The sequence below is a fragment of the Conexibacter stalactiti genome (assembly GCF_033542075.1).
GTDB lineage: Bacteria > Actinomycetota > Thermoleophilia > Solirubrobacterales > Solirubrobacteraceae > Conexibacter > Conexibacter stalactiti.
In genome coordinates this window covers 1-57671 of sequence record NZ_JAWSTH010000009.1, presented here as the reverse complement: position 1 = coordinate 57671, position 57671 = coordinate 1, and the positions used below count along the sequence as shown (strand labels likewise).

At 71.7% G+C, this 57671-nt stretch carries 46 protein-coding genes and 1 tRNA gene (1 of these 47 running past the window's edge); 20 read left to right on the top strand and 27 right to left on the bottom strand.

Translation table 11 applies throughout. The annotated features are described in order from the left end of the window. Positions 1-1520, top strand: the 3' portion of a protein-coding gene (locus tag R7226_RS05795; RefSeq protein WP_318596093.1) for a TolB-like translocation protein. It extends 706 nt beyond the left edge of the window; only the last 1520 of its 2226 coding nucleotides appear in the window; its start codon lies beyond the left edge, outside the window; its stop codon occupies positions 1518-1520. Beyond that, positions 1513-4629, top strand: coding sequence for a COG1361 family protein (locus tag R7226_RS05790; RefSeq protein WP_318596092.1), 3117 nt, complete (start codon positions 1513-1515; stop codon positions 4627-4629). Before R7226_RS05795 ends, R7226_RS05790 begins: the two co-directional genes overlap by 8 nt. A gap of 63 nt (positions 4630-4692) precedes the next feature. Here R7226_RS05790 and R7226_RS05785 read toward each other — a convergent pair whose 3' ends face one another. The 5 genes from R7226_RS05785 to R7226_RS05765 form a co-directional block, all read right to left on the bottom strand. Continuing rightward, complete coding sequence (locus tag R7226_RS05785) at positions 4693-5379, bottom strand: hypothetical protein (protein WP_318596091.1); 687 nt, start codon at positions 5377-5379, stop codon at positions 4693-4695. Further along, positions 5376-6659, bottom strand: a complete 1284-nt coding sequence (locus tag R7226_RS05780) for a right-handed parallel beta-helix repeat-containing protein (RefSeq protein WP_318596090.1) — start codon at positions 6657-6659, stop codon at positions 5376-5378. Before R7226_RS05780 ends, R7226_RS05785 begins: the two co-directional genes overlap by 4 nt. Next, complete coding sequence (locus R7226_RS05775; RefSeq protein ID WP_318596089.1) at positions 6656-7804, bottom strand: Dyp-type peroxidase; 1149 nt, start codon at positions 7802-7804, stop codon at positions 6656-6658. Before R7226_RS05775 ends, R7226_RS05780 begins: the two co-directional genes overlap by 4 nt. After that, on the bottom strand, positions 7786-9339 hold the full coding sequence (locus R7226_RS05770) for a helix-turn-helix transcriptional regulator (protein WP_318596088.1): 1554 nt from the start codon (positions 9337-9339) through the stop codon (positions 7786-7788). Before R7226_RS05770 ends, R7226_RS05775 begins: the two co-directional genes overlap by 19 nt. A gap of 139 nt (positions 9340-9478) precedes the next feature. Then, entirely contained in the window at positions 9479-11725 is a 2247-nt protein-coding gene (locus R7226_RS05765) for a helix-turn-helix transcriptional regulator (protein WP_318596087.1), read from the bottom strand. Positions 11726-12049: 324 nt separating this feature from the next. Here R7226_RS05765 and R7226_RS05760 point away from each other — a divergent pair, with 324 nt between their 5' ends. From R7226_RS05760 to R7226_RS05750, 3 genes are all read left to right on the top strand, one after another. Continuing rightward, complete coding sequence (locus R7226_RS05760) at positions 12050-15874, top strand: SdrD B-like domain-containing protein (protein ID WP_318596086.1); 3825 nt, start codon at positions 12050-12052, stop codon at positions 15872-15874. A gap of 109 nt (positions 15875-15983) precedes the next feature. Next, on the top strand, positions 15984-17783 hold the full coding sequence (locus tag R7226_RS05755) for a penicillin-binding transpeptidase domain-containing protein (RefSeq protein WP_318596085.1): 1800 nt from the start codon (positions 15984-15986) through the stop codon (positions 17781-17783). An 11-nt stretch (positions 17784-17794) separates the two neighbouring features. Beyond that, positions 17795-18544 carry a L,D-transpeptidase gene (locus tag R7226_RS05750; protein ID WP_318596084.1) on the top strand — a complete coding sequence of 250 codons (750 nt, stop codon included), beginning with the start codon at positions 17795-17797 and terminating at the stop codon, positions 18542-18544. 16 nt (positions 18545-18560) lie between these two features. On the opposite strand, the gene R7226_RS05745 is transcribed toward R7226_RS05750, so the two are convergent. Further along, positions 18561-20171, bottom strand: coding sequence for a VanW family protein (locus R7226_RS05745; protein ID WP_318596083.1), 1611 nt, complete (start codon positions 20169-20171; stop codon positions 18561-18563). Between the two features lie 242 nt (positions 20172-20413). Here R7226_RS05745 and R7226_RS31685 point away from each other — a divergent pair, with 242 nt between their 5' ends. From R7226_RS31685 to R7226_RS05730, 4 genes are all read left to right on the top strand, one after another. After that, positions 20414-20878 (top strand): hypothetical protein, encoded by a 465-nt coding sequence (locus tag R7226_RS31685; RefSeq protein ID WP_404827785.1) that lies wholly within the window; start codon positions 20414-20416, stop codon positions 20876-20878. Further along, positions 20776-21027: a hypothetical protein gene (locus tag R7226_RS05740; protein WP_318596082.1), complete on the top strand. Its 252-nt coding sequence runs from the start codon at positions 20776-20778 to the stop codon at positions 21025-21027. The genes R7226_RS31685 and R7226_RS05740 overlap by 103 nt, the downstream gene beginning before the upstream one ends. 224 nt (positions 21028-21251) lie before the next feature. Beyond that, on the top strand, positions 21252-24713 hold the full coding sequence (locus tag R7226_RS05735; protein ID WP_318596081.1) for a DNRLRE domain-containing protein: 3462 nt from the start codon (positions 21252-21254) through the stop codon (positions 24711-24713). An 88-nt stretch (positions 24714-24801) separates the two neighbouring features. After that, positions 24802-25776: a hypothetical protein gene (locus R7226_RS05730; RefSeq protein ID WP_318596080.1), complete on the top strand. Its 975-nt coding sequence runs from the start codon at positions 24802-24804 to the stop codon at positions 25774-25776. Between the two features lie 15 nt (positions 25777-25791). On the opposite strand, the gene R7226_RS05725 is transcribed toward R7226_RS05730, so the two are convergent. Then, on the bottom strand, positions 25792-28950 hold the full coding sequence (locus R7226_RS05725; RefSeq protein ID WP_318596079.1) for a glycine-rich protein: 3159 nt from the start codon (positions 28948-28950) through the stop codon (positions 25792-25794). A 641-nt stretch (positions 28951-29591) separates the two neighbouring features. Here R7226_RS05725 and R7226_RS05720 point away from each other — a divergent pair. Then, positions 29592-29984, top strand: coding sequence for a hypothetical protein (locus R7226_RS05720; protein WP_318596078.1), 393 nt, complete (start codon positions 29592-29594; stop codon positions 29982-29984). A gap of 57 nt (positions 29985-30041) precedes the next feature. Here R7226_RS05720 and R7226_RS05715 read toward each other — a convergent pair whose 3' ends face one another. The 6 genes from R7226_RS05715 to R7226_RS05690 form a co-directional block, all read right to left on the bottom strand. Continuing rightward, the gene (locus R7226_RS05715) at positions 30042-33050 is read right to left on the bottom strand and encodes an HD domain-containing protein (protein WP_318596077.1); all 3009 of its coding nucleotides are present in this window, start codon (positions 33048-33050) and stop codon (positions 30042-30044) included. Beyond that, positions 33047-33508 (bottom strand): tyrosine-type recombinase/integrase, encoded by a 462-nt coding sequence (locus R7226_RS05710; protein WP_327019411.1) that lies wholly within the window; start codon positions 33506-33508, stop codon positions 33047-33049. Before R7226_RS05710 ends, R7226_RS05715 begins: the two co-directional genes overlap by 4 nt. Positions 33509-34000: 492 nt before the next feature. Continuing rightward, positions 34001-34411: a hypothetical protein gene (locus tag R7226_RS05705; RefSeq protein ID WP_318596075.1), complete on the bottom strand. Its 411-nt coding sequence runs from the start codon at positions 34409-34411 to the stop codon at positions 34001-34003. A 241-nt stretch (positions 34412-34652) separates the two neighbouring features. Further along, the gene (locus R7226_RS05700; RefSeq protein ID WP_318596074.1) at positions 34653-35552 is read right to left on the bottom strand and encodes a nucleotidyl transferase AbiEii/AbiGii toxin family protein; all 900 of its coding nucleotides are present in this window, start codon (positions 35550-35552) and stop codon (positions 34653-34655) included. Then, positions 35549-36160 carry a type IV toxin-antitoxin system AbiEi family antitoxin domain-containing protein gene (locus R7226_RS05695; RefSeq protein WP_318596073.1) on the bottom strand — a complete coding sequence of 204 codons (612 nt, stop codon included), beginning with the start codon at positions 36158-36160 and terminating at the stop codon, positions 35549-35551. The genes R7226_RS05700 and R7226_RS05695 overlap by 4 nt, the downstream gene beginning before the upstream one ends. A gap of 61 nt (positions 36161-36221) precedes the next feature. Further along, on the bottom strand, positions 36222-36377 hold the full coding sequence (locus tag R7226_RS05690; RefSeq protein ID WP_318596072.1) for a hypothetical protein: 156 nt from the start codon (positions 36375-36377) through the stop codon (positions 36222-36224). Positions 36378-36841: 464 nt separating this feature from the next. On the opposite strand from R7226_RS05690, the gene R7226_RS05685 reads away from it, so the two are divergent. Both R7226_RS05685 and R7226_RS05680 read left to right on the top strand, forming a co-directional pair. After that, on the top strand, positions 36842-37180 hold the full coding sequence (locus R7226_RS05685) for a hypothetical protein (protein ID WP_318596071.1): 339 nt from the start codon (positions 36842-36844) through the stop codon (positions 37178-37180). A gap of 202 nt (positions 37181-37382) precedes the next feature. Further along, complete coding sequence (locus tag R7226_RS05680) at positions 37383-37823, top strand: hypothetical protein (RefSeq protein WP_318596070.1); 441 nt, start codon at positions 37383-37385, stop codon at positions 37821-37823. Between the two features lie 508 nt (positions 37824-38331). Here the strand turns inward: R7226_RS05680 and R7226_RS05675 are convergent. Continuing rightward, a tRNA-Phe gene (locus R7226_RS05675) sits at positions 38332-38404 on the bottom strand. Positions 38405-38514: 110 nt separating this feature from the next. Between R7226_RS05675 and R7226_RS05670 the strand changes: the two genes are divergently transcribed. Then, positions 38515-38889 carry a hypothetical protein gene (locus R7226_RS05670; protein ID WP_318596069.1) on the top strand — a complete coding sequence of 125 codons (375 nt, stop codon included), beginning with the start codon at positions 38515-38517 and terminating at the stop codon, positions 38887-38889. Between the two features lie 64 nt (positions 38890-38953). On the opposite strand, the gene R7226_RS05665 is transcribed toward R7226_RS05670, so the two are convergent. The 4 genes from R7226_RS05665 to R7226_RS05650 all read right to left on the bottom strand — a co-directional run bounded on the left by R7226_RS05665 (position 38954) and on the right by R7226_RS05650 (position 43253). Further along, the gene (locus R7226_RS05665; RefSeq protein ID WP_318596068.1) at positions 38954-39643 is read right to left on the bottom strand and encodes a rhomboid family intramembrane serine protease; all 690 of its coding nucleotides are present in this window, start codon (positions 39641-39643) and stop codon (positions 38954-38956) included. Between the two features lie 28 nt (positions 39644-39671). Then, positions 39672-40352, bottom strand: a complete 681-nt coding sequence (locus tag R7226_RS05660; RefSeq protein WP_318596067.1) for a M23 family metallopeptidase — start codon at positions 40350-40352, stop codon at positions 39672-39674. 123 nt (positions 40353-40475) lie between these two features. Then, positions 40476-42761 (bottom strand): DEAD/DEAH box helicase, encoded by a 2286-nt coding sequence (locus R7226_RS05655; RefSeq protein ID WP_318596066.1) that lies wholly within the window; start codon positions 42759-42761, stop codon positions 40476-40478. 54 nt (positions 42762-42815) lie between these two features. Next, entirely contained in the window at positions 42816-43253 is a 438-nt protein-coding gene (locus tag R7226_RS05650) for an Lrp/AsnC family transcriptional regulator (protein WP_318596065.1), read from the bottom strand. A gap of 96 nt (positions 43254-43349) precedes the next feature. Between R7226_RS05650 and R7226_RS05645 the strand changes: the two genes are divergently transcribed. The 4 genes from R7226_RS05645 to R7226_RS05630 are packed head-to-tail and all read left to right on the top strand — an operon-like array spanning position 43350 to position 48064. After that, complete coding sequence (locus R7226_RS05645; RefSeq protein ID WP_318596064.1) at positions 43350-45458, top strand: DUF6421 family protein; 2109 nt, start codon at positions 43350-43352, stop codon at positions 45456-45458. Further along, a complete protein-coding gene (locus R7226_RS05640; RefSeq protein ID WP_318596063.1) occupies positions 45455-46189 on the top strand; it encodes an SDR family NAD(P)-dependent oxidoreductase in 735 nt (244 codons plus the stop codon). The genes R7226_RS05645 and R7226_RS05640 overlap by 4 nt, the downstream gene beginning before the upstream one ends. Then, positions 46186-47226 (top strand): threonine aldolase family protein, encoded by a 1041-nt coding sequence (locus R7226_RS05635; RefSeq protein WP_318596062.1) that lies wholly within the window; start codon positions 46186-46188, stop codon positions 47224-47226. Before R7226_RS05640 ends, R7226_RS05635 begins: the two co-directional genes overlap by 4 nt. Positions 47227-47245: 19 nt before the next feature. Then, positions 47246-48064, top strand: coding sequence for an HAD hydrolase family protein (locus R7226_RS05630; protein WP_318596061.1), 819 nt, complete (start codon positions 47246-47248; stop codon positions 48062-48064). 10 nt (positions 48065-48074) lie between these two features. On the opposite strand, the gene R7226_RS05625 is transcribed toward R7226_RS05630, so the two are convergent. The 9 genes from R7226_RS05625 to R7226_RS05585 all read right to left on the bottom strand — a co-directional run bounded on the left by R7226_RS05625 (position 48075) and on the right by R7226_RS05585 (position 54353). Next, positions 48075-48605 carry a hypothetical protein gene (locus R7226_RS05625; RefSeq protein WP_318596060.1) on the bottom strand — a complete coding sequence of 177 codons (531 nt, stop codon included), beginning with the start codon at positions 48603-48605 and terminating at the stop codon, positions 48075-48077. A 144-nt stretch (positions 48606-48749) separates the two neighbouring features. Further along, positions 48750-49547, bottom strand: a complete 798-nt coding sequence (locus tag R7226_RS05620) for a hypothetical protein (RefSeq protein ID WP_318596059.1) — start codon at positions 49545-49547, stop codon at positions 48750-48752. Between the two features lie 77 nt (positions 49548-49624). Further along, positions 49625-50416 (bottom strand): hypothetical protein, encoded by a 792-nt coding sequence (locus R7226_RS05615; RefSeq protein ID WP_318596058.1) that lies wholly within the window; start codon positions 50414-50416, stop codon positions 49625-49627. An 89-nt stretch (positions 50417-50505) separates the two neighbouring features. Beyond that, a complete protein-coding gene (locus R7226_RS05610) occupies positions 50506-51633 on the bottom strand; it encodes an NAD(P)H-dependent glycerol-3-phosphate dehydrogenase (RefSeq protein WP_318596057.1) in 1128 nt (375 codons plus the stop codon). Positions 51634-51652: 19 nt separating this feature from the next. After that, positions 51653-52021: a hypothetical protein gene (locus R7226_RS05605; RefSeq protein ID WP_318596056.1), complete on the bottom strand. Its 369-nt coding sequence runs from the start codon at positions 52019-52021 to the stop codon at positions 51653-51655. An 18-nt stretch (positions 52022-52039) separates the two neighbouring features. Further along, complete coding sequence (locus R7226_RS05600) at positions 52040-52882, bottom strand: glycerate kinase (protein ID WP_318596055.1); 843 nt, start codon at positions 52880-52882, stop codon at positions 52040-52042. A gap of 22 nt (positions 52883-52904) precedes the next feature. After that, positions 52905-53183 carry a hypothetical protein gene (locus tag R7226_RS05595; protein WP_318596054.1) on the bottom strand — a complete coding sequence of 93 codons (279 nt, stop codon included), beginning with the start codon at positions 53181-53183 and terminating at the stop codon, positions 52905-52907. Between the two features lie 110 nt (positions 53184-53293). Further along, entirely contained in the window at positions 53294-53836 is a 543-nt protein-coding gene (locus R7226_RS05590; protein WP_318596053.1) for a signal peptidase I, read from the bottom strand. Then, positions 53805-54353 (bottom strand): SipW-dependent-type signal peptide-containing protein, encoded by a 549-nt coding sequence (locus R7226_RS05585; protein WP_318596052.1) that lies wholly within the window; start codon positions 54351-54353, stop codon positions 53805-53807. The genes R7226_RS05590 and R7226_RS05585 overlap by 32 nt, the downstream gene beginning before the upstream one ends. A 200-nt stretch (positions 54354-54553) precedes the next feature. On the opposite strand from R7226_RS05585, the gene R7226_RS05580 reads away from it, so the two are divergent. The 3 genes from R7226_RS05580 to R7226_RS05570 form a co-directional block, all read left to right on the top strand. After that, positions 54554-55564 carry a DNA polymerase domain-containing protein gene (locus R7226_RS05580; RefSeq protein WP_318596051.1) on the top strand — a complete coding sequence of 337 codons (1011 nt, stop codon included), beginning with the start codon at positions 54554-54556 and terminating at the stop codon, positions 55562-55564. Positions 55565-55653: 89 nt separating this feature from the next. Then, a complete protein-coding gene (locus R7226_RS05575; RefSeq protein ID WP_318596050.1) occupies positions 55654-56508 on the top strand; it encodes a D-alanyl-D-alanine carboxypeptidase family protein in 855 nt (284 codons plus the stop codon). Positions 56509-56618: 110 nt separating this feature from the next. Beyond that, on the top strand, positions 56619-57671 hold a 1053-nt coding region (locus R7226_RS05570), incomplete at its 3' end, for a PspC domain-containing protein (RefSeq protein WP_318596049.1).

The window sequence follows — 57671 nt, the reverse complement described above, 5'->3', positions numbered from 1 at the left end:
CCGCCGCCGGGACGAGCGGCGCGGGACGCGCGTTCCAGCGGCCCGTGTCGGCCGACGGGTCGCGCATCTTCTTCCTCGACCGCGGGACGGGCGAGCTGTACGTCCGCATCGACGGGCAGCAGACGATCCGCGTCTCCAGACCGTACGAGAACAGCGAGGTCGACAGAGGGGTTGCGGGGAGAGCGTCGACCGTCTACGCGACGCCGGACGGCAGCAAGGTCGCGTTCATCAGCAGCGGCAGACTGACCCCGGGCGCACCCGCCAACGACGCGTACCTGTTCGACGTCGAGACGCAGAGACTGACCAACCTCACGGCGACGGCCGGGCACGCGGCGGCGATCACCGCGGTCGTCGGCCTCTCCGACGACGGCGAGACCGTCTACCTCAACGCGCTGCAGCTGACCAACAGCGCGCCCGTCGCGCCGACGGGCCGGTCGCTGTACGTCTGGCGCGCGGGGACGGTCAGGTGGATCAGCTCGGTGAGAACCGCCCAGTCGGAGAGACCGGAGAGAATGAGCTCGTTCGTGAGCCCCGGCGGCCGGCTCGTCTTCCACACCCCCGCCACGCTGCCCGGCTACCCGATGACGGGCGCGAACATCAACGCGTCGAGATGGCGCGTCTTCCTCTACGACCCCGCCGGGGCGGGCCAGGTCAGATGCCTGAGCTGCCTGCCCGACGGCAGAGCGGACCTCGTCGACTCCAGCGCCGGATCGATCAACGAGGGGATCGCGAAGATCTACCCCAACCGGCGGATGCAGGGGATCTCCGACGACGGCAGACGTGTCTGGTTCGAGACGATCTCGGCGCTCGTGCCCGAGGACCAGAACGGCAGACTCGACGTGTACCAGTGGGAGGAGGGCGAGCTGTCGCTGATCTCCACCGGCAGATCGCCGGCCGACTCCTATCTCGGCGATGCGAGCGACAGCGGCGACGACGTCTTCTTCTACACGCGCGAGCAGCTCGTGCCGGAGGACACCGACACGCTGCTCGACGTCTACGACGCCCGCGTCGGCGGCGGCCTGCCGTCGCGCGTGCCGCCGCAGAGAGATCGCACCTGCCCGGCCGCCGGCTGCCAGGGCGATCCGGCGCCGCGGCCCGTCGACAGAGAGGCCGGAAGCGTCACCGACCCGAGCGACGGCAACGCCGCCGATCCGATCGCGCCGGCCGATCCGGTGCCGTTCGAGCTGATCGTCGCGAAGGCCGACAGAGAGGCGCGAGCGCGCCTCGGCAAGCGCGGCACGCTCGCGCTGCGCGTCGACGCCAACCGCGCCACGAAGATCGCCGCGACACTGCGCGTGCGCAGCGGCGGCCGCTGGGTCGCGGCGGGCTCGAAGACGGTCACGCTGAGACGGGCCGGCAGCACGACCGTGCGCCTGACGCTGAGCAAGCGGGCGCGCGGCCAGCTGACACGCGCGCGCCGGCTGACGGTGCGCGTCGAGGTGCGCGCCGGCGGCCTGGTCAGACAGCAGCAGCTGACGGTCGCGGCGCCGCGTCGCGCGAAGGGCACGTCCAATGGCTGATCGACAGGGAGGGATGCGCGTGACGCGCAGCTGGAACGCCGCGGCAGCGGCTCGCCGGGCAGCCGGCGCCTGCGGCGCCGTGCTGGCGCTGGGGCTCGCCACGGCCGCGCCGGCGTCGGCGGCCGACCTGCCGGTCTGGGAGCCCAGCGTCAACGCCGTGCCGACCCACCTGAGACCGGGCAGCAGCGGCCAGCTGCGTGTCGCGGCGAACAACGTCGGCACCGGCCCGTTCGACGGGACGGCGATCAGATTCGACGTGACGCTGCCGCCGGGGGTGACCTGGAGAGCGGGCAGCGACGCCACGTGCAGCGCCACCGCCGACGGCGTCAGCTGCGCCGAGACGAACTTCATGGGCGCCGCGAGCGTGTTCTGGAAGGCGTTGCAGGTCGACGTCGACCCGACGGCGCCGGTCGGCGACGCGCCGGTGAGGGTCACCGTCTCCGGCGGCGGCGCGGCCGCGACCGCGACGATCGACGGGCGGCTGCGGATCGATCCCGTGCCGGCCGGCTTCGGGCTCGACACCTTCTCCGCGCGCGTCCTCAACGAGCAGGGCGAGGAGGAGACCCGCGCCGGCGCGCAGCGGTGGATCGCGGTGACCGACTTCGCCTTCAACACGGAGCTGAACGACCTCGGACGGGTCTCGACCGACGCGGTCGAGAACATCGACGTCGCGCTGCCCGCGGGCTTCGCCGGCAAGGCGGCGGCGATCCCGATCTGCTCGTCCGACGAGTATGCGGAAGGCCCCGGCGGCGCGCTGACCGGCTGCCCGGCGAACACGCAGGTCGGGCTCGCGACGGTCACCATCAACGTCGGCGGGACCGTCGTCTCCAACGAGGCGCCGGTCTTCAACCTCGCGCCGCCGAGAGGGTCGGCGGCGATGTTCGGCTGGATCACGATGCAGACGCCGGTGCGCGTGCTGATCAAGGTCCGCACCGACGGCGACTACGGCCTGACGGCCCAGCTGCGGTCGGTCAGCTCCAGCGTCTCGGTGCTCTCCAGCCGCCTCGCGCTGTGGGGCGACCCGGGCGACCCGCGTCACTTCGAGCGGCGCCCGGCCGGCCCGCTGCTGCCGTCGGTCCGCTATCTCTCCAACCCGTTCGACTGCTCGGCCGGGCCGCTGACGACGAGCGTGACGGCCAGCTCCTGGCAGGAGCCGTCGAGATCGGATCGGCTGGAGGATCAGGCGCCGGCGCTGACCGGCTGTGACCTGCTCGACTTCAGACCGAGCATCGCGGTGACGCCGGAGACGACGAAGGCGGACAGCTCGACCGGGCTGTCGGTCGACCTCGACATCGCGCAGGGCCCGGACACCGGCGCGCCGATGACGCCGCCGCTGAAGGACGCCGTCGTGACGCTGCCGCAGGGCGTCTCGATCAACCCGAGCGTCGCGAGCGGCCTGGAGGCATGCACCGACGAGCGCTTCGGGCTGAAGTCGGCGGCCGCCGAGGACTGCCCGGCCGCGTCGCGGATCGGCGCCCTGACGATCGAGTCGCCGCTGATCGCGGAGCCGCTGGTCGGCGACGTCTACACCGGCACGCAGCTCTCCGGCGACCCGCTCTCGGGCCGCATGTTCCGCATCCTGATGCAGGCGGAGGGCGGCGGCGTGACGGTGAAGCTGGAGGGCGCCGTCAGAGCCGACCCGCTCACGGGCCAGCTGACAACGAGCTTCCTCGACAACCCGCAGCTGCCGTTCGAGCACCTGAGACTGACGTTCAAGGGCGGCGAGCGCGGGCTGCTGGCGACGCCGGCGCAGTGCGGCCTGGCGACGACGAAGGCGGCGCTGTCCGCCTGGAGCGGCCAGGAGACGAAGCGGTACGACACCTTCGAGGTGAGCGTCGACGGCGCGGGTGCCCCGTGCCCGGCGGGGCTGCCGTTCGCGCCGGCCTTCAGCGCCGGCACGACGAACCCGCTCGCGGGGGCGCTGTCGCCGTTCACGCTGTCGCTGGCGCGTGAGGACGGCACGCAGGCGCTGTCGACGCTGAACGTCGAGCTGCCGCCGGGCCTGCTCGGCTACATCTCGCGCGTGCCGCGCTGCGGCGCGGCCGCCGCGGCCGCCGGGAGCTGCGGCGAGGAGTCGCGCGTCGGCTCCGTGCGGGTCGAGTCGGGCGTGGGCGCCAACCCGTTCGCGCTGCCCGGCCGCGTCTACATCACCGATGGCTACAAGGGCGGTCCGTACGGCCTGGCGATCGTGGTGCCGGCGAAGGCCGGCCCGTTCGACCTCGGCACCGTCGTGGTGCGGGCGGCGATCCACGTCGACAAGGCGATGGCGGCGCTGACGGTCGTCTCCGATCCCTTCCCGCAGGTGGTGAAGGGCGTGCCGCTGCGGATGCGCAGCGTCGCGCTGGCGATCGACCGCAACGGGTTCATGTTCAACCCGACCTCATGCGCGCCGTCGCAGGTGCGCGGCATCGTCGGCGGCGCCGGCGGGGCCAACGCGACCGTCGCCAAGCGCTTCCAGGTGCGCGGCTGCAAGGCGCTGCCGTTCGCGCCGAAGCTGACGCTGAAGGTCGGCGGCAAGGGCAAGACGGCGGCCAAGCGCCGCACCCCGTTGACGGCCGTCGTCTCGCAGACGCCCGGTCAGGCGGCGATGAAGCGCGTGCGCGTGCTGCTGCCGCTGTCGATCGCGGCGAGCCTCGAGCCGTTGCAGAACGGCTGTCCGCTGGCGGTCTTCGAGGCCGGCGGCTGCGCCGAGTCGACGAAGATCGGATCGGCGTCGGCCACGACACCGGTGCTGCCGGGCGCCCTGAGCGGCGGTGCGTGGTTCGTCAGATACCCCGGCGAGAGACTGCCGCGGATCGTCGTGCAGCTGCGCGGCGAGGTCGCGATCGACCTGGTCGCGAAGGTGAGAGTGACGAGACAGCTCCGGCTCGAGACGACCTTCGACACGGTGCCCGACGTGCCGATCTCGCAGTTCAAGCTCGCGCTGCGCGGCGACAGAAACGCGCCGCTCACGATCGTCAAGGACCTCTGCGCCCGCAGACAGTACGCGGGCATCGGGTTCACGGCCCACAACGGCCGCGGCGTCAACCGCAACCTGCGGCTCGCGGTCGCCGGCTGCAAGCAGCAGCCGAGAGCGGCGAAGAGAGCGGCGAAGAAGAAGCTTCGCTAGGGACGTTCCGGGAGCGTCTGGTCGAGGGTCCAGGGGAAGCCTGGGCCCTCGGCTGGGGGCGTCCTACCGCTCGTGCCGCGACGCGCGTGGGAGCGCGATGCGAACAGGCCGGTGGCTGACGAGCGTCACGCTCATCAGCGCGTCGGCCCCGAACTCGCCCTCGACTCTGCGCAGGAGCCCGTCGTTCCGCTGGACCCAGTATCTCGTCGCACCGTAGTCGTAGACGTCGACGGGGATCCCGTCGAGTGTCCCGCTGCCCGCGAAGCTGGCGTTCTGGTCCTTGATGTTGGTCGTGTTGTCGATCGTCTCGGCCGACAGCAGGTTGAGGAAGCTGATCCCGGCGTGGACGGGATCGCCGTCGGGGTCGGGCGCCTTCGCGACGTAACGCGTCGAGCCGGGCTGCGCCTGCGCGAGCACCGCTCTGCGCGTCCAGGCGTAGCGCCGTGCCTGCCCGGAGGGATCGCGGAGGACGGCCGTGCCGCGCCCGCTTCTGAAGTCGACGCGACCGCGCATCGCGACCGTCGTGCCATGGATCGGCAGCTCGCCGGTGAAGCGCGCCCCGCCGCGCTGCCAGTTCTGCTGCAGCAGACGCGCGAGCACCAGCGCCTGCTCGTCGGTGACGGGTCTGCCGCGGTCGGCCGCGGCGGTCGTCGCGGCCGCGACGGCGGACGGCGCGTCGTCGGAGCCGCCGCAGCCGGTCGCGAAGGCGACCGCGACGAGCAGCGCGACCGCCGTCGCACGCGCGCTCATCGCGCCGTCTCCGGGCGTCCGTCGGCCGGCTGCGCCGGAGCGGTCCGCGCACGCGGCATGGTCGGCTGCCGCGGCGGTGCCGGAACGCGGCGGTAGTCGACCTGGGGCGGCGATCTGAGCGGGGGGACGCGGCCTGCTGAGACCGTCACCGAGTCGCCGCAGCTGGTCGTCCGCTCGAGTCGGGCCGGCGAGCTGGAGCGCGGCCGGTTGCCGGCGAAGCAGTTTCCGCCGGAGGCTCCGGCGGTCTGCAGCACGATGTCGACGCGATTGCCCGCGAGCCGGTTGCGTTCGACACGGTTCCCCTCGGCGGTGTAGGTCTCGTTGTCGACCACGGCGATGCCGACGCTGTCGTGGTCGCTGACGCGGTTGTCGCGAATGACGTTCTCGCGCCCTCCGTTGATGACGATGCCGGCGCCGAAGCCCTCTGATCCGCGCGGCGCGTCGGCCGCCTGGTTGTCGGTGACCTCGTTGCGTTCGATCGTCATGCCGACCTGCGGAGCCGAGCGCTCCTTGGTGAGGGAGTTGACCTGGATCCCGACGCGGTTGCGGCGGGTGACGTTGTCGCGCACGACGACGTCGCCGCCGGCGTTGGTGAACTCCAGCCCGACGTGGTTGAGCTCCGTCGTGCTGTCGGTCACGAGCGCGTTGCACGGCTTGCAGCGGCCGATGTAGATGCCGCTGTCGGGGTGGCCCGAGGCGTAGACGTTGTCGAAGCGGCCGTGCTGGACGCCGAAGGCGTAGACGCCGTAGAGGCCGTTGTCGTAGGCGGTCAGGTAGGAGCCGCGCCACCCTTGCGTGTAACGGCCCTGCGCCGCGTAGGCGCCGTCGGTGAACCAGACGACCCCGTTGACGGCGTAGCGGCGCACCGTGAGGTTCTCGACCGCGACGCCGGGGGCGGAGATCCTGATGCCGTCGGAGCGCCGGTCCTCGCCGTCGAGCACGACGCGGTTGCGGTCGAGGCCGCGGATCACGATCCCGGGGTGCTCGTCGGTCACCTCGACCGCCTCTCGGTAGACGCCTGGCGCGACCAGGACGAGGTCGCCGGGCCGGCTGGCGTCGACGGCGCGCTGGATCGTCGGGTAGCTCGACGGCACCTCCAGCACCCGGCCGCTCGCCGCCGTCGTGTCGGCTGTGCGCGTCGGTGCGGTCGCGGTGGCGGTCGTCTCCGCGTGTCCGCCGTCGTCACCGCCGCAGCCGACGACCGCCAGCACGATCGCGAGTACGGCGAGTGTGGTGCCGCGGCGCACCGCGACCGCGTGCGAACGGACTCTTCCCTTCAACGAAACAGCTCCTCTCCAAGGTGCTCGCCCGGCGCCGGCGCCAGCGGAACCGCGTAGACGCCGCCGCCCGTGTGGACGAGGTAGCGGTGCAGCTCGTCGTGGCGCTCCATCCGCGTCAGCATCGACCCGACCTGGCGGGCAGGGTCGGCGACGAAGCAGAGGAACGCCATCCCGGCATCCGGCTCACCGTCGGCGGTCGCGCCGTCGTCGTAGTTGTAGGCGCGGCGCAGCATCCGCACGCCGTCGTTGGCGTCGGGATGCGCGAGCCGCACGTGCGACCGCGGCGGCGCGGAGCGCAGCGCCAGCGGGGCCCGCTCGTCCCCGCCGTCGAGTGCGCCGCCGCCGGCCTTGCGGCGTCCGACCGCGTGCTCCTGTACGTCCAGCGAGCTGCGGTCCCACGCCTGCATCCGCATGCGGATGCGGCGGTAGACGAGGTAGGTGCCGCCGGTCAGGGGTCCGCTCGCCACCCAGACATGGCGTGCCAGCGCGGCGTCGTCGTCCGCGCCAGGGTTGACCGTCCCGTCCTTGAAGCCGAACAGGTTTCGCGGCGTCTCGCCGGAGCCGGCTCGCGACAGGAAGCCGTGCTGCGTCCACCGTCGCCGCGCGATCCCGAGCGCCGCGTTCGTCAGCTGATGGACCGCGTGGAAGACGACCTGCCGGTCGTCGCCGCGGACCTGCACCAGCAGGTCGCCGCCGCTGCGACGCGGGTCGAGGCGGTCGTCGCCCGGGAGGGCGTCGGGAGCGAGGCCGGCCGGGCGCCGCGCGCCGAGCCCGTAGCGGCCGTCGAAGAGGCTGGTCCCGAAGCCGACGGTGACGGTCAGCCGGCCCAGTGCGAGGCCGGTGCGCTCGCCGGTGTCGTGCGCGACGGGGTCCGCGCCGCAGAGCGCGACGACCAGCTCCGTCCAGCTGCGCAGCAGGCGCGGCAGGTCAGCGCGGTCGGGCGTGTGAAGGTCGAAGGCGGCAAGCGTCAGGTGGTCCTGCGGCGGCGGCACGATCCCTGCCTGGCGAGGCCCGTCGAACGGCCGGACCGCCTGCGGGGCAGCGCTCTCAGCAGCATCCGCCAGCCGCATCGCGGCGCCGCCCGCGACCGCGCCGATCGCGACGCCCGCCAGCGCCTCCCGCCGACTCAGCCGAGGCGCGCGCACGAGGGCCCTCCCGCCGTCGTGGGGTGGCGTTGCACGAGCGCGATCAGCTGTGCCCGCGAGCGGACGCCGCACTTCACCAGCACGCGCGTCATGTGCGACTTGACCGTCGCCTCGGAGATCCCGAGCGCCTGTGCGATCTCGGCGTTGCTGGCGCCCGCCGTCGAGAGGCGCGCGACCTCCCACTCCCGCGGCGTCAACCCCGCCGGCACGAACCCCGCCGGCGCCGGCGCACGCGTGACCGCGCGACGCAGCAGCGGTGCCGCGGCCGCCTCGACCAACGGCTGCATCGCGCGCACGTCGGCGACCGCACGGCCCTCGCCCCGATCGGAGCGCCGCGCCCGCACGACCCACACGAGCCCGGCAGCGCGCCCGTGCAGGCGCACCACCAGCACGAGCGGCGAAGACCATCGGGCGGCCGCGGCCAGCGCGTCGACACGGTCTGGATGTGGATGGGTCGCGGCGGCCGCGACGACGTCCCAGTTCGCGCCCTCGCCGATCACGCGGCGGACGAACGCCGGCGTCAAGAGCGCTGCGTGGAGCGCGCGCGACCGCTCGGCGGACCGCCGGTCGCCGGTCGCCTCGGCGAGCGCCGTCGCACCGTCGATGACGTTCCCCCGCCCGGAGAGCACGGCGTAGCCACCCGCGCTGCCGTCGAAGCGGCTGCGTGACCACCGCAGCAGCGCGCCCAGCAGCCGCCCCGCCGCCTCCTCGTCATCCGCGGCCGCCGCCGCCGGCTCGGAGGCGGGCGCGAGACGCCGCATCACGTCGCGGCGGGTCCGCGCCCCGAGCTTCATCAGGATCGCGCGCGTGTGCGACTTCACCGTCTCGAGCCCGATGCGCAGGGCACGGGCGATCTCGGCGTTCGTCGCGCCGCGGGCGATCAGCCGCGCGACCTCCCGCTCGCGGCTGGTGAGCGTCGCCATGAGCAGGTCCTCACCCGGCGCGTCGCCGACCGCCTCGAGATAGGCGTGCTCGACGAGCGGTTGGAGCGCCGCCAACGTCTCCAGCTGCTGGGGCGTCCAGCGCCGGCTGCGGAGCCGGCGCCACAGCGTGACGCCGGCGACCACCCGGTCGCCGGCGCGCACCAGCAGCCGCGCGTCGTTGACGACGCCGATGCGGCGGTACGTCGCCTCCACCCGCGGTCTTCGGAGGACCGCGACCTCGATCCCGCCGACGTCGGCGAAGGTGGCGACCGCGCTTCGTACCGTCGACAGCGCCCGCGGCGCGAGCGGGTCGATCTCGCGCAGCGCCTGCTTCCAGCTCGCGACCGTCGCGACCGCGGCCCGCGGCGATCCCTCCCGGTGCACGATCGAGCGGCGCACCTCATCAGCCGAGTCGACGGTGAAGAAGGTGGCCGCGTCCGGATGCAGCTGACGCGCGACGGCCTCGAGCACGATGACGGAGAGCGCGCCGGCCGCGTCCGTCAGCCGCGCATCGGCCGCGTGCGAGACCTGCGGCGACCCGTCGCCGCGCCCGCTTCGCGAACCCCCGTCCCGCCGCACCACGACGCCGCCAGGCACGCCGCTCGCTCCCATTCGCGCTCCGCATCGTCGGTCACCTCGAGCCCGTCCTCAACGACGCCGCAGCTCCCTGCCCAGGGCCGGCGCGGAAGACTCGCCCGCTGCGCGACACCGTACCCAGCACTCGCGCGCCCGGACCGCCGTGGCCCCGAATTCACCGGGGTGAATTCGCCGCCGGTTCGGGAGCCGCCGCCGGTGCGAGCAATCCGGACGCGCGTGCGGCCGCGACCGCTTCCGCGCGCGAGCTGACGCCGAGCCGGCGGTAGATGCGCCGCAGGTGGGAGCCGACGGTGTCCTGCGAGAGATAGAGGGCGGCGGCGATCCCGCTGCGACTGAGGTCGCTCGGGAGCAGCTCGAGCACGCGCCGCTCGGCTCTCGTCAGATCGCTCCCCAGCAGCTCCCCGGCTTCGCGTCTGAGCGCGGCCTCGACGGCGGCGAGCCGCGGCTCCAGGACGCCGACGTCGGGGTAGCGAGCGATGATCGCGCGGGCCGCGGTCGCGGCTTCGCGGGCCCCGGAACGGTCGCGGCGGTCGAGCTCCAGCTCGGCTTGCAGCAGCAGCGTGAAGGCGTCGTACAGCGAGTCTGGGATCTTGCGCGTGAGCCGAGCCGCGCGCGCGAGCGTCGCTTCCGCCTGCTCGCGCCGACCGGCCGCGCGCAGGACGCAGGTGGCCGCCTGATAGACCAACGCGTGCTCGAACGCTGACTCGCCGCCGTTCTCCTCGACCTCCGAGATCGCTGCGCTGGCGCGGGCGAGCGCGCGCTCGGTCAGACCGCTGTCGAGGTCGGCGAGCGCGAGCGTCGCGAGCGCCCACGTGCGCCGGCGCTCGACCATCGCATCGACGTGGGGCTCCAGCACCGCCTGCGCCGCGCGGCTCTCGCCGGCGAACCACAGCAGGACGCCGAGGTTGGCGGCGACCGCCGCACGGACGCTGAGCGGCTGCTCGCGGGTGCGCCCGGACAGCGCTCGTCCGCGCTCGACTGCCTCCCTGACGCGGCCGAAGAACGGCGACAGCAGACAGTGCTCGACGAGCAGTTCGACCCCCGGTGAGGCGTAGTCGGCTCGCAGTTCGCGGAAGCCGGCGTACATCTCGTCCGGAGAGACGCCGTCCAGTCCGCCGGCGAGCAGGTGGAGCGCTCGGCAGTACGGACCGAACTCGCCGCGGTCGGGCGGAATCGCGTCGATCAGCCGTCGCACCGAGAGGTACTGCCGCGTGCGCATGAGCCGCTCCCCGTGCCGATGGACGAGCGCGGCGGCGCGATGCCCGTCGCCGGCTGCGCTCGCATGGACGATCGCCTCCTCGACGCGGCCGCGCTCCTCGTACCACCGCGACGCGCGCAGGTGGAGGGTGGCGATGAGGGCGGGCTCGCGCACGCGCAGCTCGCGCTCCAGCAGCTCGGCGAACAGCTGATGGCACCGCATCCACGTGCCGCCGGGGTCGGCGTCGTCGAGGACGGTCAGGAAGAGGTCGGAGCGGCGGGCTTCGTCGAGCAGCTCGCCGGCGGCGGGATCGTCGAGCACCGCCGCGCACAGCGACTCGTTGAGCCGGCTGAGGATCGAGGTGCGCCGCAGGAAGACGCGCAGAGCCGGGTCGAGCTGGTCGAGGACCTCGTCGACGAGGTATTCGGCGACGTCGCTGCGCGAACGCGAGAACGCTTGCAGGAAGCGGTCGCGGTCGGGCTTGGCCGGCATCGAGGCGCCGACCAGCGCGAGCCCGACGGGCCACCCGGCGATGCGCTCCTCGACGGCCGCGAGCTGGTCTGGGCGCAGCGCGAGCGCGAGCGCGCCGTTGAGCAGCCGCTCGGTCTCCGCCGGCCGGAACGTGAGTGCCTCTCGTCCGATCTCGGCGATCGTGCCTGCCGCACGCCGCCGGGCGAGGCGCAGCGGCGGGGCGCTGCGGCTCGCGACGACGACGCGCACTCGCGGCGGCAGCGAGTCGATCAGCGCGGTCAGCAGGCGCTGGCAGGGCGGCTCGCGCACGAGGTGCCAGTCGTCGAACACGATCGCCAGCCCGTCCGGCGTCGCTGCGTGAGCGAGTGCGTCGAGCAGCAGCGGCAGCACGGTCTCCAACAGATCGGAGCCGCCGCGCAACGCCCGTTCGGCCTCGCTCGCGGCCCCGGGCCGCACTCGCTCCAGCGCCGCCAGCAGATGCGCGACGAGCCGCCGCGGGTCGTCGTCGTGCGCATCGAGCGACAGCCACGCCGTCGGCTGCGGAGCCGTCTCGACCCACTGCGCCAACGCCGTCGTCTTCCCGAACCCGGCTGGGGCGCAGACGACCGTCAGCGGGCGCGAGTCGCCTGCCAGCAGCAGCCGTGTCACGCGGCGGCGCCCGATCGTCTCGCGGTGCACGTGCGGCACCCGCAGCTTGGCTTCGTTGACGAGTGGTGCGCTCAGGTCTCTCACGGGCAGGTGGTCGTGCGTGGTGCAGGGCTCATCTTGGGCCCGTCGCGGCGCCCGTGCGGACGCCCCCCTGCGACTCGCGACAGATGGAGTTTCGGTCGCCTGATCGAACGTCAAAGCTGTGCAACCGGCTTCCTGGTGCGACGTTCGAGGGGCGACGTTGGAGTGGTTGCCCGCCGCCCATGTTGGCGTCGCGCTGCGTTTGGTGGATACCTGGCGCGCATCAACGCATCAACAGTTCTTCACCAAAGGGAGTTCAGGTGCAGCCAGGCACGAACAGCGAACGGCGCGCAGGTGACGGCCGCGACCGGCAACAGGAGGTGGGACATGCGCCCATCTGAGAATCGCCGATCGCGGCCGCGCGCCGCCACCGGCGCGCTGCGGCGCCGTGGACGGCTGACGGTGCTGCCGCTGGCCGCCGCCGCCGCAGTCCTCGCGCTGCCCGCCGCGGCCTCGGCGGCGACGGTCTCCGGCGCGGCGTTCGAGGACTTCAACGACAACGGCGTTCGCAACACGAGCCCGCAGGTCGACAGCGGGGTCGGCGGCCTCACGGTGACGGCCTACGGCCCCGGCGGCGCGGTGCTCGCCAGCGGCAGAACGGCCGCCGACGGCACGTACAGCCTCAACGTCCCAGATCCAGCCGGCCGCGTGCGGGTCGAGTTCACCGACCTGCCGGCCGGCTACCAGCCCGCTCGCCACGGCTCGAGATCCGGGACGACGGTGCAGTTCGCCGACCTCTCCGGCGGCAACGTCAGCGGCCTCGACGTCGGCGTGCTGCAGCCGGCCAACTACTGCCAGGACAACCCGCAGCTGGCGTTGGCCTGCATGCAGTTCGGCGCGCGGGACGGCGACCATGCCGGCGACGCGGCGATCCGGCTGATCTCCGACGGCACGCCGAACAACGTGACGCCGAACCCGGCCGGGCTCGGAACGCAGTTTCCCGCGGCGACCTTCTCCCAGGTGGGCTCCGTCTTCGGCGTCAACCAGCCGACCGGCTCGGACCACCTCTACTCGGCGACGTACACCAAGCGCCATGCCGACTGGGGTCCGGGCGGTCCGGGCGCGATCTACCGCACCGACGTCGACCAGGCCGAGGCCGGCACCCCGAACGCGACGCTGTTCTTCGACGTCAACGACCTGCCGGGCGATCCGGCCGGCACGGCGACGCGCGCGACCGGCGGCTGGATCAACGACTCAGGCGCCTGGGACGCCGTCGGCAACACCGGCCTCGGCAACCTCAGCAGCAGCCTCGACGGCTCGACGCTGTACACGGTCGGGCTCGCCACCCGACAGCTGCTGCGGATCCCCGTTCCGGCCGACGGCAGCTCACCGGCGCCGGGAGCGGTCGACGCCGTCACGATCCCCAGCCCCTGCGTGCCGGCCGGCGACGCGCGCCCGATGGGCACCGCCTTCCACAACGGGCTCGTCTACGTCGGCGGCGTCTGCTCGATGGCGAGCGTCGGCGATCCGCCCAGCGCCGCCAACCTCGGCGACAACCGGATGAGAGTGTACGTCTACACCTTCGATCCGGCGACCGGGACGTTCAGCGCGAGCCCCGTCCTCGACCAGGTGCTCGAGTCCGACCGCCTCTGCATCACGCGGCCGCCGACGAGCAGATTCCCTGAGCCGACCTGCGACACCGGGCCGAGCGCCGACTGGCACCCGTGGACCTCGCAGTCGACGAGAGACGTGATCAGCGGCGCTGGCGTCTATGCGCAGCCGATGCTGTCCGACATCGAGTTCGTCGGCGACGACATGGTGCTCGGCATCCGCGACCGCTCCCCCGACCAGGTCGGCGCCGGCTCGGTCTTCCCGGACGGCACTGGCCTGGAGGGTGGCGCGCAGTCGGGCTACAACCTCCGCACCTGCGCCGCCGGCGGCGGGACGTTCGCGCTCGAGAGCAACGGCGTCTGCGGCGGCCTGACCGGCTCCGGCCCGCAGAACGTCGCCGGCTGGGGGCCGGGCGGCGGCCTCTTCTACTGGGACCAGGACTACAACTTCGATCCGCCCGGCGCCTACAACGGCGCTCATGACTACACCGGCCTCGGCGGCATGCTGCAGATCCCGGGCTACGCGGCCCTGCGGATGTCGGCCCAGGACGTCGCCGACCAGTGCCCTGCCGGGATGGTGACGAACTCGTGTCCGGACTCGGCCGGCCCCAACGCCTCGGCCGGCGTGCTGTACCTCGACAACAGCGACGGCTCGCGCGAGAAGGGCTACAACGTCTACTCGCACGACGGCAGAGTCGGCGCCACGTTCGCCAAGGCCAACGGCCTCGGCGACCTCGAGGCGCTGTGCGACGCGGCGCCGATCGAGATCGGCAACTACGTCTGGATCGATCCCGACAAGGACGGCGTGCAAGATCCCGGCGAGGCGCCGATCGCCGGCGTCACCGTCGAGCTGCTCGACGGCAGCGGCGCAGTGATCGCGACGACGACGACCGACGCCGCCGGCCAGTACTACTTCAACGAGGGCAACGTCACCGACGGCATCCAGCCGAACAGCGACTACACGGTCCGGATCCCGCTCGGCCAGGCCCCGCTTGACGGCTACCAGCCGACCGACGATCACACCGACGCGGCGCTGCGCGACTCCAACGGCGTCAGAGACGGCGCGTTCGTCGTCGACAGACTCAGAACGGGCGCGGCCGGTCACAACGACCACACGCACGACTTCGGCTTCAACCCGCCGTTCAACGTCAGCATCAGGAAGACCGTCTCCGCCCCGCTCGTCAAGCTCGGCGAGACGGTCACCTATACGCTGACGGCGAGAAACGACGGACCGGGCACCGCAGACGACGTCGTCGTGACCGACGACATGCCCGACGGCCTGGCGCTGATCGGCGCCAGCAGCTCGAAGGGCTCCTGCGCGAGCGCGGGCAACGACGTCAGATGCGAGCTGGGCCGGCTGGCCCCGGGCCAGGTCGAGACGATCACCGTCACGGCGAGACCGCTGGTGGCGGGCAGACACGTCAACAACGCGGAGATCACCTCGCCGGGCGACAGAGACCCGAGAGACAACAGAGACGAGAGAGAGATCGAGACGCCGAGACCGAACGTCTCGCTCGTGAAGTCGGTCTCCTCCCCGACGGTCAAGCTCGGCGAATCGGTGACGTACGCGCTGTTCGTCAGAAACCATGGTCCCGGCAGCGCGCGCCAGGTCGTCGTGAGCGATCAGATGCCCCAGCAGCTGATGGTCACCGGCGTCACCACGCCGGTCGGGACGTGCGCGACGGCGGGCAGCGCGATCACCTGCCAGCTCGGCACGCTGGCCGAGGGTCAGCAGGTGACGGTCACGGTCACCGCCAGAGCGGTCAGAACGGGCACGGCGATCAACAACGCCGAGGTCAGATCGCCCGACGACGGAGACCCGAGAGACAACAGAGACAGAAGAGAGGTGAGAATCCAGACCCCGGACGTCTCGATCGTCAAGTCCGTCTCGGCGAGACGGGTGAGACTCGGTCAGTCGGTGACGTACACGCTGCTGGCGAGAAACAACGGCCCCGGCATCGCGGAGCAGGTCGCCGTCACCGACACGCTGCCGAGCCGGCTGAAGCTGACCGGCGCGAGAACGGCGGTCGGCAACTGCACGACCAGAGGCAACCGCCTGCGCTGCTCGCTCGGCACGCTCACAGAGGGCCAGCAGGTGCGGATCACCGTGAGAGCGCGTGCGATCAAGACCGGTCGCGCGATCAACAACGCGGTGATCGGCGCCAGCGAGGACAGCAACCCCAGAAACAACAGAGACAGCGTCCCGGTCGTCATACCGAAGGTCGACCTCGGGCTGACGAAGACCGTCGACCGGCGCGTGCTCCGTGTCGGCCAGACCGCCACGTACACGATCACGGTCACGAACCCGACGAAGGTCGCGCTGCGCAGCGTGCGCACGTGCGACGACCTGCCCAGTGGGCTGGCGTTCGTGAGAGCGTCGCCGAGAGCGCGGCTGATCAGAGGCCAGTACTGCTGGACCGCGAAGGTCCTCAGAGCCGGTCAGAGCACGACGTATCGGATGACCGTCCGGGCGCTCAACACGAGCGGCGGCAGCAAGGTCAACCACGCCGTCGCCAGCGCACCTGACGCGAACGCGAGACGCGCCGAGCGTGCCGTCCAGCTGGTCGCCGGCGGCGTCAAGGCCGGAGGTGTGACCGGCTGAGAACCCGCATCGGCCGCTCGAAAGGGCGCGGTCCCGCTCGTCGGGATCGCGCCCTCGCGCGTCTGCGCGGCACCGATCGGCGGCAGGGATGGATCGGGAGACCTGACACGTGGCGAGACAGGCAGCAGGCAGGCGGCGTCCGTCACGACGGGTGCTGCGGCAGCGGCGGATCGTGTTGGTCGCCGGCTGCGTGATCGTCGGCGCGGCGGTGACCGGCGGCGTTGCGCTGTGGGGTGGTGACGACACGCGGGCGCAACGGGTCGCGCTCGTGCAGCGGTACGTCACGGCCTGGGGACGCGGCGACTACGCGACGATGCATCGGCTGTTGACGCCGCCGGTGCGGCGGCGCGTGTCGTTGCGCGAGTTCGCGGCGACCCATCGTGCGCAGCTGGCGACGGCGACCGCGAAGGCCGGTCCGCGGGTGGAGGACGGTGAGCCGCGGGTCGACGGCGAGCTGGTGAGCGTGCGGCTGGAGCTGCAGACGGTCGCGTTCGGGACGGTCCGCGCGGCGGTGACGTTGCCGATCTCGCTCGAGGACGGGAATGAGGGAGTTCGGTGGCGCGAGCGGCTCGCCTTCCCCGGGTTGCGCAGGGGCGAGCGCCTGCGGGCGGAGACGCGGCTGCCGACCCGCGCGACGGTGCTGACGGCCGATGGCGGGGTGCTGGCGGCGGGCACCGAACGGCGGCCCGATCCGGCGCTGGCGGACGTCGCCTCCGAGACGGTCGGGGCGCTCGGCGCAATGGACGACGGGCGCGCGGCAGAGCTCCTCGGGCGCGGTGTGCCGGTGGATGCCGAGGTCGGCGCGAGCGGTCTGGAGCGCGCGCTCGACGATCGCCTGACCGGCACGCCCGGAGGCCGTCTGCTCGGCGGCTCGCGGGTGCTCGCGACGAGGGCGCCGCGGGCGGCGGCGCCGGTGCGGACGACGATCGTCCCGTCGGTGGTGCGGGCGGCCGTGTCGGCGCTGGGCGATCGTGACGGTGGAGCCGTCGCGCTCGATCCGCGCAACGGCGCGCTCCTCGGTTACGCGGGCGTGCCGTTCTCGGGGCTCCGAGCACCGGGTTCGACGTTCAAGGTGATCACGCTCGCGGCGGCGCTGGAGGCGGGGGTGACGAGCGCCGACGCGGCGTTCCCGTACGAGACCGCGGCGCTGCTCGACGGCGCGCCGTTGCAGAACGCCCACGGAGAGCTGTGCGGCGGGAGTCTGATCGAGAGCTTCGCGCACTCCTGCAACTCCGTCTTCGCGCCGCTGGGCGCAGCGGTCGGAGCCGAGCGCCTGGCGCAGACCGCACGCAGGTTCGGCTTCGACGCGCCCTCGGACATCCTGGGAGCTGCCACGTCGAGCGTTCCCGGCGAGGAGGGCGGTGAGGACGCGCTGACGGTCGGCTCGACGGCGATCGGCCAGGGAAAGGTGCTCGCGAGCGCGCTGCAGATGGCGAGCGCCGCGGCGACGATCGCGCGCGGCGGCACGCGGCCGCTGCTGACGCTGGCGGTCGGCGGCGGGGCCCCCGCCGCGGCCGAAGCGCGAGTCGCGAGAGCGCGCCGCGCGACCAGTGCCTCGGTCGCGCGCGTCGTGCAGCAGGCGATGCGTGCCGTCGTGGAGGAGGGGACCGGCACGGCCGCGGCGATCGACGGCGTCGCGGTCGCCGGCAAGACCGGCACGGCGGAGCTGGGCGTGAGCTGCACGCCCGAGGCCGCTGAGGCCGAGCTCTGCGATTCCGAGGACCCGACCGACACCGACGCGTGGTTCGTCGGCTACGCGCCGGCTGACCAGCACGGCGACGAGACGGCCGCGACGGTCGCGGTCGGTGTCGTGCTGATGCAGTCCGGCGCTGGCGGCGACACTGCCGCCCCCGTCGCGCGGGAGCTGATCGTGGCGGCCCTCGGCGCGAGCGCAGACGCGACGAGGTGAGTCGGTGTCACGTGTCTCCGCGCCGCGTGCGATGGAAGCTCGTCGCGTTGCTCGTCGTCGCCGCGTGCGCGGTCCGTGTCCAGCCAGCGGGCGCGGTGCTCGCGCCGGCGTTCGACGTCGCCGCGCCGTCACGCACGGGCGGCGCGACGGTCGCGCGGATCGTGGCGCCGTCGTTCGCGCGTGCTCAGCTCGCCGTGCCGCGTCGCGGGCGCCGTGTCGGCACCGCGACGGCATGGTCGGGGCAGCCGCAGACGCTGCTGGTGCTGGACGGCGCGACGCGCGACGGGGCCGGCTGGGTGAAGGTGCTGCTGGCCGATCGTCCCAACGGCTCGGCGGGCTGGGTGCCGCGCGACAACGTGACGCTCGGTTCTACGCGGTATTGGGTCGAGGTCGCGGTGCGGTCCCGGACGGTCACGGTCTTCCGTGGTGGCAGGCGAGTGCTGCGCACGCGCGCCGTCGTCGGCGCCCCACGGACGCCGACGCCGCTCGGCCTCGCCGCGATCTACGAGCGCAACCGCCAACCGGACCCGAGGGGGTTCCTCGGTCCGTGGGCGCTGTCGCTGACGAGCCTCTCGAACGTGCTGGAGAGCTTCGGCGGCGGGCCGGGGCGGGTCGCGATCCATGGACGCGCCGGCGAGAGCTTCGCCGATCCGCTCGGGAGCGCTCGCTCACACGGCTGCGTCCGCATCGACAACGGTCCGATCGCGTGGATGGCCAAGACGCTGCCGATCGGCACGCCGGTTCACGTCACCGGCAGCTGACAGCGGCACCAACCATCTACTCGTCGAGGAGGTCGTAGGTCGTCGTGCGCGGCGTGCGCTCGGTGTCGCCACCGGGGCGTCTCACGACGCGCGTGACCTCGATCGAGAAGTCGCCGCCGGGGACCGGTCTGCGCGCACCGGTCACGGCGCTGACGACGCGGCCGCCGTTGTCGCCGTAGAGGCTGACCGTCACGGAGGTGTCGCCGGCGGCGGCGCGGACGAGCACCGGCGCGTCGGTGTCGTTGGTCCAGGCGAGGTCGATGTCGGGATGGTTGAGCGTCGCCTCGCGGCCGGCCGGATAGCGGTCGATGAAGAGGCTGTGCGGCTGGCTGGTGTCGAGCTGGAGGCCGGCGAAGTAGGCCGCGTTGTACGTCGTGGTGGCGAACTGCGAGACGCCGCCGCCGACCGACGGCACGAGTCTGCCATCGGCGATGAACGGCGCCGGCAGGTAGCCCTTCGCGCGCGTGCGCTCGCCGACGATGCCGTTGAGCGAGAACTGCCCGCCCGGCGCGATCACCGTCCCGTCGACCGCCCTGGCCATCGTCTGGATGTTCGTGACGCGCGGCTGGCCGGGCTCGTAGTACGTCGTGAACGTGCCGATCAGGCGGTCGGCGGAGCGCGCCTCTCTGGTCGTGACCTCCGGCGCGACCCGTCTGGTCGGCACCCGCGCGTTGTGAGAGCCGTCGCGCACCGCTCTCGCGATCGCCGTCGCGAGCCGCTTCTGCTGGACCGCGCGGCCGGCGCGCGCCGGCACTATCGAGACGTCGGCGGCGCGCGGTCTCCAGGTCAGGTCCTCCTTACCGTCGACGACGACGCCGCCGGCGCCAGCCGAGACGCGCGCGTCGCGCGGCGGCCGATCGCGCGCGTGCGCGAACCGAGCGACGATCGCGGCGACTGCCTCGTCGTCGACGCCGAGGCGAACCTCGCTCCCGTCGTCGAGCGGCTCGAGCACCAGCGCTCTCGCCAGCTCGGCGCGGCCGACCTGGAACGGGGCGCCGGCGCCGAGGAGCGTCAGCGGCGATGCGAGGTAGTCGCCGGCCTCGGTCGCGATCGCGTCGACCTCCTCAGCGGAGACGACCGGCGTCGCGCGCACCGCGACCCGCAGCGGTCCGCTGGATCGCTCCAGCAGCGCCCGGCGCAGTCGCGCTCTCAGCTGCTCGCGGTCGAGCAGGCGGCCGGCGCGCGGCGGCTCGGCGGTGACGTCGAGGCCGTCGTCGGAGATCTTCAGCGCGCCCGGAAAGGAGGGCTCGTCGACCCGTCTGGCGAGCGTCTCGACCGTGCGCCGCAGCGCGACGCGGTCGACGTCGGCGTCCAGCGCGACGTCGCGCTCGGAGAGCAGGCCGGCGACGGTCGCCGGCAGGCCGCCGAGCGCGCCGTCGCGGCCCGCGTCGAGCGCCCGCTGCACGGTCGCGTCGAGGTCGAGCCGGTAGCCGGCGTCGGCCGGCCGGACGGTCAGCCGCTCCTCGCCGGCGAGCACGACGACCGCTCTGCGCGGATTCGCCAGCGGTCTCAGTCGCGCGCGCAGCGCAGCGGCGTCCATGCCGGCGACGTCGATCCCGGCGACTGTCGTGCCGGGCAGCGCCTCGCCGCCGTGCGTCAGCCGCACGACGAACGGGATCGCGAGCACGATGAGCAGCAGCGCGGCCGGAACCGCGAGCGCGGTGAGAGTGGACCGGCGCCGGCGCGCGCGGCTGGGGCGCGCCGTCAAGGGCGGAGCTGCGAACGACGAAACATCTCCACCAATCTACGCGACCGCCGCCGTCGGGCCCGGCGCGCGGCTCCTCAAGGCGGCCGCGCTCCTGCCGATTTCTCCTTACCGCGTTCGGTAAAGCGACCCAGGCCTCGACATGCGCTGCCTTGACCCCCGTCGTGCATTGCTCGCCCCACTCGCCGTGGCTGCGCTCGCCTGCCTCCCTGGCGCTGCCGAGGCGGCGAAGGCGCCACGTCGACGGCGGCAGGGGCGACGATCGCATCACCGGCGGTCCGGGCAGAAACCGACTCCACGGCGGCCCGGGCAGGAACACGGTCATCCCACTGCTGAAGCGCGACTCGAACGACTGGAACATCTACGTCAACGTCACCTACGACCTGCCGGTCGGCACGAGAGTGACGTGGCGGCCCGACTACCCCAGCGCCAACTGCATCAGCTGGTTCGAGGAAGGCGAGTACTCCGACGTCGTCGCAAACAGCGACCCGAAGGCAAGCGCCTGTTCAGCGCCCGGACAGGCGGCATGGTCTGGGACTCGTGCGTCTGGGAGCGCACCTGGGGCTCGTATGCCGTCGAGGCGATCCTGCCCGGCGGCTCCAGACACATCCGCAACGTCCGTTTCATGACGGGGACGCCGAACGCCGTCCGGCACGAGCTCGAGTCGCAATGTCACTTCAGCTCGAAGCTGACCTGCATCGGTGCCAGCGCGAGCGGCTCGGCCAACGCGAAGGACCTGACCGTCGCGTTGCAGCTCGGGCCGATCGGCAATCGCTGACCCCCTTGCCTCACCACTTAACTGACATGTAGGTTGAGGGTGAGATGTGTGTCGATTCGGTGCAGCATCTTGTTTTGCGCGAGACTCTTTGAGTAGAGTCGCGCCGACCTCGGATGGGACCGGGGTCTCACGGATGTTGACCGAGTGCCGAGGCGCGCTCAGAGAGGCAATGGATGCCCACATCAGGGGAGGGTCCACGCCGCCGGCATGGAAGCCGGCGACGTGTGTCGACGATCGCCTTCGCGGTCGTCGGACTGTCGTTGTGCGGGGCGGCGCCAAGCGTCGCGAAGCTCCCGCTGGAGACGGCGAAGCCGCAGCTGCGGACGGCGCCGCCGAACCTCGCGGGGGACGAGGTCGTGAGCTTGCGGACGGCGAGCTCGCGCACCTACCGCACCTCGCGCGGCACGCTGGTGACGCGCGTGACAGCGACCGCTCCGGGGACGGCGTCCCCGGGCGCCGCCGCACTCAGCGCGCTCAGCAGCGGGCCCGCGGTCGACTGCTACATCGTCAGCGGCGCCGGCGCGAACGATCCGCACTGCGCCGAGGGCGTGCTGAAGGTTGGCTCCGACAGCGCGTCGGAGTACCGCTCGCTGCTGCGGTTCGACCTCTCCAGCATCCCCGCGCAGTCGCAGTTCGTCGACGCGACGATGGGGCTGTCGGCGGCGAGCTGCTCGACGCTCACGCCGCCGACGGCGCTGGTCGTGCAGCGGGTCACGACCGGCTGGGCCGAGTCTGCCTCGCAGGGGCCGTCGTGGAACAGCGCCGACGTCGTCGCGTCGTCGCCGTGGAGAACGCCCGGCGGCGACTTCGAGGGCATCGCGATCCCGAGATCGACGGCGGGCTCGTCGTCCTGCTTCGAGAGCTGGTTCTTCCCGGCCCGGCTGGCGCAGGCGTGGGCGGAGGGCGCGCCCAACCTCGGCGTGATCGTGCGCGCGGCGAGTCCGACCGGCAGAGAGGTGCTGCAGTTCGGCTCCTCGCGCTCGACCGACCCGACGAGACGACCGATCCTCGACGTCGAGTACCGCCCGCGGACCGGTGACCTGGAGCCGTACACCTACGATCGGCGCGAGCTGACCGAGCGCACCACGCTCAGCGTCAACGTCGCCAACGGCAACCTGCTCGTGCAGGAGCGCGACGTCGAGTTCTTCGACACCGACGTCGACTACCCGATCGACCGCACGTACAACAACCTCGCGCATCAGCTCGACCAGCTCGGCACGACCGACCTCGGCGCCGGCTGGAACCAGAGCTTCGACCGTCGCGTCACGCTGCCGGCGACCTTCGGCGCGAGCCGCACGACCGTCAGCGGCCCGACCGGCGAGCTGTTCGCCTACACCTACGACGGCGACAGCACCTTCGATCAGATCGGCGACATCAGACCGCAGCTGCTGTACGGCGTCGACTACCTCAGACTGTTCGATCCCGAGACCAACACGACCGTCGAGTTCAACCCGGCGAACTACAGCGTCAGAGGCCTCGTGGACGCGCGCGACAACGCGATCTCGTTCACGAAGACGAGCAGCGGACCGATCACGGCGATCTCCGATCCGCTCGGCCGCGGCACGACCTTCTCGGTCGCCGGCACGCGGCTGAGCTCGATGAGAGATCCGAGCGGCGGGATCCACAGATACGCCTACACCTCGGGCTACCTCACCAGCTACACGCACCCGCTCGCCGGCACGACCAGATACGCCTACGCCGACACGGCCAGAAACCTCACCTCGGTCACGCTGCCCGACGGCAGCGAGACGCGCATGACCTACGACGCGCAGCAGCGTGTCACGACGATCACGCGGATCACCGACCCGGTCGCCGGCACCGGCGAGGTGACCAGATACGCCTACGCCCCCGGCGTCACGACGGTCACCGACCCGGACGGCAGAGAGCGCAGATTCTCCTACGACGGCCGCTCGCGCGTGACCAACGCCAGCGACGGCGCCGAGCCGCCCGCGCTCGCGGTCTCCGGGCCGCTCGCGGAGGCGAGAGGCGAGACGCTGCCGCCGGGCGAGACGACGCTCGAGTTCGGCGCCTCCGACGCCAGAGCCGGCATCGCGCAGTTCCGCATCGCGGTCGACGGCGAGGAGACCGAGGAGCTGGAGCGTGACTGCACCGACGGCTGTCCGGAGACGACCGACGGCGACTGGACGATGGACACCGACGACTGGGAGCCCGGCCCGCACACGGTCACCGTGCTCACGACCGACGGGACCGGCAGCACGACGAGCCAGTCGTTCATCGTGAACGTCCCGGCTCAGCCGGAGGACGGCGACGGGACACACCCCGGCGACGGCGTGGAGCCCGAGCCCGAAGGCGAGATCTCCCCCGAGGAGTGCGAGGACTACTACGAGCCGGGGTCGATCTACTGCGTCGAGCCGCCGTCGACGCCGCCGGCAGTGGACCCGGACGCGAGAGCGGCAGCGTCGAGACTCGCGAGCGACCACATCTACGGCATCTCCCAGGACGGGGCGCTCGGCTTCCCGCTCTTCCCGAGATTCAGAGAGCTGAAGGTCAGACGCGTGCGGCGCATCCTGCCGTACAACCTGATGGAGCGGGAGACGCCGGTGCCACCGGCAACAGTCGGGCCGCGCAAGTTCAGAGACGCGATCGCAGGGTTCCGCGCGTTCTACGAGAGCGCGATCGACAACAACCTCGACATCATGGTCTCGTTCCAGTTCCGGATCCGCAAGGTGACGGACAGCTCCGGGAATTACCTCACCCACTGCCCGTGGGAACCGGCACCGACGGATCCGGACCCGAGACCGATCGTGATCGGCTACGAGAACAGCGGACCGCCGCGCGACCCGAGAGCGGACCCGAGCGTCAGACCGAGATACGACCCGGCATACGACAAGGACTGCGACGGCTTCATACCGGACACCGAAGGCAGAGACAGCAACTTCAACTACCTCCCGGCGTTCGGCAACTACCGTGACAACCTGCGCTCGTTCAAGAAGCAGTTCCCGCGCGTGAAGACGTTCTCGGCCTGGAACGAGCCGAACTTCAAGTTCCAGCCGACGCGTGCCGGCAGAGCCGGGGCGAAGCGGGCCGCGCGCTTCACCTTTTGGCTCTCGAAGCACATCTGCGACCAGGGCAGATCGTGCAAGGTCGTCGCGGGCGATCTGGCCGGCGGCGAAGGGACCAAGTGGCGGAAATACGTGGCGACCTACGCGAGAGAGGTCGTCCGCCTGTTCAAGGCTCCCGGCGCCAGAGGCGGCCCGGTCCCGCTCGACTGGGCGATCCACCCGTATGGCGACGTGATGCGCGAGTACCCGGACAAGGACATGAGAAGAACGGCGACCAGCCAGTTCATCGATCTGGTCCCGGCGAGTCGGCGGATCTGGATCTCGGAGTCCGGAAGCCGCGTCGACACCGGCGGCAACAGAAGACATCGCCGCAACTCCGAGGAGTCGCAGAGACGTGAGGTCCACTACCTGCTCGAGAAGCTCGCGAAGTCGCGCAACTCGATCGCGCGGATCTACTACTACTCGCTGTGCGGACCGGAGACGTTCTCCGACGGTCTGAGAACGCATGACACCGGCCTGTTGGGGCTCTTCCCGAGACTGTCGAGCCAACCGCTCGGCGCGTGCTACATCCCCGACGAACCGGGGCAGGACACGAGAGGGCAGGCGAAGCGGATGGCCTACAACGTCTTCAAGACGTACGCCAACCTGAACGAGTTCGGATAGCAGGGGGGGCACTAGGATGTGCGCGATGGGGCGGAGCCGGTTTCTGACAGCGGTCGCGGCTGTGGCGAGTATCGCTGCGCTGCCGGCTGTGAGCGGCGCGAAGCCGCCCGCCCCGCGCGCCTCCGTCGACCCGACGCCATTGCGGCTGCTGGAGCCGCAGGCGACCGACGTGAACAGCGACGGCGAGCGGTTCGTCGTCGTCTCGTTCGACTTCGACTTCGACAGCGGACGGCCAGCTGACGTGTACGACACCTTCACGGGTCGGCGCACGTCGTTGCCGGCCGGCTGCGGGCTCACCGGCATCGTCGAGCAGACGACCACGCTCACCGCCGGGCGCGCGCTGCTGCTGTGCGACGAGCCGTCTCAGTACGTCGTCTACGACCTCGCGAGCGAGTCGGTGCTGGCCGCGCTGCCGCTCGTCGTCGAGGTCGACGGGACGCGCTACGACGACCCGCGCTACGAGACGCTCGGCCGGCGCTGGGTGAGAGCGAGCGTCGGCTGCCCCGGCTTCGTCAGCTGCGCGACGCTCTACTACGACTTCACGACCGGCGAGGCGCGGGTGCTCAGATACGCCGAGCACCGCGAGCTGCGGTCGCGGCGGGAGTTCTACGACCTCGACGCGCCGGGCCTGCCGCTGCGGCGCGTCTGCCGCGGCTCGATCGCCTACGACGAGTACGTCCGCCACTACCGGCCGCCGTGGTACGTCGGCGGGGGCGGGCTGCGGCGTTGTCGCGACGGCAGGCTGCTCGTCGCCTTCTCGAAGCTCGACCACGTGACCGCGGACCTGACCGCGGTCGGGCTCGCCTGGGGCACGACCGTGCAGAACCTGTCGAGACGGCCGTCGCCGTTCGTCAACTACTACGCGCCGGCGCGCAGACGGCTGTGGAGATGGAAGCTGCCGCGGCGCGGCGAGCGCGCCGCGTACGGCACGGCGGTCGTCACCCGCTGCGAGCTGTTCGCGCTCACTAGCCTCAGCTTCGAGGAGCGCGGCGGCGAGCCGACCGCGTTCCGCGTCCATCGCGCGCGCATGCCCGGCCCGCGCGACGCGCGCTGCCAGCGCTGACGCGGGCGCGACCGGCTAGCGCCGGTCTCGCGCCGCGCCCGCCGGCGCCGTCGCGGGCGCCGGCACTCTCACGCCGAAGACGCTGATCTTGCGCTGTCTGCCGCCGGTCGGTGTGAAGGCGACCCACAGGCGCAGGCGGGTGGCGCCGCGACCGCGCGCGATCAGCTCACGGCCCCGTCTGTTCGGGCGCAGCGTCAGCGTGAAGAGGCCGGCGCGTCTCACCGTATGGCGCCCGGTCGCGAACGCGAAGCGGCTCGCCAGCGGGGTGAACGTGGCGGAGGCGCCGGCGAGGGTCACTTTCCGCGCGGTCAGCATCGTCTCCGCGCGGCCGCGGCCTGGGAAGCGCACGGTGAAGCGGAGGCTGCCGTCGGCGTTCGTGCGAACGCGGGTGAATCTGACGTCGTTGGAGGGCGGCGTGCCGCCCGTCCCGGACGGGCCGTTCGGCGTACCGCCCGAGCCGCCCGAGCCGCCCGAGCCGTTCGGGCCGTTCGGGCCGTTCGGGCCGGCTCTCCCGCCGTCGGGCGGTGTGCCGGGGCCGTCCGGATCTCTTCTGGCCGGCGGGTCGGCCGGTCTCACGACGGTGTAGGAGATGCTCGCACTCGCCGTCTGCCCGTCTCTCGACGTCGCGGTCACTCTGTACGAGTGGCTGCCCGCCGTCGTCGTGTCGAGCACCCCGGTGCCGCTCGCACCGGCGCCGTCGACACACGAGGCGATCCCGGGACCGAAGGCGCCCTCGACGCACGCGAACGCGGTCTCGACGCGGTCGCCGACGGTGTAGGTGCCGCCGTCGCCGGGCGCGCTGATCGTCGCTCTCGGCGCCTCGGCGACCGTGTAGGCGATCGACGTGCTTCCGCTCAGGCCGTCGTCGCTTCTCGCGTCGACGGTGTAGGTGAATCTGCCGGCTCTGCTCGTGTCGAGTCTGCCGCTGCCGCCGCTCGCGCCGTCGCTGTCCTCGCAGGTCTCGATCGGGCCGCCATCCTGGCCGATCGCACAGCTGAAGCTCGTCGTCACCGCCTCGCCGACCGCGAAGGTCGCGCCGTCCTGCGGCGCGCTGATCGTCGCCGTCGGCACTCTCGCGACGGTGTAGGTGATCGAGTCGGTTCCTCTCTGGCCGCTGCCGGAGGTCGCCGTCACCGTGTAGGTGTGCGAGCCGGTCGTGGTCGTGTCGAGTCTGCCGGGGCTCGTTCTCCCCGCGTCGTCGAGGCAGCTGGTGATGCCCGGCCCGCTCGCGCCGTCGGCGCACGTGAAGGCCGTCGCGACATCCGCGCCGACGGCGTAGACCTGACCGTCGGCGGGCGCGGTGATCGTGGCGCTCGGCGCGGCGGCGACGGTGTAGGTGATCGTCGCCGTTCCCGTCTGGCCGCTGCCGGAGGTCGCTCTCACGGTGTAGGTGTGCGAGCCGGGCGTGCTCGTGTCGAGGGTGGCGGGGCTCGTTCTCCCCGCGTCGTCGAGGCAGCTGGTGATGCCCGGCCCGCTCGCGCCGTCGGCGCAGGTGAAGGCGGTCGCGACGTTCTGGCCGACCGCGTAGGTCCCGCCGGTCGCCGGCGCGCTGATCGTCGCGCTCGGCGCGTCCGCGACGGTGTAGGTGATCGTCGCCGTTCTCGACTGGCCGCTGCCGGAGGTCGCTCTCACGGTGTAGGTGTGCGAGCCGGTGGTCGTCGTGTCGAGTCTGCCCGGGCTCGTTCTGCCGGCGCCGTCGAGGCAGGTCGTGATCCCCGGTCCGCTCGCACCCTCGGTGCAGGTGAAGGCGGTCGGCACGTTCTGGCCGACCGCGTAGGTCCCGCCGGTGGCCGGGGCCGTGATCGTCGCGCTCGGCGCCGCCGCGACCGTGTAGGTGATCGAGTCGGTCCCTCTCTGGCTGCTGCCGGAGGTCGCCGTCACCGTGTAGGTGTGGGAGCCGGGCGTCGTCGTGTCGAGTCTGCCGGGGCTCGTTCTGCCGGCGCCGTCGAGGCAGGTCGTGATCCCCGGTCCGCTCGCACCCTCGGTGCAGGTGAAGGCGGTCGGCACGTTCTGGCCGACCTCGTAGGTCCCGCCGCTCGCCGGCGCGGAGATCGTCGCTCTCGGCGCCGCGACGACCGTGTACGTGATCGAGTCGGTCCCTCTCAGGGCGCTGGCCGAGGTCGCGGTGACGGTGTAGGTGTGGGAGCCGGGCGTCGTCGTGTCGAGCGTGCCGGGGCTCGTTCTGCCGGCGCCGTCGACGCACGAGGTGATCCCGCCGCCGTTGAGCGCGTCCGTGCACGAGAACGAGGTCGCGACGGTCTGCCCGACCGCGTAGCTGCTGCCGGTCGCCGGCGAGGAGATCGAGGCGGTCGGCGAATCGGGCGTCCAGTCGATCGTGATCGAGCCGTTCAGCGGCGCGTTCGTTCTCTCCCACGCCGCGGTCGTGATCGCGACGTCGCCGATTCTCGCCGGGTTCGTGTAGTTGGAGCCGGCGCCGCCGCCCCCGCCGCCGTAGAGCAGGCTCTGCTGGCCCGCCCCGCCACCGCCGCCGCCGTAACGGCCGCCGCCGCCGCCGGCGCCGCTGCCGCCGCAGAGCCCGTTCGACTGGCTCTCGTAGGCGCCGATGCCGCCGACGCCGAGCGCGCCGTCGGTCGACGCGACGGGGGTGGTGCAGAGGGCGGAGAGTCCGCGCGCGCCGCCGGCCGACTGCGTGCCGGGCTGGCCGCCGGTCGTGCCGAAAGCGCCGTCGTGCCCGGCGCCAGGGGTTGCGCCGCCCGCGCCGCCGGCGGGGCAGGTGTCGCGGTTGTCGCCGCCGGCCCCACCGCCGCCGCCGGCGACCAGCAGGCGCGAATCGGTCGGCGTAAGCCCGTTGGCGACGGGCAGCGTGCGGATGTCCGACGCGCCGCCCCCGCCGCCGCTTGGCCACTGCTGGGAGCGGCCGTTGCCGCCGCCGTTGTAGCCGCCGACGGAGCTCTGGATCGGCGGCATCGCGTCGCCGCCGGCGCCGCCGACCACGACCCAGAAGCTCTGCCCCGGCGTGACGGTCATCGTCCCTCTCACGCGCGAGCCGGCACCGCCCTGACAGCGAAACGGCGGCGTCTGGAGCGCGCCGCCGCCCTGCCCGCCGATCGCGTCGATCGCGATTCTCGTGACCCCGGCCGGAACGGTGAACTGCGTCGCACCGGGGGTCGTGAAGCTCTGCGAGGTGGCGGCCGAGGCGGCGGCCGGCAGCAACGCCGGGATCAGTGTCAGGGCGAGACAGGCCAGGGTCGGTCGAACAGCGCGCGCGTGCATGCCATCCACCGTCGCAGCAGCTCCCGGCCCCGCAAAAGGGACCCAGGTCCCCTCTTTCGAACCCGCGACCTGTCGACCACTCCGGCACGAGCATCACCGCCAGTTCGCGCGCGAGCGCAGCGCTCGAACGCGCTCCGGGCAAAAGAAAACCCCGCGATGTGCAGGGCTTTCAAGAAATGGCGACTCCCAGACTCGAACTGGGGACACCACGATTTTCAGGCACGGGGAGAGGTGCCGGCCGTTTGGTTGCTGAGCAGCGGTTTCGGCGGCGTGGCGGGCGCCGTGCCGGACGTCGGATACATGCGGATTCTGGGCGATTCCCGCGGGTTCAGGCCATGAGATCGGTGCTCATGGCCTAAACGGCCGTCCCCGAGCGCCCCGCCTGGCGCAGCGGGCTCCTGCCGGGCGCTACCGTCGGGCGATGGGCAGGCCCGGTGCAGTCGGCCGCCTCCTCGCCGCCGACCGGACGACCGCCGAGCGCGCCGACCCGGACGAGCTCCGTGCGCCGTCGACGCGTCGGAGGCAATGGCCGCAGCGCTGGGTGTTGCCCCGGCCGTGGCGCGCCGCGGCGCGCCACGCTGGTGCACGAGCAACCGCTGCCACCCGAGGCGACGGTCGCGGCCGCCCGCCGGCGCAACCTCCACCGTGCGTTCCAGGCACGCCGCGAAGCGCTGGCCGACACGGTGACCGTCGCCGAGGCGGCCAAACTGCTCGGATCGGGCACTGAGACCATCCACGACCGCGCCCGGGCGCAGGAGTTGCTGGCCGTCGAGGACCAAGGACATCATCGGATGCTGGCACGGCAGTTCGACTCGACGGGTCCGAACGGCACGCTTTCCGACCTCTCCGAGGTACTGTGCGAGCTTTGCCGGCCGCCCGCTCGGGGCGTTGGCCCGCGTCCTGTGGTTCACCAGCCCCAAGCCGCCGCTACACGACCGCTCGCCTGCCGCAGCGCTTGCCGGCGACGACTTTGACGACGTGCTAGCCGAAGCCGGATCGGCCATTAGTCTCTTGAAACGTGCCCCGGTGTCTCAAGAATTTGGCTTCGAACCGCCCTCGCGGTCTCTCGATCGGTCCGCGGTGCGCGCGGATCTCAGGCGGCGCTGAGGCGTCCAGGGGATCGAGAACGACGAGGTCTTCAGCGTCACCTTGGGGACACGAGACCTTTCGTCCGTTATGAGGGTTCGCAGACTATCGAGATATCTCTGAAGTGCGGGAACATCATGTCCGGTAACACGGATGGCCATCTTCAACATCTCAGCAAGCGCAGCGACGTGCTGATCGGTGAGGCCTTCGTCGTGATGCGTTTCTTCAATACGGGCGGCATACCACTGCACAAGTGGTGACTTCCCGTTGAGGACAATCCCGGGAGAGTAGTCACTAACGGAATAATGGATCGGAAACCCGATTACGTCGTAGTCGACCGGTCCCAAATGCGCGATAGTGACTGACTCCATCTCGATATTTCGCGGCTCCGCTTTACGCCACTCGATGAGCGAAAAGCTAGGTCCCGCATCTATTACCGAGACGGAACGGTCACTGAAAAGCCTTGAACGAGCATAGGCGCTGAGATAGTTGACCTCCCAGTCCACCAAGAGAGGGGCGTCTCCGGCAAATGCCATATCACTTTCGCTGAGCGGCCTTGCGGTCCAGTTAACGCCGCGATCATGGCTACGGCGATCGGGTTCCTTAGTTTGAAGGACGCAGATACGATCGCTATGGGCGAGGTCTGCGATACTGACTGCTCGGCGGGAACCCCTAAAGTAGCCTGGCACACTACCTGGAACGTCCAGCCAGAAGGCATCCAAGGGGTAATCTCTCATGAGGCGTTGGATGTACCACCATCCGAAGTCACCTCGAACCCGCCCCGTCGTTTCAAGGTGGTCTCTAAGAACCCTCGCCTGGACGTCCTCGATCTCGGGTATAGCTGGGGCGTGCCGCCGCATGAATGGGTTGGAGCGTGCAAGGTTCAGTGAAGGTACGGGTCGTCGAATGTCAACCCGGCTGATCATTCCCGTTCCGTACTCTGATTCTGCAATGCACAGGCCGTTCACACACGTGAGGTACTTCGGCAGCATGGGAGCCATAACCTCTGGGTGGGTCTTGTGCAGATCTGATGCCCATCGGCTATCTGCCCATGACTCCTCTCCGTCTGGTCCGACTCGGCTCAGCACGTACAACTCTCCCTTGACGCCGTCGCCCAATACTGGGAACGCCTTTACTTCGAGACGGGATCCAAGAGCTTCGGGAAGGTCAATGCTCCACGCGAAGTCCTTTGACTGCTCATGCATTATCTGCGTGCGCTGCTCATGCTCCACGACTTCGACGGGGAACTCCACACGGCGGCACAGAGCGGTCACCAGTTCCCGCAGGGTCCCTCTCTCAATAGGCGCTCTCAGGCGAACCGCAATTGATGTTCCGGCTTGCAAGCGTGTCCCATGCTCAACAAGCAGATAGTTTTTCGGGCCCGTAACCGTGATTCGCAGGCCGCCAGTTTGTTTAGCGATGTCGTCGCTGGTGGCAGTCTCGATCGTTACATGCTCGCTGTCCCGGAAGACCGACCAAAAGCCGATACCGAATTTGCTCGTCGGCGTGAACGGATAGGTTCGGCGAAAGTCGGGCGTCGTGTAGTAGGAACGGCCGATCTGGAGAAGATACCTTTTGACGGTCTCCTCTGACATCCCAACGCCGTTGTCTGCGATCGTCACTATCTGGCACGATGAGGCCTTGCCAACGGACTCTTGCGTGAGCGTAACACTAACTCTAAGTCCCTCGAAATACTGGGCGTCGACATTAAGAGGAGAGCTCGGGCCGGTTGTGTCGTTGTGGGTCTCGACCCGAACACGATCGTAGAGAGTGCGCCGAAGCGCATCCAAGGCATTTTGAACGAGCTCGCGTACAAACAACAGGGGCTCGGATGACACGTCGTCGACAAGGCGCCTGACGATTGCATCCGCATCGAGTTGAAAAGTCCAGTCTGCAGGAACGTATCTCGCGGTTGAAGAAGGTCTAACGAAAATCGTCGCCCCGGGGCCGAACATCCGAGCCACCGGAGGGCGCCAATCCCGGTGTCGACGGGCGCCGGCCATGAGGGTCGGTGCCTCCGCAACCTCGTCGACGATCCACTGGCACCAGTCTCGCAGCAGGCGGTGCTCCTCTGCTGTTTGGCATTCTGCGTCGAGTTCAATTGCATCCGGTGCCGTGGCGCGATGCCGCACCCGCTGGTATTGCTGCCAATGATGGATGCTGGCAGGAGGGAGCGGTGAGGAAGCGCTCATCAAGAGCGGGCAGGCTCGACGGTGGGAAAGGTCGAGCAGGTCACCCAGCCGGAGCATGAGCGCCAGAAACCGGAGGTTCGCTTGCTCCCCGCGGATCTCTCGACGATCGGGGAACTGGTGTGGATCGTCGAGTTCGGAGCGCGGAAGCCCGTGACCAATGCACACCGAAGCGATCGAGTTCAACAGAATCGGATCATCGAACGCGAATCGTCCGAGGGCTGCCTGGTCGCGGGCAAGAACCGGCACGGCTCGTGCGTGATGTGTTGTCCGCACCCACTCCGCCAGCAAATGACGCAACTGCACATCGGCGAGAAAGTTGCGTACGTCGGAGGATTCAACCGTAGGGGTACTGCGAAGTTCGTGGATGGCGCGCCAGGTCGGATGCCCCGCGCCTCCTACTGCGACGTAGCGTTGCCATGCTGTGCTGCTAAGCATTTCCTGCTTTTCACGATCAGATACGACCATTCCGATGTCATGAAGCAGCGCGGCGCAGAGAAGGATGTAGCACTCGACATCTGAGAGGCGAACCACCGGCTGCGCTGGGTCGCCATCCTCGAAAAGGAGATACGAGATCTGCCGGATGATCTCAAGGCTGTGCTCAAGAGAGTGGTTCGTGTAATGGGGAAAGGTGGTGGGAATGAGCCCGAGCAGGCCGCCAACCGCCTCCTCCAACTCCACCGCCTTGCCAGCGTAGACCGACTCGCGGGCGGCGAGATGGCGGTACAAGGCGCAGCCCTTGAGAGTGTTCGTGCCGGCGGTCAATCTCTAAGGCATTCTGGCAACTCTTTCGGTGTGCGGGCGCAACTGGGTCGGCCCCGTGCCCCCGCGGCGCGCTGGACCACCTGGTCGAAGTTCTCGCCGTGTCTGCGCTCGGCCCGCTGCTCGACCTGCGCGTAGACGTCCATGGTCATCTTGGAGTCAGCGTGGCCGACTTGGCTCATGACCCATTTGACGTCGAAGTTGTTGGCGATGAGGGCGATGGAGATGTAGGTGCGGCGGAGCGAGTGCGGGGTGATATTGGGCAGGGGTGGGAGGCCGCGTGCTTCGTGGCGGCGGCTGGCTTCGAGTGCTGCTTCCCGGACGATTCTGCCGACGCGCTGGCGGCTGAGGCGTCCGCCGGTGGTGCTGGGGATGAGGTAGTCGGTCGGTGCGTGTGGGAGGTGGGCGCGTTGGAGGCGGTCGAGGTGGTCGATGACGGCTTCGACGAGGTTGGGGGTCATCTGGACTTCGCGGATGCCGGTGTCGGTCTTGGGCGTCGGGGATGTCGAAGTGCGCGCCGTTTGGGTCGTGGATGCGGAGCTGGCCGATCTTGAGGTCGCACAGCTCGCTGGCACGGATGCCTGCGCGGCCCAGCAGCTCGCAGACGAGCCGCCGGCCTTGGTAGCCGCGTCCTGGTGTTGCTCTGAGTCGGCGCAGGTGCCAGCTGACGGTTGATCTGGCGAGGTTGAGGTGGCGGGCGATCTGGTTGGGGCGTCTGCCTTGGGCGAGGAGGTGGGCGACGAGTCTGGTCGTCAGGCCCATCTCCTCGCGCGGGATCGCGGGCAGTGGCCGGTCTTGCGCGGCGGCGACGTCGAGCAGCGTCGCCAGCTCGTCCATCTCGAGGAAGGTGCGTCTCGGCTTTTGGACGCGGAGTCTCATGCGCCGACCCCGAGCCGGGTTGAGGGTGATGTGTCTGTCTTCGATCGCTTCGTCCAGGATGGTGCGCAGGAGGTCTATCTGGCGGAGCACGGAGGAGAGCGAGAGGGGTTGGAGTCTGCGGTTGCGGCGGTCTCGCAGGTCGGCGCCGGCGGCGACGCCTCGCGCAGGTCGCGCGCCTCGGCGAGCTTGAACGCCTTGAAGTCGAGGCAGAGCTGCGCGTCGATCTCGTCCAGGCGGTATCTGGCGAAGAACGGCAGCAGGTGGACGGAGAGACGGGTGCGGTAGTCGTGGATCGTGTTCTGCGAGATCCCGCCGGTCTCGCCGATGACGCCGTCGATCTTCGCCGTCAGCCAGTAGGTGACGTACTCGTGGAAGGTCGGGCCCGTTGCACGCTGAAGCGTCGCGAGGGATCGCGGCAGTGGTCGAGAACACCGCTGGACGGTCGTGATCAGCGACCGGGCGAGGAGCGCCGCGACGAGCGGCACCCCGAGAGCCGGGAGACGAGCGCAGAGGTAGCCCAGCTCAACCCGCGGTCTCAGCCAAACACGCAGCAGAAACAGGAGATACCCCGTTCCAGGGATAGATGCCAGCAACTCTCGACGGCTCGCGATCGCAGATGTTGCAGGTGATCAGGTGCAGTTGTGAGACGAGGGCATGCGCGACCGAAAACGCGGTTAGCCGCGCACCCCTTGGGTGTCGGTCCCGGACCCCGTCCAGGAACCGAAGTCAGTCCCAGGCGAGCGCTGCTGGATCCCAGTTGGAGAAGCGCTCGCCGTGGTCCGCCAGCAGGGGATCGACGAAGTCGATGACGTCCTCGATGAGATCGCTCCAGCGTTCTGGCGGCGGCGACAGGTACGACATGCGGGCGACCATCGCCGTGTAGGACCGCTGGCGGTCCGGCATCCGCGCGAGCGCTTCAGCGATCGGGATCACCGGCTGCTCACGGTGTGAGGCGACCGCAAGGACGTGCCGGCGCAGCTCGGGCGCGTCGAGGCGGTGGATGCGGCTGGTAACCCAGAGGTCGGCGAAGTCGCGGTCGCGCGTGCTGGTCTCGCGGCGCTGCATCGCCGTGACGATCTTCTCGGCGAGGTTGAGCGCGAGCGGGTAGGCGGCGAGCCGGACGGCGGGTCGGTCGATCACCGACTCCAACTCGATGACGGTCGACTGCGCCGGGTCGCCGAAGGAGAAGTCGAGCGCGAACGGGATGCGGGCGCGGCCGAGCGCGGCGACCTGCTTGCAGCGCACCCCTTGGTACTCGTCGCCCTCGCGCATCACCTCGGTCGTGATCGAGGCGGCGTCGATCGTCACGCCGTCGCGCGGGTCGGGCACGAGCGAGCAGATCCGGGCGACCGCGTCTCGCATCTCCCGCTCGCCGTTCGGAAGGCCGTGGGTCGAGAGGTCGGCGTCCTTGGTCATGCGGCGGATGCTGTTCGCGGCCATCAGCATGCCGCCCTTCAGGACCATCTGGTCGGCGTAGTCCGAGATCGCCAGACGGCGCAGGAACGACTCGACGGCGTAGACGACCAGCAGCGGCTGCGTGTTGCCGCCATGCACGGCACGAGCCTTCACCTGCAGGGCCTTGAACGCGGCCGTGGCCGCCTGCTCGGTCGCCGAGGTCCCGGTCAACTGAGCAGCGCCTCCAGCGCGGGCCGCAGCTGGGCGCCGCCGCCGAGTGCGCGCGCCAGCTCGGTGAGGCGGGCGGGGTCGGCTCTGGGGCGTGCCATGTACTGGCGCAGCGCGTGCAGCGCGACGTCGCGACCGATCCAGCGCGTCATCCGCATCGCGTCGACCACCGAGCGCTCCGGCGAGTAGACCCAGAACGGTTCGTCGGCATCCGTCTGCGCCTGCTGGCGCTCGATCTCGAAGGTCCTCGCGTCGAAGACGTGAACGCGCGTGACCGGCCGATCTATCGCCGGCCGGTGCGTGCCTCGCGGCACGGCGAGATGGACCTGCTCGGGGATCTCGTCGGTGAGGTCCCAGAACGCCAGCGCGGAGTTCAGGCAGATCGTCCCGCGCGGCACGCGAGCCGACACGGCGGCCAGCTCGGAGAGCATCCCCATCCCGCCGTCGGGCAACTGCACGAACCCGCGGCTGACGCTCGCCAGCTCGCCCGCCGCCCGCAGCCGGTGCAGCGTCGTGCGACTGACGCCTGCGGCGACCGCCTCGGAGACGCTGAACGGCCGGCTGTCGAAGCGATCCCGCAACAGATCGAGGTGGGAGTGCAGGGTGGGCATGGAACAGATCCTACACATGAAGTGATCTCGTGTGCTGGGTTTGTTCCACCGCCCGTGCTCGTTAGTCGGCCTCTTCCCGCCGCGCCTCGTAGAGCCGGATCGCGTCGCTGAGCGGGACGGTCAGGCCTGTGGAGAGCTTGAGGAGGACCTTGAAGGTGGGGTTGATCCCGCCGCGCTCGATCGCACCGACGTGGTTGCGGTGGGGGCCGGCGGACAAATCGCTCGCGCACTCGTGCAGGTTCGCGAAGCGTTGCTGCGTGGGAGGCGGTCCATCGTGTTCGCGAACTCGTCGGCCGGATTGTTCTCGTGCCAGCCGGGATCGTCGCGCCGGCGCGTGTAGTTCTCGTAGCGGCGGCGCAGCGTCTGTGCGGTGGTTCACTGGTCGTCGGCGAGTGCGATGTGGATATCGCCGATGCTGGAGAGCTGGGCAAGGACCTGGCGCCGCAGGATGCCGCGGGCGGTCGTCTTGATCGTCAGCGGCACGGCGGCACGCTCCTCGTGACGCCAGCGAGCAACGCGCGCCGTCGAACGGCTCGTCGCGCTCGTGGGTAGGTCGAACGAGACTTGACGCGGCTGCGGGAGGATCCGTAAAATCGGTAAAAATGGTGTATAGCTCGTCCGGTCAGGTGCCGGACGGACGCTTCGCCAGGGGTACAGGGGGAGAGTCGGATGACGGATGGATTGATCCGCCGCGCGGCGATGCCGCTCGCGGCGGCACTTACGGCGGCGGGCATCGCATTTGCCGCTGGTGCGTCGCCCGCCGGAGCGCAGCCGTTCTGCGCCGGTGCGAACGTCGGTCCCAACCAGCCGTGCTTCGGTGGCGCGCGCGTGCTGACGGTCGTCAGCGGAAAGGGCAACACGCACGCGATATGCGTCGGTGCCAACTCGACCAGAGGGCAATGCGTGCCGGCCAACACGTGGGCAAACTGGAACACGGGCTCGACAGGCAACAAGGTTCCGTGGATCGAGTGGAACCCGCCGGGGACCGGGTCGACGATTGTCTCCGGCGACACGACCTGATCGCTCGATGACGGTGCGGCCGCCTCGGCGCCGTCCCGCAGGACGAGCGAGCCGGCGCGCGTGCGCCGGCTCGCTCGCCGTGCTCGCGTTGCTGCTCGACGCGTGCGGCTCTGCTTCGGTACCACCTGCGACGTCCGCGCCCGTCGACGCAGAGTCGGCAGCCGACGGCCCCGCAGCGCCCGCGCGCACGCGACCCGACCGCTTGCAGCGGCGCAGCTTCGCGCTGCTGCGGATGCGGCCCGACGGGCTGCCGCCGGCGCTGCGGCAGCTGCTCGGGAACGGTAGATTCGGTGTCAACTGGGCGCTCGCAAAGCGCATCCCGGTGAGCCTGCCGGGCGCGTACTGGCTCGTCCCGGGGCGCGGCCATCTCTGCCTCGTGAGTCAGGTCCCCGACGTTCCCGGAGCTGGCACCGCCTGCAACGAGACGTGGCGGGCGCGTCGCGAGGGCCTCGCGACGATCTCGTTCGAGAGAACGCCGCCTGGCGGGCGGCAGGCGCGCGTGATGGTCGGCGTCACCCGCGACGGCGCGCGCCGGGTGCTCGTCCACACTGGCGCCGCAGTCGCGGCGGTTCCCGTAGTCAACGGGATCTTCACGCTGCGCGACGGCGCCGACGCACCGCCGGATCGCCTGAGCGTGCGCTGACGGCCAGTCGAGTTGCCCACCGCCTCACCGATGGGTGCCCGGCCCCGATCGGTCTGTGCTGCAGGGTCCCACCACGGGGCGCGGAGGAGTCACCGATGGGCGAGTTCATCGTCATGGAGCTCATCGCGACGGACGGCGTCGAGCAGGCCGCGGGCGAGCCTGACGTGGACCGCGCAAGCGGCTTCGAGCACAGCGATGGCGCTGCTCGGTGGCGCGCTGTGCCCACTGGCGTCGGCGGGAGCGATGTGGATGTCGCCGACGCCGGAGAGCTGGTCGAGCGCTTGCGGCGGAGGATGCCACGGGCGGTTGGCTTGATCGTCAGCGACGTGGCGGCACACTCCTTGTGGAGCGCGCACCCGAACCAAGGCAGAACCGGCGTGGAGGTCAGCATCCTGCCCAGGGTTTGGGCCACGAATGGGCCACGAGCCTCCGAAGTGGCGCGCAAACGCTCGCCGAAACGAGCATCAGCCCAAAAGAAAACCCCGCGATATGCAGGGCTTTCAAGAGATGGCGACTCCCAGACTCGAACTGGGGACACCACGATTTTCAGTCGTGTGCTCTACCAACTGAGCTAAGTCGCCGTGGACACGGGGTCCGTCGGCGGATCGTACCGCAACGGTTGTGAACGAGGACGCGTGGCGCGTGGCGGATGCGGCGCGTGGGCCGGAGGGGCGGGGATAGGATCGGCCGCATGACTCCTCGCACGCTGGTGGCCGGGATCGCACTCGGTCGTCTCGCACTCGGCGCCGCGCTCGTGGCCGCGCCGAAGAAGGTCGTCGGGCCCGGCTGGATCGGAGCGGAGGCGGAGCGGCCGGCGGCGGGGGTGCTGCTGCGGGCCGTCGGGGCGCGTGACGTCGCCCTCGCGCTCGGCACGCTCGCCGCGCTCAAGCAGGGCAGCTCGCTGACGCCGTGGGTGGTCGGCGCGTCGATCGCCGACGGCACCGACTTCCTCGGCACGCTCGCTGCCGGCCAGGCGATCCCGATCCAGGGGCGCGCCGGCGTCGGCCTGCTCGCGGGCGGCGCGCTCGGGCTCCAGCTCGGGCTGCTGAAGGCACTCGACAGCTGAGCTGGGGCGGGTCCAACCGGGCAGCGCCCGGTTCGGCCCGCACCGGGCGGCGCCACCCGCACCCCTACACCAACAACGCTCCCGCGAACAGGATCACGAGCAGCGCCGCCACCAGCCCCGCGGCGGCGCCCTCGGAGCGCAGGCGCGCGCCGTCGTCGACGAGCAGCGCGCCGGCCAGCGCGCCCGCCACGAGGCCGCCGAGGTGGCCGGCCTGGGAGATCCCGGGCACGAACAGGGTGCTGCTGAGCGAGTAGACGATCCAGGCGGCGGCGAACAGCAGCAGCCAGATCCGTCTCTGGCGCCAGCCGATCAGCAGCGCGCCGCCGGCCAGGCCGAAGATCGCTCCGGACGCGCCCACCGTCAGCGAGTGAGGGTCGAACACGAGCACCGAGAAGGAGCTGCCGAGCAGGCCGGCGGCGTAGACCAGGACCATCCGCAGCGGCCCGACGCTGAGCGACAGGACGCCGCCGAGGATCAGCAGCGCGACGAGGTTGCCGAACAGGTGGGCGCCGTTGGCGTGGAGGAAGCCGCTGGTGACGATCCGCCACCAGTCGCCGTGGTCGACCTGCCAGCCGCTCAGCCCGCCGTGCTCGACGAGGCTGCCCTGCATCATGTCGCTGAACGGGGCGCTCGCCAGCTCGATCAGGAACACCACGACGTTCAGGGCGACCAGCACGGCGAGCGCGCCGAAGACGGCACCCGAGGAGCGCTGCGGCGATCTGGACGGCGGGGTCGGCGAGGAGGAGTAGCTCACTCGCCCATCATCGCCGATGAAGCTGAAGCTACGCCGAAGCCTGAGCCGAGGCCCACCGCTGCAGCTGCGGCAGCGGATCGACCGGTGCGCCGCCTCTGACCTGCCAGCCGCCGATCCAGATCTCGAAGTGCAGGTGCGGGCCGGACGCGATCCCGGTCGCGCCGACCTGCGCGAGCTGCTGGCCGGCCGTCACAGCGCTGCCGGCGCTCACCAGCACCGAGCCGCGCTTGAGGTGCATGAAGACGTAGTCGCGGCCGTCAGCGCTGCCGCGCACGACGAGGTAGATCCCCGCCCCGCCCGGCTGGTTGGCCTTCCACGTCACCGTCCCGGCGACCGGCGCCACCAGCGGCGTCCCATTCGCGGCGGAGACGTCCTGGCCCTGGTGGATGTGACCCGGGCGGCCAGAGCCGAAGCGGGAGCCATCGCCGCCGAAGGTGTATGTGCCCTGCACGGGGAAGACGCCGTCGACCGTCGCGACCGCGGGCACCGGCTCGACCGGCTCCGGCGCGATCCGCTTCGCCGCTCTGCGGGCGACTCTGCGGCGCGGCACCGCTCCCGGCGCTGCCCCGCCGCCCTGCGACGCGTGCGCGGCCGTCTCCGACGGAGCGGCTTCCGGAGCCGCGCCGCCGCCCTTCGCCTGCGCGGATGCAGGCGCGGCGAGCGCGGCTCCGAGAGCCAATGCGAGGGGGAAGGCGCGTGTCCGTGCCATCACCAGGAACATCGCCCTCTGCGATGCACCGTCGAGGCGTGCACAGGCTCGTGCACGAATTCACGCCGCAGAACCTCCAGCGCAGCGGCGCACCTCGCCGCCGCTGCAACGGATCGCCCAGCCTCAGGCCTCGCTCAACAGCCGTCGCATCAACGCGCTCGCGCCGCCCTTCGACAGCGGCTCGTTGAGATTCCCGCACTTTGGCGACTGGATGCACGACGGGCAGCCGTGCTTGCATCTGCATTCGGAGATCAGCCGGTGGGCGTCGCCGACGAGCTGCTCGAAGCGCAGGAAGCCCTGACGCGTGATCCCGACGCCGCCGGGATGGCCGTCGTAGATGAAGATCGTCGGCCGCCCCGTCTGCGGATGGGCGTTGGTCGAGAGGCCGCCGATGTCCCAGCGGTCGCACATCGCCAGCAGCGGCAGGACCGCGATCTGCGAGTGCTCGGCCGCGTGCAGCGCGCCGAGCAGCCGATCGGAGAAGGCGTCGGGTCCCAGCACCGCGTCGTCCAGCTCGTACCACAGCGCCTGTGTCGTGAACGCGGTCTCGGGCAGGTCGAGCGCGTGGAAGTCGATCGTCTCGTGATCGACGAGCGACTTTCTCTGGTACCCGACGACCAGGTCGGTGACGATCACGGTCCCGAACGACAGCCGCACGCCCATCGTCTCGCGCCGCTCGATCAATCTCTCGATCGCCGTCATCGTCTCGCGCCGCGGCTGCGTGAACCAGTCGCCGTCGAACGGCCGCATCAGCGCCCGCCGCTCGTGCAGGTCGAGCTGCGCGACCTCGAACGCCCGCCCCATGTGCAGGTAGACCGCGCCGTCGTGAACCGTGTTGAACGCGCGCGCCGCCTCCATCGTGCCGATCATCTCGCCGGACTCGACGTCGATCAGCACGAAGGCGTCGGTCGAGGACGACCGCAGCGGCACGCGCGCGGCCGGAAACTCCTCCGGCGCGCGCAGCTGGAACCGCCCGCGCCGCTCGATCAGCACGCCGGCGCTCACCAGCCGCTCCGCGTGCTCGCGCCATCTCGGCCCGAGCACCTCCGCGTCGGCTCCCGACAGCGGCCCCTCGTGGGCTGCGCAGACGAGGTGCGCCGCGTGGATCTGCTCGCTCTCGTGGTCGAGGATCGCGGCCTCGACCGGCCGCTCGAGGAACTCGTCGGGATGGCGGCAGAAGAACTGGTCGAGCGCGTCCTCGCCGGCGACGTAGACCGCCAGCCCTCTCCCGCGCCGGCCGGCGCGGCCCCACATCTGTCTCAGCGACGCGACCGTCCCCGGGAACGTCACGCAGATCGCGGCGTCCAGCTCGCCGATGTCGATCCCCAGCTCCAGCGCGTCGGTCGCGACGACGCCGCGCAGCTCGCCGCTCATCAGTCTCTGCTCCAGCTCGCGCCGCTGGAACGACGTGTAGCCGGCCCGATACGGAGCGATCTTCTCGGCCAGGTCGGGATGGTCCATCTGCCGCAGCCGGGCGCTGGCGCTGCGCAGGATCACCTCGACCGCCTTGCGCGACTTGATGAAGCAGATCGTGCGCGAGCCGGCCGCGACGAGGTCGGCGAAGAGGTCGGCCGCCTCGCTCAGCGCCGAGGCGCGCGACCCCAGCGTCTCGTCGAGCAGCGGCGGGTTCCACATCGCGATCGTGCGCTGCGCCGACGGCGCGCCGTCCTCGTCGACGAGCGTGATCTGCTCCAGCCCCGTCAGCCGCTGCGCCAGCTCCAGCGGGTTGGCGACGGTCGCGCTCGCGAGCAGGAAGCGCGGCTCGGTCCCGTACGCCGCCGCGATCCGCCGCAGCCGCCGCAGCACGTTCGCCACGTGCGAGCCGAACACGCCGCGATAGACGTGCGCCTCGTCGACCACCACGACCGCCAGGTTCGCGAGGAAGTCGCCCCAGGCGGCATGGTTGGGCAGGATCCCGACGTGCAGCATGTCGGGGTTGGTAAGCACGACGTTGGCCGTTCTGCGGATCGCGCGGCGCTCGGTCTGCGGCGTGTCGCCGTCGTAGATCGCCGGCCGCAGCCGCGGCAGTCTCAGCGCCGCCAGCGCGCGCACCTGATCCTGCGCGAGCGCCTTCGTCGGATACAGGTAGAGCGCCCGCGCGCGCGGGTCGACGTGCAGCATCTGCAGCGTCGGCAGGTTGAAGCAGAGCGACTTGCCGGAGGCGGTCCCGGTCGTGACGATCGTCGGGCCGTCGATCGCGGCGTACAGCGCCTGCTCCTGGTGGGTGTGCAGCGCCGCGATCCCGACGCGCTTCAGCGCGTCGCGCACCTCGTGATGCAGCTCGCCGGGGATCGGAACGGCCCTGCCGGCGCGCGGCGGCACGACCGACTCATGGACGAGCCGCTCGTCGGCGCGCCCGCGCGCGAGCAGCGCCTCCCAGGGCTCGACGATCTCGTCGGTGGCGGCCATCCCCTCCAGACTACGCGCCCCCGTGCTCGCGGTCCCGGGTCGGAGCGAGCGCCGTCAGTCGCGCCCGCGCGCGACCAGCCGCGAGAGCACGATCTGCGAGCGCGTGCGGACGACTGAGCCGTCGCGCTGGAGCGCCATGATCAGCCGCTCCAGGTCGCGCGCGTCGGCGACGCGGACGCGCGCGATCGCGTCGGCGTCGCCGGTGACGCTCCACGCCTCGACGACCTCGGGATGCTCGGACAGCCGCGTCGTGACCTCGTCGAGCAGCGTGCCGGGCGCGAAGAACAGCTCGACCAGCGCCTCGGTGCCGGCGCCGAGCGCGCCATGGTCGAGCACGGCGGTGAAGCCCTCGATCGCGCCGCTGGCGCGCAGCCGGTCGACCCGCCGCTTGACCGCCGGGGCGCTGAGCGAGACGCGCCGGCCGATGTCGCCGTAGGAGCGGCGCGCATCCTCGACGAGCAGCGCAACGATCTGCCGATCGATCGGGTCCATACGTTCGATTGTTGCAGCGATACGAGCGGTTGCGCCCTGGAGTCGCCGTCGGGGCAGGCGTACCGTGAAGGAAACGCACGAATGAAGGAGTCCACGATGTCGTCTCACCGTCCTGCCTCGGCCCGGATCGTGTTCGACGAGGCCCACGGCGAGGCGTGGACCGTGCGACCGGAGGTGGCCCGCGCGATTCAGCCGGCCCACCCCGAGGACTCCTCCTACGCGCGCGCCGCCGAGCTGCTGCGCGCGCACGACCTCTACGTCGCCGTGCACGAGCGCGGCCCGCTCGACACCGCCGCGCTGACCGCCACGGGCGCCGACGTCGTCGTGATCGCCCACCCCTCCGAGCCCGACTGGGAGCAGGTCGTGCCCGGTGGCTCGCCGCGCTTCTCCGCCGCCGAGCTCGACGCGCTGGCGGCGTTCGTCGTGCGCGGCGGCGGCCTGATCGTGCTCGGCGAGCAGGAGCAGGAGAAGTACGGCAACAACGTCAACGAGCTGCTGGAGCGGTTCGGGATCGAGATCGAGAACCGCACGGTCTCCGACTGGGAGCAGCACCTCGAGAGCCCGCATTGGATCCTCGCCGACCTGAAGGGCTCGAGCGACGACGGCGTCGACCTGCTCGCGCGCGTCCACCAGGCCTGCTTCTACCGCGCGACGACGCTCGCGCTCAGCAACGGCGCCCGGGTGCTCGCGCGCACGTCGCCGAACGCCTCGCAGCCCCACGCCCCGCTGATCGCGGTCGAGCGCTACGGCGCCGGCCGCGTCGTCGTGCTCGGCGACTCCGACCTCTTCGGCGACGACTGCATCGACGCGCTCGACCACGCCGACCTGTGGCTCAACCTCGTCCACTGGGCGGCCGGCGGCGCCTTCGCCGCGCCGCTGCCGCGCGACCCGCGCGCGACCGCGGCCCATGACGACCCCCACTGGCGCGCGCTCAAGCGCGAGGTCGACGCGCTGCGGCTGCAGCAGCGGCCGGACGGCAGCGTCGATCTCCAAACACACGACCCCCAGATCCTCACCGCGCGGGTCGATGCGATCGCGGCCGCGCTTGACGGCCTCGCGCCGCGCTTCCCGCACCAGGCCGACTACGTCGCCGCCGTCAAGGACGACCTCGCCGCGTGGGCCGGCGGCGGCTTCGGCATCCCGGACTTCACCGCCGCGCTCGCCGCCTTCCGCCCCGACCGCCAGCGCGAGGACGGCATCCAGCACCTCGTGCTGTTCCCGATGTACAAGCAGAACGGCTCGCGCGACAAGGTCTTCGAGGCGCTGATCGTCGGGGTGCCGTGGCCGGCGTGGCTGGCCGAGCTGGAGCGCGACCGCTATGACAACGCGAAGTTCGTCCCCGTCACGCTGATCGACAACACCGCCGGCTACGACTCCGACTGCGCCGTCCTCTTCCCCGAGACGGTCTCGGTCAAGGGCAGACCGGTCAACGAGTTCGGCGGCATCTTCTGCGACCGCGAGGCGGAGCGCTTCCGCCGCACCTCGTCCCAGGCCGCCGCGCTGCTGCGGCTCAACCTGCCGCCCGACGCCGCCGCACTGCTCGTCAGCGAGCGGCTCTCGCGCGACGCCTTCGAGCTGTGGGACCTGATCCACGACCGCACGCACAGCCATGGCGACCTGCCCTTCGACCCGTTCATGATCCGTCAGCGGATGCCGTACTGGATGTACGCGCTGGAGGAGCTGCGCTGCGACCTGACCGCCTTCGGCGAGGCGGTGACGCTGGAGCGCGAGGGCTTCGCCTTCGCCCGCCACGTGCAGTACGCGATCCTCTTCGACCGCATCTTCCGCTTCCCCGTCACCGGCCCGCGCGTGCGCAACTACGACGGGCTCGGCGGGCAGCTGCTGTTCGGCTACCTGCACGGGACGCGCCGCCTGCACTGGACCGACAACCGCCTGACGATCGACTGGGAGCGGGTCGCCGACGGCGTGCTGGAGCTGCGCGAGCAGGTCGAGGCGCTCTACCGCGCCGGCATCCAGCGGACCAAGCTGGCGCACTGGGCGGCCGCGCACGACCTCGTCGCCGCGCACGTGCCGCCGGCGGCCGGCTCGCGCTGGGCGGCGCAGGTGCGCGCCTTCGAGGAGGCGGCCGATCTGCGACCGTACGTGGACGAGGTGCTCGACGACGAGTTCCCGCTCTCGCTCTTCTACGCGTCGCTGCAGGCGAAGCTCGCGGCCGACGCTCCCAAGGAGGCCGTGCCCGCATGACATCCGCCGCACCGCTGCAAGGCCGCGCCGTCGCACTCGCCGGCGCGGGCGGCTCGCTCGGGCCGATCGTCGCCCGCGCGCTCGCCGACGCCGGCGCGACCGTCGCGCTCGCCGACCGCACGCAGGATCACCTCGACCCGCTCGTGGCCGAGCTGGGCCTGCCGGCCGAGCGCGTCGACGCGCGTGCGCTCGACCTGCTCGACGCCGAGCAGACGAACGCCTGGGCCGCGCACCTGGCGGACCGCTTCGGTCGTGTCGACGGGCTCGTCCACGCCGTCGGCGGCTGGCGTGGCGGCAGATCGCTGGCGGAGGCGCCGCAGGACGACTGGAGCTTCCTCGAAGGGCTGTTGATCCGCACGACGCAGAACACCTCGCGCGCCTTCCACAGTGCGCTGAGCGCCTCCGGCCGCGGCCGCTTCGTGCTCGTCTCCGCCAAGCAGGCGGTCCGCCCGACCGGCTCCAACGCCGCCTACGCCGCCGCGAAGGCGGCCGCGGAGGCGTGGACCTACGCGCTCGCGGAGGAGTTCGGCGCCGCCAGATCGGGCGCGACCGCCAACGTCGTCGCGATCGCCGCGCTCGTCACGCCGAGCATGCGCGCCGAGTCGCCGGAGAAGGAGTTCCTCACCTTCACCGACGCCGACGAGGTCGCCGCTGCGATCGCCTACCTGCTGAGCGACGCGGCGCGCAAGGTCAACGGCCAGCGGCTCGCGCTCTACGACGCGACCACGTGAGCACGTTCGCGAGCGACAACTACGCCGGCGCCCACCCGGCGGTGCTGGAGGCGATCGCGGCCGCCAACGAGGGCCACGCCGTCGCGTACGGCGCCGACCCCTGGAGCGACCGCGCGGAGGCGCTGATCAAGCGCGAGCTGGGTGAGCAGGCGCAGGCCTTCTTCGTCTTCAACGGAACCGGCGCCAACGTGCTCTCGCTGCGGGCCGCCTGCTCGCCGTGGGGCGCGGTGATCTGCTCGCAGACCGCGCACCTGAACGCCGACGAGACCGGCGCGCCCGAGCGCGTCGCGGGCGTGAAGCTGCTGACGACGCCGACGCCCGACGGCAAGCTCGTCCCCGCCGACGTCGCGCGCCTGACCGACCGCCTCGGCGACGAGCACCAGGCGCAGGCGCAGCTCGTCTCGATCGCGCAGTCGACCGAGCTGGGGACCGTCTACAGCCCGGCCGAGATCCGCGCGCTCGCCGACGCCGCGCACGAGCGCGGCCTGTTGCTGCACATGGACGGCGCCCGCCTGCCGATGGCGGCCGCCGGGCTCGGCGTGCCGCTGCGCGCGATCACGACCGACGCCGGCGTCGACCTGCTGTCGTTCGGCGCGACGAAGGTCGGCGCGCTGGGGGCGGAGGCGGTCGTGATACTCGACTCCGGCAAGCACCTCGCCGACGGGATGCCGTACCTGCGCAAGCAGTCGCTCCAGCTCGCCTCCAAGGGCCGCTTCCTCGCCGCGCAGTTCGTCGCGCTGCTGGAGGACAGGTTGTGGGAGCGGCTGGCGTCGCACGCCAACGCGATGGCGGCGCGGCTGGCCGACGCGGTGCGCGCGACGCCCGGCGTCGAGATCACCCAGGCAGTGCAGGGCAACGCGATCTTCGCGAAGCTGCCGGCGGCCGCGACCGCGCGGCTGCAGGAGCGCTTCCGCTTCTACACGTGGGACGCGCACACCGGCGAGGTGCGCTGGATGTGCGCCTGGGACACGACGCCGGAGGAGGTCGACGCCTTCGCCGCGGCGATCGCGACCGAGGTCGCCGCCGCGACCGCGTAGCGCTGGCAGACTCCTCGCCATGCGCTGTCTCTACGTCGACCTCGACGGAACCCTGCTGGGCCGCGGCGCGTCGCTGTTGAGCGACGCCGACGGCAACTTCTCCAACGCCGCCGTGCGGGCGCTCGAAGCCTGCCATCGCGCCGGCGTCGAGGTCGTCATCTACACCGGCCGGCGCGAGACGCAGGTGAGAGAGGACGCGCGCCTGATCGGGCAGAGCGCCTACATCTTCGAGGCCGGCTCCGGGCTCGTCGTCGACGGCGAGCTGGAGTGGCTGACCGGCGGCCTGGAGCCGCGCGACGGCAAGACGATCCACGACCAGATCACCGACTGCGGCGCCCCCGCGCTGCTGCTGGAGCGCTTCCCGAGACAGCTCGAATACCACGAGCCGTGGCACGTCAACCGCGAGGTCTCGCACCTCTTCCGCGGGCTCGTCGACGCCTTCGAGGTCGACGAGCTGCTGAGAGACAACGGCCACGACCACCTCCGCCTCGTCGACAACGGCACCGTCCACTCGCGCTCCGAGGCGCTCGCCGGCCTGCCGCAGGTGCGCGCCTACCACCTCGTCCCGAGAGCGGCGTCGAAGGCCGGCGCCGTCGCGCGGCACATGCAGATCCGCGGCTACACGCCGCAGGAGTGCATCGCCGTCGGCGACTCGCGCGAGGACCTCGGCGCGGCCGCCGCCGTCGGCACCTTCTGGTTCGTCGCCAACGCGCTCGAGAAGGATCCGACGCTGCGCGAGGCGATCGAGGGCAGAGCGAAGGTGCGCGTCGCCGAGGGTCGCAACGGCGAGGGCGTCTACGAGGCGGTCGTGACGACGCTCGCCGCGCGCCGCGGCTGAGCGGCGCCGCTCACTTCCCGTCGCGCAGCTTCTTGAGCCGTACGAAGCCGTTCCATCTGAACTCGCAGGCGACGTTCTCGCGGCTGCGCCACTGGAGGTCGACCGGCAGCTTGATCCAGCGGCGGGTGAACTCGATCTCCTTGTAGAACATGACGCTCGCGTCGCCGCCGTCGCCGATTCCGCAGCTGGGGTGCTCGGGGGCGTCTTTGCACGCCCAGCCGCCGCTGACGAGCGAGTACTTGATCGCGATGCGGTCGCGCTGCGGGTAGATCGCCATGCCGAATCTGTCGGTCTGCGTCGGTCTGTTCCAGCTGCAGTCGCGGGTGCCGTTGCTGTCGGCGAAGCGGGCGCTCGATCTGATCGCGTAGTCGACCGGGCGTGCGGTCGCGACGACGACGCGGTCGCGCAGCATGAAGCGGCCGCCGATGTCGCTGCGCTCGTTTCTGAGGATGTCGCCCTCGACGCGCGTCTTGTTCGTGATCCGCGCCGTCGAGCACGCCGAACGGCTGCCGGCCGCTTCTCGTTCTGCCGCTTGGGGCACAGCCGCCGGCTCTTCTCGCTCTCGTTCTCGTGCACGCGGGCGGCTTGCTCGCCGCAGACGCCGGTGCGGCGCCCACCGGCCCGAGCGCCAGTGCCAGCATGCACAGCGGCAGCCCGAGCAGCGGCGTGGCGACCAGCCGGCTGCTCATCTGCCGTCGCGCAGCTTCTTCAGGCGCACGAAGCCGTTCCATCTGACCTCGCAGTCGACGGTGTCCGAAAGGCGCCATTGCATGTCGATCGGCAGCTTGATCCAGCGGCGGGTGAACTCGATCTCCTTGTAGAACATGACGTCGGCGTCGTGGAGCTGGCCGTTGCCGCAGCTGGGGTAGTGGGTCGTCTCGTGGCGGCAGCCCCAGCCCGGCGTGATCACGCCGTAGCGGATCGCGATGCGATCGCGCTTGGGATAGATCATCAGCTTCAGGTCGTTGACGGCGAACGGGCGTGGATAGCTGCAGTCGGTCACCTCGCCGTTGTCCTCGTATCTCGCCGAGGAGGTCGTTCTCCACGTGACCGGCTTGACCGCCGTCAGCACGTAGTCGCCGTGCAGCAGGAAGCGGCCGCCGACCTCGGTCAGCTCTCTTCTGAAGATCGGCCCCTGCTCGGTCCGCTGCTTGGGCGAGACGACCGCCGTCGTGACCGCCTCGAAACGGAAGTCGGCGTCGTCGGGCGCGCGCGCCGTCAGCGTCCCGGAGAGCTGGATGCCGTCGAACTCGTACTCGATCCCGTCGAGGCCGCCGAACGGCCGCTGCGCGCCTCTTCCTCTTCTGCTGCTCGGCACGCAGCCGCCTCTCGCTCTTCTCGATCTCGCTCTCGCTCTCGTGCACGCGGGCAGCTTGCTCGCGGCGGTGGCGGTGGCCGACATGGCGGGCGCCAGCGCGAGTGCGAGCAGGCAGGGCAGCAGCGCGGCGAGCAGCGTCGACGGGCGGCGGAGCGATCTGAGCATGTGCTCGACGCTAGCCGGGGCCCGTCGCGCGGTCGATCGGCCAGACGGCGCGGCGACCTCTGTCGAACGTCCCGGTCTCATCTGCCGTCACGCAGCTTGCGCAGCTTGACCCAGCCGTGCCATCTGTAGCTGCAGGTGGCGTCCTCTCTGATCGAGTACTGCAGGTCGATCGGGAGTCTGATCCAGCGACGGGTGAACTCGATCTCCTTGTAGAACATGAGGCCGGCGTCGCCGCCGCGCGTGTGGCCGCAGCTCGGTACGACGGTGGTGTCGCACTGCCAGCCGCCGGTGAACAGCTGCCAGTTGGCGGCGACGCGGTTGCGCTCCTCGTCCCAGGCGAAGACGACCGACAGTCTGCCAGCGCCGTTCTGCTGGAGACCGGGCGGGAGCGGACAGCCGCGGACCTCGCCGTCGTACTCGATCGTTGCGGTCGCGTTCGATCTGTAGAGCACCGGCGAGGCGACGGCGGGCACGATCTGGGTGTTGAAGGAGAAGCGGCCGCCGGCCGTCGTGACCCACGGCGTCTCGTCGGTGATTCTCCGTCTCAGCGGCGAGATCGTCGTCGTCGAGGAGGCGGTGAAGCGGAAGTCGGCGCCGGTCGTCTCGCTCGCCGACATCGTGCCGGAGATCTGCACCTCGTCGAACTCGAACTCGTCCCCGGCCAGATCTCTCCAGAACTCCCAGCCGCGCGGTTGGCGGCGCGTCTTCTGTCTGCACGGGGCCGTTCTTCTTCTGGCGCCCGCTCTGCTTCTCGCGTCGCATCTGGTCGGCTTCGTCGCGGCGACGCCGGTCGCCGGGGCGACCGTCAGCGCGGCCGCCGGGAGCGCGGCGAGCGTGAGCAGCAGCGCGAGCGGTCTGTTCCGGAGCATCACTCGACGGTACGGCGGCTGCCGTGACGCCGGATCTGCCGGATGGGGTAGTCGTCTCTGCCGAAGGTCGGAGCGGGCCGCGCCGCGTCCTACTCCGGCGCTTCGCGCAGATCCTCGCCGCGTCTGAACCAGCCTCTGACGCGCGTCGCGGCACGACCGAAGGCGCCGCGCGGAACCGCTCTCGCCGGCCGCCATCGCGCCGGCGGTGGGACCGTCGCGCGCACCAGCGCGACCCACTCGCTCAACGGCAGCTCGCCGCCGATCAGCCGTGCGAGCGCGCTCGTCACCGGCGCCTCGACGCCCGCGCGCGCGAGCGCGTGCGCCAGCAGCGGGACCGACTCCAGTGCCTCGACCGCCTGGCCGATCCGCTCCGGGATCTGCTGTGCCGGCACGCCCTCGGCGAGCAGCTCGCCGGCGCGGCGGTTGCGGCTCTGCGGCGCGAGCGCGGTCGCGACGAGGTCACCGGTGCCGGCGAGGCCGATCATCGACTCCGGCCGCGCGCCCTGGCGCTCGGCGTAACGCCAGACCTCGGCGAAGATGTGGCCGGCGGCGGCGCCGGCGGCGTTGAGGCCCTGCGCCTCGGTCGCGCCGGCGGCGAGCGCGGCGGCGTTCTTGGCGGCGCCGGCCAGCTCGACGCCGACGGGGTCGTCGGACTGCTCGCAGACGACGCCGGCGCGGATGAAGACCGAGGCGATCAGTCTCGCGAGCGCCTCGTCGGTCGCGGCGGCGACGAGGCCGGCGCCCTCGCGCACCATCTCCTGCGCGTGCGCGGGGCCGCCGACGCAGGCGACGCGCTCGGCGCCGAAGCGCTCGCGCAGCAGCACCGTCGGCGCCGTCCCGGCCGGCGGCACGAGCCCCTTCGTCAGCGAGACGATCGAGGCGCGGCGGCTGAGGCCGGCCTGCTCGAGCCCGGCGATCACCGCCTCCAGCTGCGCGGAGGGGACGGCGAGGAAGACGAACTCGGCCCGCCCCAGCCCTGCGGCGGCCGGCTCGATCCGCAGCTCCTTCGGCAGCTCGACCCCCGGCAGGTAGGCGGCGTTCTCGCGGCTGGCGTTGAGCTGCTCGGCCTGCGCGGCGGTGCGCGTCTGCAGCGTCGTGCGCAGCCCGCCGCGCGCCAGCAGCACGGCGACCGCCGTCCCGAACGAGCCGGCCCCGACGACGACCGCGCGGCGCAGCGCGGGCGGGACCGGGATCTGAGGACGCGGGAGCGGTGGCACGAAGCGGCGAGCGTAGCGCTCAGCCGGCGTCGAGGTCCTGCACCTCGACGATCACGATCTCGCCGCCGACGACGTCGGTTCGGAAGCGCGGGTGGCCTCTGACCATGAGCGTCTGCGGATCGTCGCGGTCGTAGAGCACGCGGGCCGGCTCGCCCGGCGCCAGCCCGTGCAGCGTGTAGCGGTTCATGTACTGGCGGTGGACGGTGCGGACGGTGGCGCCGTCGGGCAGCGCCAGGTCGAGCGTGAACTCGATCTCTCTGGCGACCTGATCACGCACGTTGCCGGTCTCGCGCATCGCGACGACGATCGCGCGGCCTCCGACGCCGCGCTGCGCGAGCGCGGAGGCCAGTTCCTTGTCCGGGTTCGGCTTGCGACTGAAGAGCCCCATCGCGCCAGCGTACCCAGCTCAGACCAGCTCGGCCAGCGTGCGGCCGGCCGCTTCGAGCGCGTCGAGCGTGTCGGCCTCCAGCACGGCCTGGAGGTCGAGGATCCGGCCGCCGAAGGGGTCGAGCGTGCGACCGCCGACGACGGCGAAGCAGGGCACGCCGCTCTGCCGCGCGCGCGTCGCCAGCTCGCCGGGCGCCTTGCCGGCGAGCGTGTGCAGATCGAGCAGCCCCTCGCCGACGACGACCGCGCGCGCCGCCTTCATGCGCGCGTCGCCGTCGAGCACGTCGAGCACGAACGACGCGCCCGACTCCAGCCGCGCGTCGCAGGCCTGCGCGAGCGCGCCCGCGAGCCCGTCGCCGCTGGCGCCCCAGGCGACGCCGTCGGCCGGCGTGCGCACGTCGCACAGCACGACGAGCCGCGGCGCGATCCCGCCGCCGGAGGCGATCGCCTCGACGGCGCCGTCGCCGCCGTCGCCGCAGCGGAGGTCGCCGGCGCCGACGAGCAGCACCTCGGCGCCGGTCTGCGCGGCCGCCAGCAGCAGCTCGCCGGCCGCGGCGCTCGACGCCGGCACGGCGTCGGGGTCACCGCCGCCGAGCACGCCGCCCAGCTCGACGATCGCGGTGCCGCCGTCCTCGATCAGGCCGATCCCGACCGGCCGGCCGCCGACCTCGACGGCGGCGGTCTCGCCGCCGAGCGCGGGCAGCAGCACCTCGAGCGTGCCGGCGCCGCCGTCGGCGAGCGGGCAGAGGTCGACCTGCCAGCCGCCGGCCTCCAGGCCGCGGCCGAGCGCGGCCGCGACCTGCGTCGCGCGCAGGCCGGCGGAGCGGAAGGGGGCGGGGGCGACGAGGATCGGACCGGACATCGGCGCCGGATCCTACGAGGACTCAGCCGCATATGTAGACGCCGGCGACGTTCGTGACGACGACCGCGGCGGGAGCCGATCTCCAGCCGCCGGCCGACAGTCTCGTCTGCACTCTGTAGGTGCCTATCAGGGAGACGGCCGGCAGCGTGTATCTGGTCGCGGTCGAGTTGACGACTCTGCCGTCGGGCTGGGTCACGTCGTAGGAGACGGTCGCGCCGCTGGGCGGCGTGACCGGGTTCCAGTCGATCGAGCCTCTCAGCAGCCCGAGGCCGTTGCATCTGACGTTCGGCGGCGTCGGCACGGTGTACGACGAGAGGCTCGCCGAGGCGGCGACCGCGGCGAGGAACGCGGCCGAGGCCGGCGCCGCCGCCCACAGGGCGGCGACCAGCGCGGCGGCTGTCAGGCGCCCGCTCAGGGCGCCTCCCGTGCCGGCGAGCCGGTCCGCCTGCCTCCTCTGCGGCGGCGATCGACCAGCCATGCGAGCGCGACCGCGCTCGTCAGCACCCCGAGCCAGTATTCGACCCACGGGCTGTCGATCCACTCGATCGGCTGCCCCAGCCACGGCACGACGACGATCGGCCGCTCGACCTTCGTCACCGTCAGCGGCGGGTCGGCCGCTCTGTTGCGGTCGCCCTTGACGACCAGCGTGACCGCGCCGCCGCCGGCCGCTCTCAGCGACTGCACGCGGTGCATGATCCGCTTGCCGTCGCTGCGGCGGACCGCGACCACCTCACCGACTCTGACCGTGTCGGCCGGCACGAGCCGCACGACCGCGACCGTCCCGACGGGGAGCTGCGGCCGCATCGAGCCGGTCTTGATCACGAGCGGCTGCGCGCCGGTCGCGATCGCGAAGGCGGTCAGCGCCAGACAGGCCGCCCCGAACAGCGCGACGGCCCAGCTGAGCAGCCGCAGCAGGCGGCGCTCAGGTCGTGGCCGTGAAGGTAAAGGTGGCATTCGACGTCAGGCCCTGGAGCGCGTTGTCGGCGGCGCTCGGCAGCTCGACGCGGTAGCAGAGGAACTCGCTCGCGGCCGCGGCCAGCGGGCGGGCCGCGATCGTCGCGCTGCCGAGCCCCGCGGCCTCGGCGTAGACGACTGTTCTCGACGCGTTGTACTCCGTCGCGGTGCAGGTCGCGCTCGGCACGACCTTGATGCCGACGACGAGCGCGCCGGCCAGCGGCGCGCTGCCCGTCACCGCCGTTCTCATCGCGTAGTTGAAGTCGGAGGTGCCGGAGTTGGTGATTCTCAGCGGCGCGAATCTGACCGTGCCGGGGATCATCCCGGTCGTCGTCAGCGAGGTGAAGGCGACCGTCCCGGTCTGGTCGTTGGCTCTGATCTGCACGGTGCCGGTCGAGAAGCTCGTCGTCACGTCGACGGAGTCCGTGAAGGCGGCGTAGGCGCCGAGCCACGAGAGCCCGACCAGCGGACCGATTGCCAGCAACGCCCGCACGCGGCGCGACGAGGGGAACTTCATTCAGACACCTCCCGAGTGTCAAGTGGATGAGTCATGGGTCGTATCGGCTCTACGTCAAACAACTTGAAAATGGTCAGCGGCCGCGCGAGCAATCAGGAGGGTTAACCCACCTTCTTCAGGTAGATTGGCGCGCGGCCGTTCGCTGGGCGCGGGCGTGCAGCGCGTGCTCGCGCCGATGCGGCCGGGTAGGCTCCGCAGCGATGGCGCGCGAGTACACGACGGTCGACGCGGCCGGGATGGAGCTGAGAGTCTCCAGCCCGAGCAAGCTCTACTTCCCCGACGCCGGTCACACGAAGCTCGACCTGATCGAGTACTACCTCGCCGTCGCCGACGCGGCGCTGATCCACCTGCGCGAGCGGCCGACCGTGCTGAAGCGGTTCGTCGACGGCGTCGGCGGCGAGCCGTTCTTCCAGAAGCGCGTCCCCGACAGAGCGCCGCCGTGGCTGCAGACGGCGACCGTCAGATTCCCCAGCGGGCGCGAGGCGCGCGAGCTGACGCCGGTCGACGCCGCGCACCTGACCTGGGCCAACAACCTCGGCGTGATCGACTTCAACCCGTGGCCGGTGCGGCGCGCCGACCTCGACCACCCGGACGAGCTGCGCGTCGACCTCGACCCGACGCCCGAGGCGAGCTGGGACGACGTCCGCAGAGTCGCGCTCGTCTGCGGCGACGTGCTGCGCGACCACGGCCTCGTCGGCTTCCCGAAGACCTCCGGCTCGCGCGGGATCCACATCAACGTCCGCGTCAGAGCGGAGCACGACTTCACCGGCGTCCGCCGTGCCGCGCTCGCGCTCGCGCGCGAGGTCGAGCGGCGGGTGCCCGACCTCGCCACCAGCAAGTGGTGGAAGGAGGAGCGCCACGGCGTCTTCGTCGACTACAACCAGAACGCGCGCGACCGCACCGTCGCCTCCGCCTGGTCGGTCCGCCCGACGGCCGACGCGCGCGTCTCGATGCCGCTGACGTGGGACCAGGTCGCCGCCGTCGAGCCGGCCGACTTCACGCTCGCGACGGTGCCGGCGCTGCTCGCGCGCGACGGCGACCCGCACGCCGAGATCGATGCCAACGTCGGCTCGCTCGAGCAGCTGCTGGAGCTGTCGCGCCGCGATGAGGAGGAGGGCCTCGGCGACGCGCCGTGGCCGCCCAACTTCGCCAAGCAGGCGGGCGAGCCCAAGCGCGTCCAGCCGAGCCGCGCGCGCAGAGACGACGCGTAGGGCGGTCGCGCGGCCTCCGGGAGATCCCGGAGGCCTCTGCGGATGATCCCGTCTGGTGGCGCGGCCGCCGGCGGCGCACCATCGTCGTCATGCCCAAGCACCGCCTCGTGGCGGTGGTGGTCGCGACGTTCGCGCTCGCCGCCGTCGCGCTCAACGCCGTTCTCTCGGCGACCGCCGCCGACCCCCGTCTCGCCAGCGGCGGCCCGACGCCGCGCGGCCTGCCGCCGCACGCCGCCGCGATCGTCGCGGACGCCGCCGACGGCACCGTCCTCTACGCCGACCACGACCGCCGCTCGCTCGCCGTCGCGAGCACGACGAAGCTGATGACCGCGCTCGTCGCGCTCGAGCGTCTGCCGCTCGACGACGTCGTCGCCGCACCTGCGTACGCTGCCGCCGGCGACGAGTCGACGATCGGCCTGCAGTCCGGAGAACGGATGACCGTGGGCGACCTGCTGATCGGCCTGCTGGTGGCCAGCGGCAACGACGCGGCGCATGCGCTCGCGGTCGCCGCCGCCGGCTCCGAGCCGGCCTTCGTCGCGCTGATGAACGAGCGGGCGGCCCAGCTCGGGATGCGCGACACGCGCTACGCCGACGCGAGCGGGCTCGATCCCGCCAGCCGCTCCAGCGCCGCCGACCTCGTCGCCGTCACGCGCGCGCTGCGCCGCCATCGCTTCTTCCGCGCGACGGTCGCGGCGCGCACCGTCGTGCTGCGCAGCGGCGCCTGGAAGCGGACGCTCCACAGCACCAACGACCTGCTCGGCGGCGCGCTCGGTGTCGACGGCGTCAAGACCGGGCACACGCGCGCGGCCGGCTACGTGCTGGTCGGCTCGGCGACGCGGCGCGGGCGCGCGGTCGTCGCGGTCGTGCTCGGGGCGCGCAGCGAGCGGGATCGCGACGAGGCGACCGCGCGGCTGCTGCGCTACGGGCTGCGGCGGCTGCGATGAGCGGCGGCGCGCCGGGCGGCGGAGCCGGCGCGGCTCCGGGAGATCCCGTAGGCGGGGCAGGTGCGATCCCGGATTGCCCCGATCCCCGGCCGCCCGCCACAATGGAGCAGGTGTCCGCAGGTCCGTCCCACCCCGGCGCGCCGCTGCCGCAGCCGCTGCGGCGGGCGCGCGACGGCCGCTGGCTCGGCGGCGTCTGCCGCGGGATGGCGAACCGCTGGTCGACGCCGGTCGGCCAGCTGCGCGCGCTGTTCGCCGTCGCGACGCTGTTCGGCGGGCTCGGGCTGCTCGCCTACGCCGCCTGCTGGCTGGTGCTGCCGACCGACGCCGAGGAGGACAGCCCGTCGCTGCTGCGCGCGCTCGCCTCGGTCGCGCTGCTGGCGGCAGCGGCGGCCGGCCTCACGACGATCGCGCTCGTGGCGGCGGTCGCGACGCTGTTCGGCTTCGGCTGGGCGGTGGCCGTCGGGATCGGCGCCTTCCTCGCGGGCGCGCTGGTGCTGCTGCCGGCCGCGAAGCCGGCGTGGGTGCTGCCGCCGCTGATCGCCGCGGCGCTGCCGGCGATCGCCGTCGCCGCCAGCGGTGCCGAGCTGATGCCGCACGCGGGCCTGCGCAGCGAGCGCCCGGAGCGCGCCGCCGCGATCCCGTCCGACGGCTACCGCACCGGTCTCGGCGACCTCTTCGTCGACCTGCGCGAGCTGCGCGTCGCGCCGGGCGCGATCGTGCCGCTGAAGCTCGACACGGGCGTCGGGCGAACCGTCGTCGCGCTGCCGCACGACCGCTGCTTCGACGTCGAGCTGACCTACGCGACCGAGGGCGACGGCTGGCGCGTGGTCCGCTCGTTCGCGGACGCGCTCGGGATCGGCGGGTCGGTCGGCGGCAACGGCGCGATCCTCTACGGCGGCTGGGTCGGCGGGAGCGGCCGCTGGACCCGCCGCTCCGACGACCCGCGCGCGCCGACGTTGCGGATCGACTACTCGACGCTCGGCGGCGAGCTGTGGCTGCGCGACTACCCGCCCGGCGTCGGCCCGCTCGCCACGCCCTGGTGGCCGTACGACGGCACCGTCGGGGATGAGCGGCGGCTGCGCGAGCTGGAGCGCGGCGCCTGCGCGCCCGGCGCCGCCGAGCGCGCAGCCGCGGCGCGCGCCGCCGCGAGAGCGCGGAGAGCG

Bases quoted from the DNA above. Each gene is read 5' to 3' on its own strand.
- R7226_RS05790 (WP_318596092.1), top strand. From the start codon at position 1,513: ATGGCTGATCGACAGGGAGGGATGCGCGTGACGCGCAGCTGGAACGCC.
- R7226_RS05785 (WP_318596091.1), bottom strand. From the start codon at position 5,379: ATGAGCGCGCGTGCGACGGCGGTCGCGCTGCTCGTCGCGGTCGCCTTC.
- R7226_RS05770 (WP_318596088.1), bottom strand. From the start codon at position 9,339: ATGGGAGCGAGCGGCGTGCCTGGCGGCGTCGTGGTGCGGCGGGACGGG.
- R7226_RS05760 (WP_318596086.1), top strand. From the start codon at position 12,050: ATGCGCCCATCTGAGAATCGCCGATCGCGGCCGCGCGCCGCCACCGGC.
- R7226_RS05740 (WP_318596082.1), top strand. From the start codon at position 20,776: ATGGTCTGGGACTCGTGCGTCTGGGAGCGCACCTGGGGCTCGTATGCC.
- R7226_RS05710 (WP_327019411.1), bottom strand. From the start codon at position 33,508: ATGACCCCCAACCTCGTCGAAGCCGTCATCGACCACCTCGACCGCCTC.
- R7226_RS05695 (WP_318596073.1), bottom strand. From the start codon at position 36,160: ATGCCCACCCTGCACTCCCACCTCGATCTGTTGCGGGATCGCTTCGAC.
- R7226_RS05670 (WP_318596069.1), top strand. From the start codon at position 38,515: ATGACTCCTCGCACGCTGGTGGCCGGGATCGCACTCGGTCGTCTCGCA.
- R7226_RS05660 (WP_318596067.1), bottom strand. From the start codon at position 40,352: ATGGCACGGACACGCGCCTTCCCCCTCGCATTGGCTCTCGGAGCCGCG.
- R7226_RS05655 (WP_318596066.1), bottom strand. From the start codon at position 42,761: ATGGCCGCCACCGACGAGATCGTCGAGCCCTGGGAGGCGCTGCTCGCG.
- R7226_RS05650 (WP_318596065.1), bottom strand. From the start codon at position 43,253: ATGGACCCGATCGATCGGCAGATCGTTGCGCTGCTCGTCGAGGATGCG.
- R7226_RS05645 (WP_318596064.1), top strand. From the start codon at position 43,350: ATGTCGTCTCACCGTCCTGCCTCGGCCCGGATCGTGTTCGACGAGGCC.
- R7226_RS05640 (WP_318596063.1), top strand. From the start codon at position 45,455: ATGACATCCGCCGCACCGCTGCAAGGCCGCGCCGTCGCACTCGCCGGC.
- R7226_RS05630 (WP_318596061.1), top strand. From the start codon at position 47,246: ATGCGCTGTCTCTACGTCGACCTCGACGGAACCCTGCTGGGCCGCGGC.
- R7226_RS05620 (WP_318596059.1), bottom strand. From the start codon at position 49,547: ATGCTCAGATCGCTCCGCCGCCCGTCGACGCTGCTCGCCGCGCTGCTG.
- R7226_RS05615 (WP_318596058.1), bottom strand. From the start codon at position 50,416: ATGCTCCGGAACAGACCGCTCGCGCTGCTGCTCACGCTCGCCGCGCTC.
- R7226_RS05605 (WP_318596056.1), bottom strand. From the start codon at position 52,021: ATGGGGCTCTTCAGTCGCAAGCCGAACCCGGACAAGGAACTGGCCTCC.
- R7226_RS05600 (WP_318596055.1), bottom strand. From the start codon at position 52,882: ATGTCCGGTCCGATCCTCGTCGCCCCCGCCCCCTTCCGCTCCGCCGGC.
- R7226_RS05590 (WP_318596053.1), bottom strand. From the start codon at position 53,836: ATGCCACCTTTACCTTCACGGCCACGACCTGAGCGCCGCCTGCTGCGG.
- R7226_RS05585 (WP_318596052.1), bottom strand. From the start codon at position 54,353: ATGAAGTTCCCCTCGTCGCGCCGCGTGCGGGCGTTGCTGGCAATCGGT.
- R7226_RS05580 (WP_318596051.1), top strand. From the start codon at position 54,554: ATGGCGCGCGAGTACACGACGGTCGACGCGGCCGGGATGGAGCTGAGA.
- R7226_RS05575 (WP_318596050.1), top strand. From the start codon at position 55,654: ATGCCCAAGCACCGCCTCGTGGCGGTGGTGGTCGCGACGTTCGCGCTC.